Annotated in this window: 52 protein-coding genes (1 of these 52 running past the window's edge); 24 read left to right on the top strand and 28 right to left on the bottom strand. The window is 64.4% G+C overall.

The window, feature by feature from the left end; all coding sequences use genetic code 11:
• The 5 genes from GRX31_RS22465 to GRX31_RS22445 form a co-directional block, all read right to left on the bottom strand.
• Nucleotides 1-213, bottom strand: partial view of a transporter substrate-binding domain-containing protein gene (locus GRX31_RS22465; protein ID WP_160854893.1) — the beginning only. The gene continues 936 nt to the left of window position 1, outside the view; 213 of the gene's 1,149 nt are visible here — the first part of the coding sequence; its start codon is at nt 211-213; its stop codon lies off the left edge, out of view.
• Nucleotides 214-293: 80 nt separating this feature from the next.
• Nucleotides 294-2,012, bottom strand: a complete 1,719-nt coding sequence (locus GRX31_RS22460) for a nitric oxide reductase activation protein NorD (protein ID WP_160854891.1) — start codon at nt 2,010-2,012, stop codon at nt 294-296.
• Nucleotides 2,013-2,024: 12 nt separating this feature from the next.
• A complete protein-coding gene (locus GRX31_RS22455; protein ID WP_061288696.1) occupies nt 2,025-2,882 on the bottom strand; it encodes a CbbQ/NirQ/NorQ/GpvN family protein in 858 nt (285 codons plus the stop codon).
• 73 nt (nt 2,883-2,955) lie between these two features.
• On the bottom strand, nt 2,956-3,993 hold the full coding sequence (locus tag GRX31_RS22450; protein ID WP_012205469.1) for an aliphatic amidase: 1,038 nt from the start codon (nt 3,991-3,993) through the stop codon (nt 2,956-2,958).
• 307 nt (nt 3,994-4,300) lie between these two features.
• Nucleotides 4,301-5,710, bottom strand: a complete 1,410-nt coding sequence (locus GRX31_RS22445; protein ID WP_016454628.1) for a GntP family permease — start codon at nt 5,708-5,710, stop codon at nt 4,301-4,303.
• 633 nt (nt 5,711-6,343) lie between these two features.
• Between GRX31_RS22445 and GRX31_RS22440 the strand changes: the two genes are divergently transcribed.
• On the top strand, nt 6,344-8,578 hold the full coding sequence (locus GRX31_RS22440; RefSeq protein WP_016454629.1) for an NADP-dependent isocitrate dehydrogenase: 2,235 nt from the start codon (nt 6,344-6,346) through the stop codon (nt 8,576-8,578).
• 155 nt (nt 8,579-8,733) lie between these two features.
• On the opposite strand, the gene GRX31_RS22435 is transcribed toward GRX31_RS22440, so the two are convergent.
• Entirely contained in the window at nt 8,734-9,081 is a 348-nt protein-coding gene (locus GRX31_RS22435; RefSeq protein ID WP_016445960.1) for an RNA recognition motif domain-containing protein, read from the bottom strand.
• Between the two features lie 111 nt (nt 9,082-9,192).
• A complete protein-coding gene (locus GRX31_RS22430; RefSeq protein ID WP_016445961.1) occupies nt 9,193-9,402 on the bottom strand; it encodes a hypothetical protein in 210 nt (69 codons plus the stop codon).
• 315 nt (nt 9,403-9,717) lie between these two features.
• Here GRX31_RS22430 and GRX31_RS22425 point away from each other — a divergent pair, with 315 nt between their 5' ends.
• The 6 genes from GRX31_RS22425 to fur all read left to right on the top strand — a co-directional run bounded on the left by GRX31_RS22425 (nt 9,718) and on the right by fur (nt 13,652).
• Nucleotides 9,718-10,161 carry a Fur family transcriptional regulator gene (locus GRX31_RS22425; protein ID WP_126312237.1) on the top strand — a complete coding sequence of 148 codons (444 nt, stop codon included), beginning with the start codon at nt 9,718-9,720 and terminating at the stop codon, nt 10,159-10,161.
• 66 nt (nt 10,162-10,227) lie between these two features.
• Nucleotides 10,228-11,448 (top strand): zinc metallochaperone GTPase ZigA, encoded by a 1,221-nt coding sequence (gene zigA / locus GRX31_RS22420; protein ID WP_016445963.1) that lies wholly within the window; start codon nt 10,228-10,230, stop codon nt 11,446-11,448.
• Nucleotides 11,449-11,543: 95 nt separating this feature from the next.
• On the top strand, nt 11,544-12,434 hold the full coding sequence (gene folE2, locus GRX31_RS22415; RefSeq protein ID WP_016445964.1) for a GTP cyclohydrolase FolE2: 891 nt from the start codon (nt 11,544-11,546) through the stop codon (nt 12,432-12,434).
• Between the two features lie 44 nt (nt 12,435-12,478).
• Nucleotides 12,479-12,628: a type B 50S ribosomal protein L36 gene (ykgO, locus tag GRX31_RS22410; protein ID WP_013802515.1), complete on the top strand. Its 150-nt coding sequence runs from the start codon at nt 12,479-12,481 to the stop codon at nt 12,626-12,628.
• Nucleotides 12,625-13,185 carry a gamma carbonic anhydrase family protein gene (locus GRX31_RS22405; protein ID WP_016445965.1) on the top strand — a complete coding sequence of 187 codons (561 nt, stop codon included), beginning with the start codon at nt 12,625-12,627 and terminating at the stop codon, nt 13,183-13,185. The genes ykgO and GRX31_RS22405 overlap by 4 nt, the downstream gene beginning before the upstream one ends.
• Nucleotides 13,186-13,202: 17 nt before the next feature.
• Nucleotides 13,203-13,652 (top strand): ferric iron uptake transcriptional regulator, encoded by a 450-nt coding sequence (gene fur, locus GRX31_RS22400; protein ID WP_016454632.1) that lies wholly within the window; start codon nt 13,203-13,205, stop codon nt 13,650-13,652.
• Here the strand turns inward: fur and GRX31_RS22395 are convergent.
• The 7 genes from GRX31_RS22395 to GRX31_RS22365 all read right to left on the bottom strand — a co-directional run bounded on the left by GRX31_RS22395 (nt 13,639) and on the right by GRX31_RS22365 (nt 20,062).
• Nucleotides 13,639-14,424: a DNA alkylation repair protein gene (locus GRX31_RS22395; protein ID WP_016445967.1), complete on the bottom strand. Its 786-nt coding sequence runs from the start codon at nt 14,422-14,424 to the stop codon at nt 13,639-13,641. The two genes, fur and GRX31_RS22395, sit on opposite strands and share 14 nt — an antisense overlap.
• On the bottom strand, nt 14,421-14,912 hold the full coding sequence (locus GRX31_RS22390; RefSeq protein ID WP_160854889.1) for a MarR family winged helix-turn-helix transcriptional regulator: 492 nt from the start codon (nt 14,910-14,912) through the stop codon (nt 14,421-14,423). The genes GRX31_RS22395 and GRX31_RS22390 overlap by 4 nt, the downstream gene beginning before the upstream one ends.
• Before the next feature lie 23 nt (nt 14,913-14,935).
• Nucleotides 14,936-16,468, bottom strand: coding sequence for a PepSY domain-containing protein (locus GRX31_RS22385; RefSeq protein WP_160854887.1), 1,533 nt, complete (start codon nt 16,466-16,468; stop codon nt 14,936-14,938).
• A gap of 14 nt (nt 16,469-16,482) precedes the next feature.
• On the bottom strand, nt 16,483-18,696 hold the full coding sequence (locus tag GRX31_RS22380; protein ID WP_160854901.1) for a TonB-dependent receptor: 2,214 nt from the start codon (nt 18,694-18,696) through the stop codon (nt 16,483-16,485).
• Between the two features lie 98 nt (nt 18,697-18,794).
• Nucleotides 18,795-19,166 (bottom strand): DUF2946 family protein, encoded by a 372-nt coding sequence (locus GRX31_RS22375; protein WP_013802509.1) that lies wholly within the window; start codon nt 19,164-19,166, stop codon nt 18,795-18,797.
• Between the two features lie 9 nt (nt 19,167-19,175).
• Nucleotides 19,176-19,625, bottom strand: a complete 450-nt coding sequence (locus tag GRX31_RS22370) for a DUF192 domain-containing protein (protein WP_016445971.1) — start codon at nt 19,623-19,625, stop codon at nt 19,176-19,178.
• Nucleotides 19,626-19,840: 215 nt separating this feature from the next.
• Complete coding sequence (locus GRX31_RS22365) at nt 19,841-20,062, bottom strand: hypothetical protein (protein WP_016445972.1); 222 nt, start codon at nt 20,060-20,062, stop codon at nt 19,841-19,843.
• A 209-nt stretch (nt 20,063-20,271) separates the two neighbouring features.
• On the opposite strand from GRX31_RS22365, the gene icd reads away from it, so the two are divergent.
• Nucleotides 20,272-21,534 (top strand): NADP-dependent isocitrate dehydrogenase, encoded by a 1,263-nt coding sequence (gene icd, locus GRX31_RS22360; RefSeq protein ID WP_012205489.1) that lies wholly within the window; start codon nt 20,272-20,274, stop codon nt 21,532-21,534.
• 66 nt (nt 21,535-21,600) lie between these two features.
• Here the strand turns inward: icd and GRX31_RS22355 are convergent, their stop codons facing one another.
• Nucleotides 21,601-22,368 carry a DsbA family protein gene (locus GRX31_RS22355; protein ID WP_016445973.1) on the bottom strand — a complete coding sequence of 256 codons (768 nt, stop codon included), beginning with the start codon at nt 22,366-22,368 and terminating at the stop codon, nt 21,601-21,603.
• Nucleotides 22,369-22,505: 137 nt separating this feature from the next.
• Here GRX31_RS22355 and GRX31_RS22350 point away from each other — a divergent pair, with 137 nt between their 5' ends.
• The 3 genes from GRX31_RS22350 (at nt 22,506) to mnmH (ending at nt 25,562) form a co-directional block, all read left to right on the top strand.
• Nucleotides 22,506-23,093 (top strand): retropepsin-like aspartic protease family protein, encoded by a 588-nt coding sequence (locus GRX31_RS22350; protein WP_026062969.1) that lies wholly within the window; start codon nt 22,506-22,508, stop codon nt 23,091-23,093.
• Between the two features lie 47 nt (nt 23,094-23,140).
• Nucleotides 23,141-24,271, top strand: a complete 1,131-nt coding sequence (locus tag GRX31_RS22345; RefSeq protein WP_160854885.1) for a serine hydrolase domain-containing protein — start codon at nt 23,141-23,143, stop codon at nt 24,269-24,271.
• A gap of 226 nt (nt 24,272-24,497) precedes the next feature.
• Nucleotides 24,498-25,562: a tRNA 2-selenouridine(34) synthase MnmH gene (mnmH, locus tag GRX31_RS22340; RefSeq protein ID WP_337193972.1), complete on the top strand. Its 1,065-nt coding sequence runs from the start codon at nt 24,498-24,500 to the stop codon at nt 25,560-25,562.
• Between the two features lie 27 nt (nt 25,563-25,589).
• On the opposite strand, the gene GRX31_RS22335 is transcribed toward mnmH, so the two are convergent.
• Nucleotides 25,590-26,225 carry a LysE family translocator gene (locus tag GRX31_RS22335; RefSeq protein WP_160854881.1) on the bottom strand — a complete coding sequence of 212 codons (636 nt, stop codon included), beginning with the start codon at nt 26,223-26,225 and terminating at the stop codon, nt 25,590-25,592.
• Nucleotides 26,226-26,351: 126 nt separating this feature from the next.
• Between GRX31_RS22335 and GRX31_RS22330 the strand changes: the two genes are divergently transcribed.
• Together GRX31_RS22330 and GRX31_RS22325 are read left to right on the top strand one after the other, a co-directional pair.
• Complete coding sequence (locus GRX31_RS22330) at nt 26,352-27,881, top strand: aminotransferase-like domain-containing protein (protein WP_160854879.1); 1,530 nt, start codon at nt 26,352-26,354, stop codon at nt 27,879-27,881.
• Nucleotides 27,882-28,011: 130 nt separating this feature from the next.
• Nucleotides 28,012-28,791, top strand: coding sequence for a hypothetical protein (locus GRX31_RS22325; protein WP_160854877.1), 780 nt, complete (start codon nt 28,012-28,014; stop codon nt 28,789-28,791).
• An 11-nt stretch (nt 28,792-28,802) separates the two neighbouring features.
• On the opposite strand, the gene GRX31_RS22320 is transcribed toward GRX31_RS22325, so the two are convergent.
• Both GRX31_RS22320 and GRX31_RS22315 read right to left on the bottom strand, forming a co-directional pair.
• Nucleotides 28,803-29,138 (bottom strand): cupin domain-containing protein, encoded by a 336-nt coding sequence (locus GRX31_RS22320; RefSeq protein ID WP_016445980.1) that lies wholly within the window; start codon nt 29,136-29,138, stop codon nt 28,803-28,805.
• A 100-nt stretch (nt 29,139-29,238) separates the two neighbouring features.
• A complete protein-coding gene (locus GRX31_RS22315) occupies nt 29,239-29,691 on the bottom strand; it encodes an SRPBCC family protein (RefSeq protein WP_012205499.1) in 453 nt (150 codons plus the stop codon).
• A 221-nt stretch (nt 29,692-29,912) separates the two neighbouring features.
• Between GRX31_RS22315 and GRX31_RS22310 the strand changes: the two genes are divergently transcribed.
• The 5 genes from GRX31_RS22310 to GRX31_RS22290 all read left to right on the top strand — a co-directional run bounded on the left by GRX31_RS22310 (nt 29,913) and on the right by GRX31_RS22290 (nt 34,952).
• Nucleotides 29,913-30,896 (top strand): Bug family tripartite tricarboxylate transporter substrate binding protein, encoded by a 984-nt coding sequence (locus tag GRX31_RS22310; protein ID WP_160854875.1) that lies wholly within the window; start codon nt 29,913-29,915, stop codon nt 30,894-30,896.
• An 11-nt stretch (nt 30,897-30,907) separates the two neighbouring features.
• Nucleotides 30,908-32,227, top strand: coding sequence for a CaiB/BaiF CoA transferase family protein (locus GRX31_RS22305; protein WP_160854873.1), 1,320 nt, complete (start codon nt 30,908-30,910; stop codon nt 32,225-32,227).
• Entirely contained in the window at nt 32,212-32,607 is a 396-nt protein-coding gene (locus GRX31_RS22300; protein WP_012205502.1) for a cupin domain-containing protein, read from the top strand. The genes GRX31_RS22305 and GRX31_RS22300 overlap by 16 nt, the downstream gene beginning before the upstream one ends.
• Nucleotides 32,608-32,664: 57 nt before the next feature.
• Nucleotides 32,665-33,828, top strand: a complete 1,164-nt coding sequence (locus GRX31_RS22295) for an acyl-CoA dehydrogenase family protein (RefSeq protein ID WP_012205503.1) — start codon at nt 32,665-32,667, stop codon at nt 33,826-33,828.
• A 167-nt stretch (nt 33,829-33,995) separates the two neighbouring features.
• Entirely contained in the window at nt 33,996-34,952 is a 957-nt protein-coding gene (locus GRX31_RS22290; RefSeq protein ID WP_160854871.1) for a LysR substrate-binding domain-containing protein, read from the top strand.
• Nucleotides 34,953-35,006: 54 nt separating this feature from the next.
• Here the strand turns inward: GRX31_RS22290 and GRX31_RS22285 are convergent, their stop codons facing one another.
• Nucleotides 35,007-37,499 carry a hybrid sensor histidine kinase/response regulator gene (locus GRX31_RS22285; protein ID WP_160854869.1) on the bottom strand — a complete coding sequence of 831 codons (2,493 nt, stop codon included), beginning with the start codon at nt 37,497-37,499 and terminating at the stop codon, nt 35,007-35,009.
• 63 nt (nt 37,500-37,562) lie between these two features.
• Between GRX31_RS22285 and GRX31_RS22280 the strand changes: the two genes are divergently transcribed.
• The 4 genes from GRX31_RS22280 to GRX31_RS22265 all read left to right on the top strand — a co-directional run bounded on the left by GRX31_RS22280 (nt 37,563) and on the right by GRX31_RS22265 (nt 43,169).
• A complete protein-coding gene (locus GRX31_RS22280; RefSeq protein WP_151019494.1) occupies nt 37,563-37,823 on the top strand; it encodes a hypothetical protein in 261 nt (86 codons plus the stop codon).
• Nucleotides 37,824-38,096: 273 nt separating this feature from the next.
• On the top strand, nt 38,097-39,197 hold the full coding sequence (locus tag GRX31_RS22275) for a porin (RefSeq protein WP_154836366.1): 1,101 nt from the start codon (nt 38,097-38,099) through the stop codon (nt 39,195-39,197).
• A gap of 122 nt (nt 39,198-39,319) precedes the next feature.
• Complete coding sequence (locus GRX31_RS22270) at nt 39,320-40,900, top strand: esterase-like activity of phytase family protein (protein ID WP_160854867.1); 1,581 nt, start codon at nt 39,320-39,322, stop codon at nt 40,898-40,900.
• Between the two features lie 505 nt (nt 40,901-41,405).
• The gene (locus tag GRX31_RS22265) at nt 41,406-43,169 is read left to right on the top strand and encodes a DEAD/DEAH box helicase (RefSeq protein ID WP_046988226.1); all 1,764 of its coding nucleotides are present in this window, start codon (nt 41,406-41,408) and stop codon (nt 43,167-43,169) included.
• 149 nt (nt 43,170-43,318) lie between these two features.
• On the opposite strand, the gene GRX31_RS22260 is transcribed toward GRX31_RS22265, so the two are convergent.
• The 3 genes from GRX31_RS22260 to GRX31_RS22250 form a co-directional block, all read right to left on the bottom strand.
• A complete protein-coding gene (locus GRX31_RS22260; protein ID WP_016454741.1) occupies nt 43,319-43,777 on the bottom strand; it encodes a sel1 repeat family protein in 459 nt (152 codons plus the stop codon).
• 136 nt (nt 43,778-43,913) lie between these two features.
• Complete coding sequence (locus tag GRX31_RS22255) at nt 43,914-45,362, bottom strand: DUF1501 domain-containing protein (protein WP_160854865.1); 1,449 nt, start codon at nt 45,360-45,362, stop codon at nt 43,914-43,916.
• A gap of 43 nt (nt 45,363-45,405) precedes the next feature.
• Complete coding sequence (locus tag GRX31_RS22250; RefSeq protein WP_160854863.1) at nt 45,406-47,280, bottom strand: DUF1800 domain-containing protein; 1,875 nt, start codon at nt 47,278-47,280, stop codon at nt 45,406-45,408.
• Nucleotides 47,281-47,841: 561 nt separating this feature from the next.
• Here GRX31_RS22250 and GRX31_RS22245 point away from each other — a divergent pair.
• A complete protein-coding gene (locus tag GRX31_RS22245; protein WP_160854861.1) occupies nt 47,842-48,054 on the top strand; it encodes a hypothetical protein in 213 nt (70 codons plus the stop codon).
• Nucleotides 48,055-48,338: 284 nt separating this feature from the next.
• On the opposite strand, the gene GRX31_RS22240 is transcribed toward GRX31_RS22245, so the two are convergent.
• From GRX31_RS22240 to GRX31_RS22225, 4 genes are all read right to left on the bottom strand, one after another.
• Nucleotides 48,339-49,106 (bottom strand): hypothetical protein, encoded by a 768-nt coding sequence (locus tag GRX31_RS22240; RefSeq protein ID WP_160854859.1) that lies wholly within the window; start codon nt 49,104-49,106, stop codon nt 48,339-48,341.
• Nucleotides 49,107-49,192: 86 nt separating this feature from the next.
• Nucleotides 49,193-50,503: a hypothetical protein gene (locus tag GRX31_RS22235; RefSeq protein WP_160854857.1), complete on the bottom strand. Its 1,311-nt coding sequence runs from the start codon at nt 50,501-50,503 to the stop codon at nt 49,193-49,195.
• A 626-nt stretch (nt 50,504-51,129) separates the two neighbouring features.
• Complete coding sequence (locus GRX31_RS22230; protein ID WP_160854855.1) at nt 51,130-51,999, bottom strand: AbiJ-NTD4 domain-containing protein; 870 nt, start codon at nt 51,997-51,999, stop codon at nt 51,130-51,132.
• Between the two features lie 71 nt (nt 52,000-52,070).
• Complete coding sequence (locus GRX31_RS22225) at nt 52,071-52,265, bottom strand: hypothetical protein (RefSeq protein ID WP_160854853.1); 195 nt, start codon at nt 52,263-52,265, stop codon at nt 52,071-52,073.
• A gap of 471 nt (nt 52,266-52,736) precedes the next feature.
• Between GRX31_RS22225 and GRX31_RS22220 the strand changes: the two genes are divergently transcribed.
• A complete protein-coding gene (locus GRX31_RS22220) occupies nt 52,737-53,114 on the top strand; it encodes a hypothetical protein (protein ID WP_160854851.1) in 378 nt (125 codons plus the stop codon).
• A 110-nt stretch (nt 53,115-53,224) separates the two neighbouring features.
• Here the strand turns inward: GRX31_RS22220 and GRX31_RS22215 are convergent, their stop codons facing one another.
• Together GRX31_RS22215 and trpB are read right to left on the bottom strand one after the other, a co-directional pair.
• Entirely contained in the window at nt 53,225-53,770 is a 546-nt protein-coding gene (locus GRX31_RS22215) for a PepSY domain-containing protein (protein ID WP_160854849.1), read from the bottom strand.
• A gap of 142 nt (nt 53,771-53,912) precedes the next feature.
• The gene (trpB, locus tag GRX31_RS22210) at nt 53,913-55,124 is read right to left on the bottom strand and encodes a tryptophan synthase subunit beta (protein WP_160854847.1); all 1,212 of its coding nucleotides are present in this window, start codon (nt 55,122-55,124) and stop codon (nt 53,913-53,915) included.
• Nucleotides 55,125-55,565 lie beyond the last annotated feature (441 nt).

Raw genomic sequence — 55,565 nt, 5'->3', positions numbered from 1 at the left:
GTCGCCCACGATGAGCTGCGCGGCCAGCGCCGCATAGCGGGCCGGCGTGGAGGCCGGGTCGTAGCGCACGGCGACCAGTTCACGCCCCAGCAGGCCGCCCGACTCGTTGATTTCGTCGATGGCCAGCTGCGCGCCCTGCAGCTGGGACTGGCCGATGGTCGATGTGGTGCCGGTGGCCGAGTAAAGAATGCCGACTCTGACGGGGTCGTTCATGGGTTCCTTGTATGCCAGGTGCTGGCGTGCGTTCTTTGCAGGCTTCAGGTTAATCGAGATTTCCGTGGCGCTTGCCGTGGTCAGCGGCCGGCTGCGAGCCTTGCGCCCATCTGGGACAGCCGCCTTGGCAGATGCCGCGCGTCGTCGGCAATGCCGTAGTTGCGCCCGCCAAAGATGTGGCGCACATAGCCGTCAGCCTGGCTGTCCACGGCCAGGCAACTGATGCGTATGCCTGCGGCGCGGGCCTGCTGCACGGCATGGCGCGCGTCTTCGATCAGGTAGCGGTCGTCATGCACGTCGATGTCGGCGGGTGCTCCGTCGGTGATCACCAGCAGATGGCGCTGGCCGGCAGGCTCGGCCGCCAGCAGGCTGCTGGCGTGGCGCAGGGCGGCGCCCAGGCGTGTGGAATGGCGCCCCTGCAGTGCCTGCAACCGGGTGGCCGCTGCTGCGGCAAAGGGTTGGCCGAAGTCCAGCAGGCGCAGGTAGCGGACCTCGGCGCGCGTGTTGGACGAGAAGGCGTGGATGGCCAGGCGGTCCACGCCGGTCCTGCGGCCTGCACGCGATTCGGCCAGCATGAGGGCCGCCTGTTTCTCCAGCTCCAGCAGGCTGGCGCCGTGGGGGCCGGGCGTGTTGACCGATTCGGAAGCGTCCATCAGCACCAGCAGGCTGGTGGGGCGCGGGCCTTTGCCGGCCCGCATGAAAAGGCGAGGTTCCGGTCGCAGGTTCAGGCGGCGGTCCACCTGGACCTCGATGGCGGCATTGAAGTCCAGGTCGTCGCCTTCCCACTGGCGGCGCAGGCGCTGGCGCCGGTCCAGCTGGCGTGCGGGCGGCAGCGGCAGGGGCGGCAGTGTCTGTCTGCCGGCTTGGGAGCCTTTCCCGGCCAGAGCCTCGGCCTGCCATGCGGGCGGGGTGTCGATGACGGTGCACCAGTCCGTCTTCAGGCGCTCCGACCTGCGGTCCCATTCGGGATAGCTGTGGCGCGACAGTTCCAGGCCTAGGTCCAGCGACTGGCCTTCCTGGGCATCGGACTGCTGTCCTGCGCCGGCCGATGGAGGAGGGGCCGCGCGCGCAGCGGACTGCTGCAGCGCGAGTGTGTCTTCCTCGCCCTGAGGCGACTCCGGATGCTGCCAGAGATAGCTGTTGTCATCACGGTAGATGCTGGGCACGGCATGGTGCTGCGGGTCCATGCGCACGCGCATCTGGCCCAGGTCGTTGGCCAGGATGGACGCAATGGCCCGGAATGCGGCGTAGTCCTCCAGCCCGTGGCGCGTGGCGGCGTCCTCGAACAGGTCGCGGGCCTTGTGGATCCAGTGGTTGCCGTCCATGCGCTCTGGCCACAGCAGCATGCGGTCCAGCCGGGCCATGAAGGCGGCAAAGCCCAGGTCCGATGGGTCGGGCTCGGGGGCGATGCAGGCCTCGAACCAGCGGCGCACGCCGGGGTGCTGCAGGCACAGCAGCCGCTCCACGCGCGCATCTTCCAGTGCGCCCACCACGGCCTGGCCCATGGGCTTGAGGGCGCTGCTGTCTTGGCGGGCGGGTGAAAAGCGCAGATGGGCTGCGGCATGGGCCATCGTTGCTGCGTGCAGGTTTGCCTGAATGGGCAAGTTGGCGGGAATCAGCAGCCGGGCAGGCTGGCTGATCAGCACGGCGCGCGGCGGCAGGGCGTGGGCCTGGCCCGGCGCCGGCGCCCTGGCCAGCGCCTGCACGGCGACAGGCTGGCGCGCGAGGCCGCTGGCCAGCAGGCCCAGCGTGTGCAGCAGACGGGACTCTTCGGGCAAGACAGCGGAGACGATGGCCATGGCGCGCGGCCCTCAGGCGCCGAACTCGGCTTCGACCAGCTGGCGCAGCGCGGCGGCGGTGTCGGGGTCGTCGGTCAGGGCGCTGGTGATGGTCATGTCGCAGCTGTCGTGCACCGGCATGCCGTCGCGCATCAGCAGGCCTGCGTAGATCAGCATGCGGGTGGAGGCGCCTTCGTCCAGGCCCCGGTGGCGCAGTTCGCGCGTGCTGCGTGCCAGGCTGACCAGGCTGCGAGCGGTGGCCGGGGCAATGCCGGTCTCGTGGGCCACGATGTCCGCCTCGATCTCGGGCGCCGGGTAGTCGAAGTCCAGGGCCGCGAAGCGCTGGCGGGTCGATGGCTTCATGTCCTTGGCGCTGCTCTGGTAGCCGGGGTTGTAGGAGACCACCAGCTGGAAGTCGGGATGGGCATGCACCACCTCGCCCTTCTTGTCCAGCGGCAGGGCACGGCGCGCATCGGTCAGCGGGTGAATGACGACCGTGGTGTCCTGGCGGGCCTCCACCACCTCGTCCAGATAGCAGATGCCGCCGTGGCGCACGGCAAGGGTCAGCGGGCCGTCGTGCCAGGCCGTGCCGTCGGCATCCAGCAGGTATCGGCCCACCAGGTCGGAGGCTGTCATGTCCTCGTTGCAGGCCAGCGTGACCAGGGGGCGCTTGAGTGCCCAGGCCATGTACTCCACAAAGCGCGTCTTGCCGCAGCCCGTGGGGCCCTTGAGGATGAGCGGCATGCGGTGCTGGTAGGCCTGCCGGTACAGCTGCACTTCGCGGCCCGAAGGGCGGTAGAAGGGCTCTTCCTCGATGCGGTAGGCCGCCAGCGGGTCGGCGGCCTGGCTGGCAGGAGCGTGCAGCGGGCCTGTGGTTGTTGTCGTGCTCATCTTCACTCTTCACCTTTCCGTGTTCATGGGCGGGCCTGCCCCCGGGCCTGCAGGCTGCGGAGGCAGGACGCTGTCAGCGGTGTTTGGGCGCCTCGTGCGGAATGCCTTCGATGGGGCATTCGGGCGTGCCTACGGTGGTGCGCGTGAAGGACTCCACCATCTCGCGCGTGCCCTCGGGATCGTTGACCCACTGGCTGTAGAAGTTGTAGGGGCAGGCGGCCACGCCCTTGTCGCCGTCGCCGGAGTTGATGGTGCCGGTGTAGCCGCGGTGCACGAGCTTGAACAGATGGTTCTGAGACTGGCCGTTCTTGCGCGCATCGCGGATCAGGTGCTTGGACAGTTCGGCGTACTGGATGCCCATCTCCTCCTCGCCGGTCTCGCCCAGGGTGCGGCCGTCGAAGCCGATGATGGCCGAGTGCCCGAAGTACGAGTACACGCCGTCGAAGCCCGCCGCATTGGCCACGGCCACGTAGCAGTTGTTCATGAAGGCCATGGCCTTGGAGACCATGATCTGCTGCTCCTTGGCCGGGTACATGTAGCCCTGGCAGCGCACGACGAGCTCGGCGCCGCGCATGGCGCAGTCGCGCCAGATCTCGGGGTAGTTGCCGTCGTCGCAGATGATGAGGCTGATCTTCAGGCCCTTGGGGCCTTCGCTCACATAGGTGCAGTCGCCCGGGTACCAGCCCTCGATGGGCACCCAGGGCATGATCTTGCGGTACTTCTGCACGATCTCGCCCTGGTTGTTCATGAGGATCAGGGTGTTGTAGGGCGCCTTGTTGGGGTGCTCCTCATGGCGCTCGCCGGTCAGCGAGAACACGCCCCAGACATTGGCCCTGCGGCAGGCGTCGGCAAAGATTTCGGTCTCTTCGCCCGGGATGGCGCTGGCCGTGTCGTACATCTCCTTGGCGTCGTACATGATGCCGTGCGTGGAGTACTCGGGAAAGATCACCAGGTCCATGCCCGGCAGGCCGCGCTTCATGCCCACCAGCATGTCCGCGATCTTGCGGCAGTTGTCCAGCACCTCGGCCTTGGTGTGCAGGCGCGGCATCTTGTAGTTGACCACCGCCACGCCGACGCAATCGTTGCTGCTGGAAATATCTCCGTGTCTCATGCTGCTGCTCCTGAAGGGGTTGAGGGGGCGGCGTGCGGCATCGCTGCCCCTTCGATTCCCGGCCAACAAAAAAAGGCCCGAACCGCTCCAGGTCAGGGAGCGGTTCGGGCCTTGTTGCCCGACATCGGCGCTGGCAGCTTTGGCAGCGGATGTCGTCTTGTCGGTGATGCGGGAATGAACCGGGGCGATGCCTTATCGCCGTGCATGCATTGTTGCCATGCACCCGCCCCGCGCATATACGTCATATGCCGGTTGTGGTGGGCGCGATGCCGTGGTATTTCCCGCGCGCGCTCTGCGCCCTGGTCCCTCAGAAAGACCCGAACATGGTACCGAGCGTGATCACCAGCACCAGGGCCAGCAGTGGCGCGCCAATGGTCATGATGGCGATGTTGCCGTACGACTGGCGGTGCGTGAGGCCGCAGATGGATAGCAGCGTGATGATGGCGCCGCTGTGCGGCAGGGTGTCGAAGCAGCCGGCCGCCATCACGGCCACGCGGTGCAGCAGCTCGGGGCTGATGCCCAGCTGGGCGGCCATGGCCAGGTAGTCCTTGCCCAGTGTGGACAGTGCAATCGACAGGCCGCCGGACGACGACCCCGTGATGCCGGCCAGCACGTTCATGGCCACGGCCTCGGAGATCAGCGGGTTGTGGGGCGCCACGTTGAGCACGGCCTCGCGGATGATGGCAAAGCCGGCCAGGCTCGCGATGACCGCGCCGTAGCCCACTTCCGAGGCGGTGTTGAAGATGGGCAGCATGGAGCCCAGCACGCCCTTGTTCACCGACTCCTTGAGATTGCGCCAGCGGCCCAGGCCCAGCAGCACCAGTGCGGCGCAGGCCACGGCCAGGGACAGGATCAGCGCCCACAGGCCCGTCTGCTTGGCCGGGTTCACGGCAGGAAAACGGTCCTTGAGGAAGCCGAAATCCATTTGCGGGAACACGCCGTAGGTCAGCAGCGCGTTGACCGCGATCACCAGCACCAGCGGCAGCAGGGCCAGCAGCAGCGGCAGGTCCCGGCGGCTGTGCAGGGCGGGGTCGCTTTCGTCATGCAGGCCCTGCTCGACAGCGTCGTCATGATCGCCGTAGCCTTCGCCCGCCACGCGTGCCTTGGCCGCGCGCGACTGCAGCCACCACAGGCCCAGGGCCAGCATGGTCATGCCGCCGATGATGCCCAGGCCCGGCGCCGCGAACACGTTCGTGCCGTAGTAGGGAATGGGAATGGCGTTCTGGATGGACGGCGTGCCCGGCAGCGCCGTCATGGTGAAGGTGAACGAGCCCAGCGCGATGGTGGGCGGTATCAGCCGCTTGGGCACATGAGCCGCGCGGAACAGCGACTTGGCAATCGGATAGATGGCAAAGGCCACCACGAACAGCGACACGCCGCCATAGGTGAGCACGGCGCAGGCCAGTACCACCGTGAGGATGGCGTGCTTCTCGCCCAGCACGCGCATGATCCAGTGCGATATCGCGGTGGCCGCGCCCGAGTCGGCCATCAACTGGCCGAACAGCGCGCCCAGCAGGAACACGGGGAAGAACTGCAGCATGTAGTTGCCCAGTGCGCCCATGAAGGTGCTGGTGTACAGCGGCAGCATATGGCCCAGGTCGCCGGATAGCAGCACGGCCACGGCAGCCATCAGGGGGGCCAGCAGCAGCACGGAGATGCCTCGGTAGGCCAGGAACATCAGTCCCGCCAGTGAAATCACGATTGCCAGGGTACTCAAATCGTCTCCAGTCCAGTAGTTCTAGTCAAAAAGACAGAATAAAGGTGGATGGATGACAATTTGGCGTAATTGGCGTGCTTTGTAGATGACTTGGCGCAATATGTCGCCACGTTTACCCGTGTTCCCGGGCATTGGCGTGTGATTGCTGCCCCAGACGCCGGTGCTGGCCGGGGGCGTTTCCGACCCGGCCTGTGTGTGCCGTGAACAGCGCCTGATCACGGGGTTTTCGCCGGGGGTGTTTGCCCGCCGCTTCGCGCACGATGAATCGTTGTGGATGTATCGGCTCTGGGTGTGGCCCGGTGCTCTGCCATGCTTGCGTGTTCGTCACGCCACAGCATTTTTTGCATGGCAGAAAACGCAGGGGCTCCAAGCCGTTTCCCTGTGAAAACAGGGCCTGAATGCCGCTGTAAAACCCTAAGTCTTCTACAAGACTTAAAAAATCCGGCAGGTTCCGCTTAGAATTTTGTATTGTGGGATCGCATTGCAGAAAACGCCGGGGCAGCATGCTGGCGCGACGGGGCATTGCGTGACGGTCCTACAGCGTCAGGCTGCACCGGCCCGTTTCCCCTAGCGGATGCCCGGTTCGACGGCCTGCGGCGCGACCCCTACCTTTTTCACTACCTGAGACAAGAGATGAGCACGCAGCAACCCACCATCATCTACACCCTGACCGATGAGGCCCCGCGCCTGGCCACCAGTGCCTTCCTGCCTGTGGTGCGCGCCTTTGCAGCACCCGCCGGCGTGAATGTCGAGACCGCCGACATCTCCGTGGCCCACCGCATCCTGGGTGAGTTCTCCGAATTCCTGGCCGAAGACCAGCGCGTGGCCCACACCCTGTCCGAGCTCGGCAAGAAGACGCTGGAGCCCGATGTCAACATCATCAAGCTGCCCAACATCAGCGCCTCCGTGGCCCAGCTGACGGCTGCCATCAAGGAGCTGCAGGGCAAGGGCTACGCACTGCCCGACTACCCCGAGAACCCGTCCAACGACCAGGAAAAGGACATCAAGGCGCGCTACGGCAAGTGCCTGGGCTCGGCCGTGAACCCCGTGCTGCGTGAAGGCAACTCCGACCGCCGCGCTCCCGCCGCCGTCAAGAACTACGCCAAGAAGCACCCGCACTCCATGGGCGAGTGGAAGCAGTGGTCGCAAACCCATGTCTCGCACATGGAGCACGGCGACTTCTACCACGGCGAAAAGTCCATGACCCTGGACAAGGCCCGCGACGTCAAGATGGAGCTGACCACCAAGAGCGGCAAGACCGTGGTGCTCAAGCCCAAGGTCGCGCTGCAGGCCGGCGAGATCATCGACTCCATGTTCATGAGCAAGAAGGCGCTGTGCGACTTCTACGAAAAGGAACTGGACGACTGCCGCGACGCCGGCATCCTGTTCTCGCTGCACGTCAAGGCCACGATGATGAAGGTCTCGCACCCCATCGTGTTCGGCCACTGCGTGAAGATCTACTACAAGGAAGCCTTCGAGAAGCACGGCAAGCTGTTCGACGAGCTGGGCGTCAACGTCAACAACGGCATGTCCACGCTGTACGAGAAGATCGAGACGCTGCCCGCCTCGCTGCGCGAAGAGATCATCCGTGACCTGCACGCCTGCCAGGAACACCGTCCCGCGCTGGCCATGGTGGACTCCGCCAAGGGCATCACCAACTTCCACTCGCCCAACGACGTGATCGTCGATGCGTCCATGCCCGCCATGATCCGCCAGGGCGGCAAGATGTGGGGCGCCGACGGCAAGCCCTACGACTGCAAGGCCGTGATGCCCGAGTCCACCTTTGCCCGCATCTACCAGGAGATGATCAACTTCTGCAAGTGGCACGGCAACTTCGACCCCAAGACCATGGGCACCGTGCCCAACGTGGGTCTGATGGCGCAAAAGGCCGAAGAGTACGGCTCGCACGACAAGACCTTCGAGATCGAGGAAGACGGCGTTGCCAACATCGTCGACCTGGCCACCGGTGAAGTGCTGATGAGCCAGAACGTGGAGCAGGGCGACATCTGGCGCATGTGCCAGGTCAAGGATGCGCCCATCCGCGACTGGGTCAAGCTGGCCGTCACGCGTGCCCGCAACTCCGGCATGCCTGCCGTGTTCTGGCTGGACCCCTACCGTCCGCACGAGGCCGAGCTGATCAAGAAGGTCAACACCTACCTCAAGGACTACGACACCACGGGCCTGGAAATCCACATCCTGTCGCAGGTCCGCGCCATGCGCTACACGCTGGAGCGCGTGGCCCGCGGCCTGGACACCATCTCGGTGACCGGCAACATCCTGCGCGACTACCTGACCGACCTGTTCCCCATCATGGAACTGGGCACCTCCGCCAAGATGCTGTCCATCGTGCCGCTGATGGCCGGTGGCGGCATGTACGAAACCGGTGCCGGCGGCTCCGCTCCCAAGCACGTGCAGCAGCTGGTGGAAGAAAACCACCTGCGCTGGGATTCGCTGGGCGAGTTCCTGGCACTGGCCGTGTCGCTGGAAGACCTGGGCATCAAGAACGGCAACGACAGCGCAAAGTTGCTGGCCAAGACCCTGGACGAAGCCACCGGCAGGCTGCTGGACGAGGATAAGTCGCCTTCGCGCCGCACCGGCGAGCTGGACAACCGCGGCAGCCAGTTCTACATCGCCCTGTACTGGGCACAGGCCCTGGCTGCCCAGACCGAGAACGCCGAGCTGGCCGCCAAGTTCGCTCCCCTGGCCAAGCAGCTGGCGGACAACGAGTCCAAGATCATCGAAGAGCTGCGCGCCGTGCAGGGCAAGGCCGTGGACATTGGCGGCTACTACCAGCCCGACGTGGCCAAGATGGACGCCGTGATGCGCCCCAGCGCCACCTTCAACGCCGCCATCGACGCGCTGCGGTAAGCCACTTTGCCTTTGCCGGGGCCAGACCCCGGCAGGCTTGAAGCATGACCGGCCGGCCCGCAAGGGCGGCCGGTTTTTTCATGCCGACATCGGCAGAAAACCGCAGGCGAAAAAAAACCGGCCCAAAGAGCCGGTTTTCTTGGAATTGGACGCTATCAGTAGCGACCGCCGCCGTGGCCGCCATTGCCATAGCCGACGTCGGCACGCTTGCCTGCATAGCCTTGCGGGCTGTAGCCACCCGAGCTGCGGCCTTCTTCGCGAGGACGCGCCAGGTTCACGACAATCGAGCGTCCGTCCACGGACATGCCGTGCAGGCCGGTGATGGCGGCCTGGGCGACTTCGGCAGAAGCCATCTCCACAAAACCGAAGCCCTTGGAGCGGCCGGTTTCGCGGTCCATCATGACCTTGGCGGAAGCCACGCTGCCGAATTCGGCGAAGTTGCTTTCCAGGCTGGAGTCGGTCACGGAGTAGGGCAGATTGCCCACGTAGATTTTGGTGGTCATAGGAAAACCTCTTTGCTTAGATGTGCGCAAACGGGCGCACCGTTGGAATGCAGGCGGAGGACTGTGCAATCCGCCGCAGGAAATGGATAGGGGTTCGCAGCAAGCGGGCCATCAGCACGCAGGCGGGTGCTGCATGCAGGTCTGAAGCCAGCCTTGGGTGACGGCAAACAGCCGTGCCGCTTCGCTGGAGGCGAATGCCTTGTCGAAACGGAATACGCGGCAGTAGCTGCCGTTGCCCTGGGAGCGATGGACCGAGAAGGAGGCGCGGAAGCGGCCGCAGTCGGTCGGGTGTGTCGAGGGCGAGACGACGTACTTGCCCATGGGAATGCCGGTGTTTGAAATGTGGTTCAGTCAGGTTCGCAGCCTTGAAAAGGTCTGCGTGAGCATCTAGGAACTCGGTTGGCTGCAGCTCTACAGACCAACTGGGCGACAAAGGTCGCGAAACACATCCTGCAGGAAGCGGCTGGCAAGCCGTTGCGCGGGAGATGTGGTTGCCGACTCAGGTACTGGGTACGGGTCTCGACAACGGTGCTGACTATATCCTGTTGAATATTTAAACGCAACTTAATATTCTTTTTAATTGTAAAAACCTGCCTGACAGCCGTCGTTTTGTTATGTTATAACGTCACAATTCTGATGTGGCGCAACATCGCCAACCGTTTTCTGGAACAGGAAATCACCATGCCCACCCCTTTGACCGCCAACCAGCAACGGGTGCTCGACGCCCTGCGCCAGGCCGGTGCACCGCGCACGGCCTATGCACTGCTCGACCAGCTGCGTGACCACGGGCTGAGCGCCCCCACGCAGGTCTATCGCGCGCTGGACAAGCTGGCCGAGCAGGGCGTGGTCCACCGCCTGGAGTCGTTGAACGCCTATGTGTGCTGCTCGCACCCGGATGAGGGCAGCCATGACTTCTCGGCCTTTGCGATCTGCGACAGCTGCGGGCAGGTGGACGAGTTTGTCGACGACGCGCTCAACCGCTGCCTGGGCAACTGGGCGCACGGCCATGCGTTCGCGCTGGCCCATTCGAACATCGAGCTGCATGGCAAGTGCTCTGCCTGCACTGCGCTGCACGCCTGAGGCCCTGCCTGCCGCACGCGGCTGCAGTGCCAGCAGCGTGCTACCTTTCCCTGCTTGAGAGATTCCATGATGCATACCGTAGCGCCGGTTCAGCCGCCGCATGCCCGATTGCCGGTGACCGTACTGTCGGGCTTTCTGGGCGCGGGCAAGACCACCTTGCTCAACCACATCCTGCACAACCGCGAAGGTCGGCGCGTGGCCGTCATCGTCAACGACATGTCCGAGGTCAACATCGACGCTGCCCTGGTGCGTGATGGCGGGGCCGACCTGTCGCGCACCGACGAAAAACTGGTGGAGATGAGCAACGGCTGCATCTGCTGCACGCTGCGCGAGGACCTGCTGGTGGAGGTGGCGCGGCTGGCGGGCGAGGGCCGCTTCGACCAGCTGGTCATCGAGTCCACGGGCATCTCCGAGCCGCTGCCGGTGGCCGAGACCTTCACCTTCGCGGGCGAGGACGGACGCAGCCTGGGCGATGTGGCGCGGCTGGACACCATGGTGACCGTGGTCGATGCCTTCAACTTCCTGCACGACTATGGCTCGCGTGACAGCCTGCGCTCGCGCGGCGAATCGCTGGGCGAGGAGGACCGCCGCACCGTGGTCGATCTACTGATCGAGCAGGTGGAGTTCTGCGATGTGATCGTGCTCAACAAGATCGACCTGGTCACCGACGAGGACTGCAGCCGGCTCATGGCCATCCTGCGCGGGCTCAACCCGCGTGCCAGGCTGGAGATCGCGTCCTTCGGCCAGCTGCCGCTGGATCGCGTGCTCGATACGGGGCTGTTCGATTTCGAGGAGGCTTCCAGGGCGCCGGGCTGGCTGCAGCAGTTGCGTGGCACGCACCAGCCCGAGACCGAGGCCTATGGCGTTGCCAGCTTTGTCTACCGCGCCCGCCGCCCCTTTCATCCCCGGCGCTTCTTCGGCCTGGTGCAAAGCGAATGGCCGGGTGTGGTGCGCTCCAAGGGGTTTTTCTGGCTGGCCAGCCATCCGGCGCTGGCCGGCTCCTGGTCGCAGGCCGGCGCCGTGGCCCGCCATGGCCCGGCCGGGCACTGGTGGGCCGCCGTGGAGGCCGAGCGCTGGCCGCGCGACCCCGAAAGCGTGCAGCGCATCCTGGACAAATGGGTCGATGGCGTGGGCGACGCGCGCCAGGAACTGGTGCTGATCGGCATGGGCATGGACGAGCAGGCGCTGCGCGCACGCCTGGACGAATGCCTGCTGACCGATGCGGAAATGGCCATGGGCCCGCAGGCCTGGACGCAGTGGGACAACCCCTTTCCCGGATGGAACTGATGCCCGGCCGGTACCGAGCCGGCCCTGAGTCGGCCCTGAGCCGACATTGAACGCTTGCCGCGCCGCCCTCGCGGGCGTGGCCCCTGGAGCCCCGAATGCTTGCACCTCTTCCCGATGTTTCCCTGACCGATCCCGCGCCCAGCCTCAGCCCGCTGCAATGGGTGGGCATGCAGGGCATAGACCTGCCCGTGACCGTGGCCGAGCCCGGCTACTGGCGCGAGCTGCATGCGCGTGCCGATGTGCAGGTCGATCTTCCTGCGGCCCATGTCAAGGGCATACACATGTCCCGGCTGTACCGCCAACTGGACAGCCTGGCCGAGGAATCCGCGCTGTCTGCCCTGGCGCTGCGCCATGCGCTGCAGGCCATGATCGACAGCCACCTGGACTGCCAAAGCCGCAGCGCCCGGCTGCGCCTGTCGCTGGACCTGCTGACCCAGCGGCCCGCCCTGGTCACCCACGATCTGTCGGGCTGGAAGTCCTATCCCGTGCGCCTGGACGCCACGCTGGCGCAGGGCGTGTTCCAGCTGCGGCTGCAGGTGGGCGTGGGCTATTCCTCGACCTGCCCCTGCTCGGCGGCACTGTCGCGCCAGTTGCTGGAGCAGGGCTTTTTGCAGGCCTTTGCGGGCGAGCCGCTGGTGGAGCCGGACCAGGTGGCTTCCTGGCTGCGCCGGCACGGCACGCTGGCCACGGCACACAGCCAGCGCAGCGAGGCCCAGGTCAGCGTGGACCTGGCCTGTGATGCGCCCGACCTGGGCATCCTGCCCCTGATCGCCCGCGTGGAGCAGGCGCTGGGCACGCCCGTGCAGACCGCCGTCAAGCGCGCCGACGAGCAGGCCTTTGCCGCGCTCAACGGCCGCAACCTGATGTTTGTCGAGGATGCGGCGCGCCGCATACAGGCCGCGCTGGAAGGCAGCTACGCCCAGCCGCGCGTGCATGTGCGCCACATGGAGAGCCTGCATCCGCACGACGCCGTGTCCTGGGCATGACCGGCGAGCCGGCCCCCGTTTGTCTACAACCCAAGGAGTTTCCCATGCAAGTGCTCTCGTCCCTCAAGGAAGCCAAGCTGCGCCATCGAGACTGCCAGGTGGTGCGCCGCCGCGGCCGCATCTACGTCATCTGCAAGAGCAACCCGCGCTTCAAGGCCCGCCAGGGCGGCGCAAAGAACAGGCGCAAGGGATGATCCGCAAGAACCCGCGCGGCGACCTGCCGCGCATCCATGCCAGCGCCTTCGTGGACCCCACGGCCATCCTGTGCGGACTGGTGATCGTGGAGGAGAACGTCTTCATCGGCCCCTATGCGGTGATCCGTGCCGACGAGATGGATGCGGACGGCCACATCGATCCCATCGTGATCGGTGCCCACTCCAACATCCAGGACGGGGTGGTGATCCACTCCAAGTCGGGCGCGCGCGTCAGCGTGGGGCAGCACACCTCGATCGCCCATCGCGCCATCGTCCACGGACCCTGCACCGTGGGCAATGGCGTGTTCATCGGCTTCAACAGCGTGCTGTTCAACTGCGTGGTCGATGACGGCTGCGTGGTGCGCTACAACGCCGTGGTCGATGGATGCCACCTGCCGCCAGGCTTTTATGTGCCGTCCACCGCGCGCATAGGCCCGGAGACCGACCTGTCCACGCTGGCCCAGGTGCCCGCCGACGCCAGCGATTTCTCCGAGGACGTGGTCCGCACCAACAACGAACTGGTGCGCGGCTACAAGGCCATCCACAATGAGTTCTGACCGGCCGGGAGGGCTGCATGTCCGATTCCGCTGACCTCAAGAACCTGGGGCTGAAGGCCACGCTGGCGCGACTGTGGGTGCTGGACATCTTTCGCCACGGGGACCAGCGGCATCTGGCGGCGGAGGAGGTCTATCGCCAGCTGCATGACCAGGGCCGGGGCACCAGCCTGGCCACGGTCTACCGCGTGCTGGCGCAGCTGGAGCAGGCCGGGCTGCTGCGGCACCAGCGCTTTGCGGCGGGCAAGGCGGTCTATGAACTCGATGACGGCGAGCACCATGACCACCTGATCTGCACACGCTGCGGCCTGGTGCAGGAGTTCCACGATGCGGTGATCGAGCAGCGCCAGAAGCTGCTGGCGCGCTCGCATGGCTTTGCCATCGTGGAGCACTCCCACATCCTCTACGGGCGCTGCGTCAAGCCCGACTGCGAGCGGCTGGCGGGCCGGCAGGCACCTACCGCTCCTTGAGGCTGCGCTGCGCACGCTCGCAGATGCGGCGCGTGGCGGGCACGGGCGATTCCTGGAGCCATTGCGCACACAGGGCGCGCACCCAGTCAGGCCGGCTCTTGGCCGCGTCGTTGAGCCAGTTGGCCACCGAGTCCTGCACATAGGGCGAGGCATCGGCGCGCAGCCGCTGCAATAGCGGCAGGGCGATCTCCGGCTGCTGCTTGAGCGCCGCGATATGGCTGCACCAGACGCCGCGCGGCCGCAGGGCCTCGCTGGCGAAACGGCGCAGGCGGTCGGAGGGCCGCCTTGTCCACCGGGACAACTCGGCCACGGCCTGTGGCAGATCGCTGGCCAGATGCGGGCGCACGCCCATCCACGACCATTCGCGCACGCCGAAATGCGGGTCATCGGCCAGCGGCTGCAGCAGTTCCAGGCGCTGGCTCAGGGTCAGGCCCGGCTGCGCACCGGCCATGAAGCAGGCCCAGCCGCGCACCGTGTCAGAGCGGTGCGTGAGGCAGCGCTGCCAGCCGGCCTGGCCCAGCGCTTGCCACAGCAGGCCGCCAATGCACTCCATGCGTTTGAGAATGCCCAGCTGGCCCAGCGCCTGCGCCGTGTCCTCCAGTTGCGGCCACGCGTCGGGGAAGACGGCCTGCAGCAGCCGGGCCTGGTCCACGGCCAGGCTTTCGGTCAGCGTGGCGGTCTCGATCTCGCCCAGGGACAGGGCCTGCAACAGTTCGGGAGTGATATCGACCTTGCGGTTGGCGCCCTTGCGCCGGGGGGCGGGCGCCTTCATGCGCTGGCCTCCACGCCTGCGGCGGCCTTGGCCAGCAGCTTTCCCAACTGGCCGCGTTCGGCGGGCGACAGGGTGGAAAACAGGCCGGCGATCCATTGGCTGTGCCGGGCAAACAGCTTGCGCGCCAGCTGGCGGCCCTTGGCGGTGAGCTGCACGCGCAGCGCGCGGCGGTCGGCCGGGTCGGGCAGGCGCTCGGCCAGGGCCTCGCGTTCCAGGCCGTCCAGCAGGCCGGTCACGGTGGCGCGGGTGATGCCGGCCTGCTCTGCCAGGTGGTTGGGGGCCAGCCCTTCGCTGGCGGATTCCAGCAGGAACAGCAGCACGAAGCGCCCTTCGGACAGGCCGTGCGGCGCCAGCAGCGCGGCGCAGTCACGGTCGATGCGCGCAGCCAGGGACAGGGTCTGGAAGCACAGCCGCATGCTGTCCACGTCGCCCAGCTTGCGGCGCTCGGCCTCGGCCAGCAGGGCCTGGTATTTCTGTTCGAGTTGCATGTGGCAAGCATACAGTATGGCGGCTAACCATGTGGCTGCGCCTCCAGGCAAGCAGTGGTCTGTGCGCGATGGCTGCGCTTGCGGCCCAGCCTGCGCACGCCTATGACCACGCCCGTGGCGCTCATCAGCAGGCCGCCTAGGCTGAAGGCCAGCAGCAGCGCATCCCACAGCGGCCGGCGCTGCAGCAGCGGCAGCCAGTCCCAGCTGTGCAGCATGGCGAACAGCCAGCGCTTGAGGCGCTGGATGCCGTCCAGCCGGCCCAGCACCTGGCCCGTGTGCGGGTCGATGTGCACCCAGCTGGCCGCGGCATCGCCAAAGACCACGCGCAGAACGGGCAGGGGCTTGTCATGGCCGCCCATCATGGTGTGCTCGGCGCGCTCGTACCAGTACAGGTCGTGCGCGGTCAGCCATTCGCTGCGCAGCACGGGTGCGTCGATCAGCACGGCCGCGCGGTCCAGTAGGGCCTCGCGTGAGTGGGCTGCGGGCGCTGCGCTGGCGCTGTCCAGCACCAGGGGCGTGCCGGCTGCGGGCTGGGCCAGCACCTCGGTGCGGCCTGCGGTGCGCAGCCAGCGCAGTTCGCGCACGGGACCGCCCGCCGCGGCGATCAGCGACTGCGGCGTGGCGTCGTCCCCGGTCAGGCGCAGCGGGCCCTGTTGCCACCGGGACATGTGCAGTGGCGGCGTGCCCGTGTCGAACAGGCGCCAGGGGTTCATGGACATCAGGCCGCTGAAGATCCAGGCCAGCGTGGTCAGCGCGAACAGCAGGCCTGCCACATGGTGCCAGCGCATGGCGCGGCCCGGGTAGGGCGTGCGCAGGCCGCTGCGGTAGGGCTGCCTGAACCGCCAGCGCATCACCCCGACCACGGTGCCGGTGATGGCCACGGCAATGCCGACCAGCGACAGCACGTTGACGATGTCGGCCCAGGCGCCATCAAAGGCATTGCCCCGGAACATGTACAGCCAGTGCAGCCAGGCGCCCAGGTAGTTCCAGCCGCGCTCGGTGCGCGTGGCATCGCGCACCACCTCGGCCGTCGTGCCGGAGATGTAGAGCAGCGTGCTCTGGGCATCGTCAAGCTGCACGCGGTGCAGGGGGCGGTGGATGTCCAGCGCGCGCGAGTGGCTGAAGGCATCCTCATCCACCGTGCCCAGGTAGTGCAGGCCCGTGCCGTCCCCCGCGAAGGCGCGCGCGCTGGCCAGGGCCTGTGCCTGGCTGGTGGCGCCCAACACCTGGCCGCTGGCCGCATCGATGGCCACGGGCTGGCGCCGCCCCTCGGGCGTGACCAGGTAGCTGGCACGGCCGGCGCTGCCGGCATGCAGGCGCAGGTCCTTGAGCGGGCCGTCGATGCCGGCCGCGCGCAGCGCCTCGGCGGGCGCGAGCAGGGCGGCGTTGCCATCGAGCGCCGGCAGGTGGCGCAGCCGCTCGGCCTGCGTGAGCTTGGGGTAGCCCACGTACATCATCACCATGCCCGAGACAAACCACAGCGCAAAGAACAGGCACAGGGCAATGCCCAGCCAGCGGTGCAGCAGGAACAGCCAGCGTTTGAGGTGAAGGCGCATGGTGCGTCTCCTGCTCAGAAGGCCACGCGCAGCGAAATGTCTGCCGTGCGCGGCGCGCCCAGGTAGGCCATGGTGCTGGTCAGGCTGGCGGCGTAGACGCGGTCCGTGGCATTGCGCAGCCGTGCAACCACGGTCATGCGCGGGTCGATGCGGTAGCTCAGGCCCAGGTCCAGCAGGGTGTAGGCGGGCCAGGACAGCGTGTTGGCCGCATCGGCATAGATGCCTCCCACGCGGCGCAGCCCGGCATTGACCTCCAGCGCCGGCGTGATGCGGTAGCTGGTCCAGAGGTTGAGCACGCTGGCGGGCGTGTTCGTGGGTCGCTTGCCCGCCAGGGACACGCCGCCTTGCTGATAGTTGTCATAGCGCGCGTCCACATGGCTCCAGTTGCCCTGGATGGACCATCGCGGCGTGGGCGCCAGGCCCATGGACAGCTCCACCCCGCGCGAGGACTGCTGGCCCACCAGCACCGTGCGCGTGCTGTCCTGCGGGTCCTGGGTGGAGATGTTGCGGCGCGTGATGCGATAGACCGCCAGCGCCGCCGTTCCCTTGCCCTGCCAGAACGACAGCTTGCTGCCCGCCTCCACCTGGCGGCCCGTGGTCAGCCCGGTGTTGTTGATGGCATCGGCAAACGAGGCGCCCATCAGCATGCCCGACGGCGGATCGGCCGCCGTGGAGAACTGTGCGTAGAGATTGGCCTCGGGCGTGGCATCCCAGACCAGGCCCACGCGCCCGGTCGTCGGGCTATAGCTGCGGCTGTAGCTGGCGGGCAGCGCGGGCGTCACATCGCGCCGGTTGGTCAGGTCCACCTCGATGCGTTCATGGCGCAGCGCCGTCAGCAGGTGCAGGGCAGGAGTGAGGGCCGTGCGGTTTTCCAGGTAGAGCGCGGTGGTGGTGACCTTGTTGTCGCGGTCGGGCCTGAAGCCGGGCGCCATGCCGGGAATGTCGTAGAAGTTCTCTGTCGTGAAATCGTAGGGATTGACCGTGCTCACCGTGCCCGACAGGCTGTTCGGAAAGCGTGTCTGCCGGTTCACGCTCACATCCAGCCCAAAAGCCCATTCGCTGCGCCGGCCGGCCAGCTCGCCCAGGTAGCTGCCTTCGATGCGGTCGCCCACCATGCGCTGGTCATGGCGCTGCAGCAGCGCCGCCGAGCGCACCACCGCGGTGTTGTCGGGCGTGAAGCGGTAGGTCTCCACGTTGCGGTAGTCGCGCAGCGCGTCATAGGCGTAGAAGGTGTTGCTCAGCTTGAGCCGGTCGCTGGCCCGCCATTCGGTGATGGAGCGCAGCCACTGCACGCGCTGGGCATACAGGCCGTCGGCGCTGTTGTAGTTCTTGCCTAGGGTCGCCTCGTCAATGCGCGCCTGGCCGCGCAGCGGGTTGAGCAGCGGCGTGCCCCAGTAGGGGCGGTCCACGCGCTCATGCTGGGCCTCGTAGGCCAGGGTATGCGTCAGGCCGCCACCCAGGTCGGACAGCAGCGAGGTCGCCAGCTGCGTGGAGCGCGACTGCGTGCCGCCCACCCAGCTGCCGGCATCGCGGTGGTTGAGGTCCAGGCGCAGGTAATGGGTGGTGCCCTGGCTGTCAGTGGCATCGCCCAGGCGGCGGTTCAGCCCGACGGAGGCTTCCTTCAACCCGTAGCTGCCCAGGCGCAGCTGGCCTTCGGTGAAGCTGTCGCGCTGGGCCAGCTTGGTGATGTAGTTCAGCGTGCCGCCCACGCCGCCTGCGCCGTAGAGAAAGCCGGAGGCGCCGCCCACGGCCTCCACCCGGTCGTAGATCCAGCTGTCCACGGGTCGGGCCGCAATGGAGTACTGCAGGTTGATGCCGTTGAACAGCTGGCTGACCGACCCCGTGCCGAAGCCCCGGTAGCTGATGCCGATGTTGCCGGGCGGGCTGTAGGCCGTGACGCCCGGAATGGAGCGCAGGATCTCCTGCGTGTCCTGGGCGCCACGCGCCTCGATGGCTGCGCGGTCCACGATGTGCACCGAGGCCGGCGTCTCGCGCGCCGTCAGGCCCAGGCGGCTGGCCGTGCCCACGGTCTTGTTCAGCGGCAGCAGGCCGTTGGCATCGGCCGTGGCCTGGTCGGAGACCTCGACGGGGGCCAGCGGGATATCGGCCTGTGCCTGCGCTTGCGCTTGCACGCCAGGCGTCCAGGCCGTGCCCAGCGCGCAGCACAGCGCTACGGCCAGGGGATGGGGGCGAAAGAGGGGTGCAGGCAGGCGCAGAGGCGCTGCCATCGCGGGGAAGGGGAAGGAATTCACGAACTGACTCCGGGTCTTGCGCCGCGCATGCGGCGCAGGCGGGCCGGGCGCGCATCAGCAGGCCCGGCGGCGATTCAAGAGAACACGGCAGTCAGCGGAGGAGGGCCGCGCGCCGGCAGCGGCGCGCGTGTGACGGAGGCAATGTGCGCCGCCACCAGCGGCAGCAGCGCGTGGGCCAGCGGCTGCTGGTGGGGCACGGCCATCTGCGGCAGGGCCGGCGGCGGTGCACCAGCGGGCAGGCACATGGGGCAGTCAAGCTGGTGGTGGCCCATGCCCGGGGCTGCGCTGTCGCCCAGCGCCACCAGCTTGACGTCGCCGCTGGCCGTGCAGACCAGCTCGAAACCCTGGGGATGGACCAGGGGCGAAGCCACGGCAACGCCCAGCGTCACGGCAAACCAGGCCAATATCAGCCGGGTGAGCCAGAACGAGGAGCGAAGCGCTTGCATGGGCCGTGATTATGGCTTGGCGGGCGCGGGCGTGAACAGGCTGCCGCCCAGCTTGACGCCGGCCTTCAGGCCGCGCTTGGCGAACCAGCCCTGGTTCATCTCCAGCACATAGCGCACGGGCTTGGCCGAGCAGTGCGAGTCCTCGGTCATGGGCTTCATGTCGGCCAGGTTCACGATGGTGCCGTCATCGGCCACGAAGGCGGCGGTCAGCGGCAGCAGGGTGTTGCGCATCCAGAAGCACTGCACGGCAGGCACCTCGAAGACGAAGATCATGCCCTCCTGCTGGGGCATGTCCTGGCGGAACATCAGGCCGATGGCGCGCTCGCGGTCCGATGCGGCCACCTGTGCGTCGATGCGGTGGATTCCGGCCGTCAACTCCACGCGGCGCAGGTTCATCTGGGGGCTGCCCTGGGGCTGTGCGCCTGCCGATACGGCGGCGCCAGCCAGGCAGGCGGCCATGAGCAACCGCTGCAGCGCGCGGCGGGAAAGGGATGTGTGGAGGGGTGTCGAAGGCTTCGTCATCTTGCACATTCTGTCGCAGGGGGCGCGTGGCCGGACGCAAAAATCGGCCTGGCCGGGCCATCAGGGCCGGGCGGGCGGCAAAAAGCCCGCAGTGCATTGCTGACTTGCGGGCTTTTTTTGAGGGGATGCCAGCGGGCATCCCGGCGCCTGGATCAGGCCACGGCCTTGTGTGCCTTCTTGGTGGAACGCTTGGCGTGCTTCTTGCCGGAATGCTTGCCGCTCTTGGCGACCTTGGCCTTCTTGGCTGTGTGAGCGGGAGCAGCTGCGGAAGCGGCCGTGGGAGCCGACATCGGCGTTTCGGGTGCTGCGGCGGCCTGTGCGAAGGCGCCTGCGGCAAACGAACCGGCGACCAGGACAGCGAGGAGTTTTTTCATATATGCCATTTCCTAGAAAAGCGGTAGAAGCCAAGTTGAACCAGACAGCGGTGCGAAATTGTTGATGCACCGCAGATGCTCAACGCACTGACTGTATCGCCGTTGACAGGAAGGCGGCCCGATTGTCGTTAGAATTTTCTGCACCAAATTTGTGCCCATTCCGGGCATTCACTCTTGCCTCGTGCACCAGCCAACGGAGACCCGTCCCCATGAACCGCTTCCAGCACATCCAGGTGCCGGCCGAGGGCCAGAAGATCACTGTCAACGCCGACATGTCGTTGAACGTGCCAGACCAGCCCATCATTCCTTTCATCGAAGGCGACGGCACCGGCGTGGACATCACGCCCGTGATGATCAAGGTGGTGGATGCCGCCGTGGCCAGGGCCTATGGCGGCAAGCGCAAGATCCAGTGGATGGAGGTCTTCGCGGGCGAGAAATCCACGCGCATCTACGGCCCCGATGTCTGGCTGCCCGAGGAAACCATGCAGGCCCTTCGCGAGTACGTGGTCTCCATCAAGGGCCCGCTGACCACGCCCGTGGGCGGCGGCATCCGCTCGCTGAACGTGGCGCTGCGCCAGGAGCTGGACCTCTACGTCTGCCTGCGCCCCGTGCAGTATTTCAAGGGCGTGCCCTCGCCGCTGAAGGAGCCCGAGAAGACCAACATGGTCATCTTCCGCGAGAACTCCGAGGACATCTACGCGGGCATCGAGTACGAGGCCCGCAGCGACAACGCCAAGAAGCTCATCGACTTCCTGGTCAAGGAAATGGGTGTCAAGAAGATCCGCTTCCCCGAGACCTCGGGCATCGGCGTCAAGCCCGTGTCCATCGAGGGCACGGAGCGCCTGGTGCGCAAGGCCATCCAGTACGCCATCGACAATGACAAGCCCAGCGTGACCCTGGTCCACAAGGGCAACATCATGAAGTTCACCGAAGGGGGCTTCCGCGACTGGGGCTACGCGCTGGCCGCGCGCGAGTTCGGCGCCCAGCCCATCGACGGCGGACCCTGGCTCAAGTTCAAGAACCCGCGCACGGGCCGCGACATCGTCATCAAGGACTCGATTGCCGACGCCTTCCTGCAGCAGATCCTGCTGCGCCCGGCCGAGTACTCGGTGGTGGCCACGCTCAACCTCAACGGCGACTACATCTCGGACGCGCTGGCGGCCCAGGTCGGCGGCATCGGCATTGCGCCCGGCGCCAACATGTCCGACTCCGTGGCCTGCTTCGAGGCCACGCACGGCACGGCCCCCAAGTACGCGGGCAAGGACTATGTGAACCCGGGCTCCGAAATCCTCTCGGCCGAGATGATGCTGCGCCACATGGGCTGGCGCGAGGCGGCCGATCTGGTCATCAGCGCGCTGGAAAAGGCCATCCAGAGCAAGCAGGTGACCTACGACTTCGCCCGCTTGATGGACGGCGCCACCCAGGTGTCGTGCTCCGGCTTTGGCGAGGTGATGATCTCCAAGATGGATTGACGGGCGCCCGCGCTCCATGAAAAAACCGCGCCAGGGCGCGGTTTTTCTTTGACGGGCGTTGACGGGTCAGCTCTTGGGTAGCGCACAGCCATCGGGCCCGCAGTCCTCGCCTTGGGGCGCGGTCTGCTCGCCGGCGGTGATGGCCGCCACCTGCTGCACCCACTCGCCCAGCTGCGTTGCCCAGCCCTGTGCATCTCCCAGCCAGGGACCGATGTCGATGCGCTGGATGGCGCGCTGGCCCGGCTGCTCGGCCTCGGGGTGGTCGAACTCCAGCGCGAAGGTCGGGAAACCCTGGCCCTGTGCCAGGTTCAGCCATTCGCGCGCCTGGGTGATATGCGCCTGGGTGGCAGCGCCGGACAAGCGCTGGAAGGCCTGGGCAAAGGCCTCGCCGTCCAGTCCCAGGTCACGGGCCAGTTCCTGCAGCACGGCGGGGTCGCTGATGCGGCGGCCTTCCACGTAGTGGGCCTGCTGCTGGCGCGCCAGCATGTCCAGGCCCCGGCCCGCCAGTTCCTCGGCGGCCAGCAGGGCCGTGGTGGGCGGCTCCGAGTCCAGCACGGCGCCCAGGTCGTTGAGCAGGCCGTCGAAGTAGGCAGGGCCGAACGGCTGGCCCGTCATCTCGGCAATGCGCTGGTCGTGCGGCATCACATGGCCGCGCCAGTCGGCCGTGATGGTGCGGGTGTGGGCGCCCGTGAGCATGCCGCCGCCATGCCATTGCAGCGTGACGCCGGGCACGCTGCGCGCGGCCTTGACCAGGGGCGCGGCGGCATAGCACCAGCCGCACAGCGGGTCGAAGATGTAGTGAAGGACAAAGGGCGGCTGCGCGGTCGTGGTCATGGCAGGAGCGGGCTGTGATGAAGGCGCCCACTGTAGCGGCTATTGGCTTGCCCGTGACGGGGCAGGGCCGCAGGCAGAATGGGCGACTGCCGCCGTGCAGCCACCGTGCTGCCATCGTCGATCCCGTCTGCATTGCCATGCGCCTCAAGTCCACGCCGCCTCCGTCCGATCCGTCCGACCCGTCCGCTTCCTCTGCACCGGCCGCCGAGCCCAGCGTCCAGTCCGTCGCCCGGCGCGGCATGCTGGGTTTTCTGCTGTTCTGGCTGCTGGTCATGGGCGTGCTGTACTGGGCCATGCAGATGTACCTGAAGCCGGCCGGCGTCAAGGTCCAGGCCGATGGCACGGTGGCCATTGCGCGTGACCGTGACGGGCATTTCCGCGTGGAAGGGGCCGTCAACGGGCAGCCCGTGCTGTTCCTGGTGGACACGGGCGCCAGCATGGTCGGCGTGACCGAGCCGCTGGCCGAGCGCGCAGGCCTGGACGGCGGCGAGCCGGTTCGCTTTCGTACCGCCAATGGCGAGCGCGACGGCCGCATGGTGGTGGCCGATCAGGTGCGCGTGGCCTCCCTGGTGGTCAGCGGCCTGCGCGTGGGTACGGGCTATACGGGCAGCACGGACAGGGATGCGCTGCTGGGCCAGAACTTCCTGCGCCAGTTCGATGTGGAAATACGCGGCGACCGCATGCTGATCCATCCGCGCGGCAGCGGGTCTTCGCCCAGGCAGTAAGTACGTAAGCAACTAAGTAACTAACTAGCTAAGCAAGGGAGAGGGACATGACAAACAACGGCTTTCGCACCGACAGGCGCAGGTGGCTGCAGACGGGCGCAGCCCTGGCGACGCTGGGCTGCACGGCCTGTGCCAGCGTGGGGCAGGGCGGTGCCTTTTCCACCGGCACCGGCACCGGCACCGGCACCGGCCTGGCCGAGGACCTGGGCGAACGCCTGGACCAGGGCGTGCAGAGCGGAGAACTGGCGAACCTGCACGCTGTCGTCGTGATGCGCCACGGCCGGCTGGCGCTGGAGCGCTATTTCGAGGGCGAGGACGAACGCTGGGGGGAGCCGCTGGGCAAGGTGGCCTTCAACGCCGACTCCCTGCACGATGTGCGCTCGGTCAGCAAGAGCATCGTCGGCCTGCTGTACGGCATGGCCTTGGCCGAGGGCAAGGTGCCCGCGCTGGACACGCCCCTTGTCCAGGCTTTTCCCGCCTACGGCGATCTGGCGGCCGATGGGCGCCGGCGCGCCATCCTCATCTCCCATGCCCTGGGCATGACCATGGGCCTGCAATGGGACGAGGACCTTCCGTATTCCGACCCGCGCAACAGCGAAATCGCCATGGAGCGCAGCAGCGACCGCTACCGCTACGTGCTGGAGCAGCCCGTCGTCGCCCCGCCCGGCGAACGCTGGTGCTACAGCGGCGGGGCGACGGCCCTGCTGGGCCATCTGATCGCGCAGGGCAGCGGCATGCCCCTGTTGGACTATGCGCGGCACAAGCTGTTTGCTCCGCTGGGCATCGACAAGGCCGAGTGGACGCCTGGCACCAACGGCGAGGCGGCCGCCGCCTCCGGCCTGCGCCTGCGGGCGCGGGACCTGGCCCGCATCGGCCAGCTGGTGCTGCAGCAGGGCGAATGGCAAGGCCGGGCGCTGGTGGCCCGGCATTGGATTGTGCAATCCATGCAGCCGCGCGTGGACGCCTGGCCCGGCCTGCGCTACGGCCACCACTGGTACGTGGGGCAGACCCGCGCCGGCCTGGCGTACTACATGGCCATCGGCCTGGGAGGCCAGCGGCTGGTGATCGTGCCCCAGCATTCGCTGGTGTATGCCGTCTTCATGGGCAACTACGACAGCCCCCAGCAGGTGCAGCGCGTGGCGGCCGTGCAGGGCCTGGTCGCCGCTGCCTTGCGTTGACAGCCTTGCCCTGACAGCCGTGCGCGGGCACGGCGGGCGTGCGAGAATCCCCGCTTCCAAGGTCGGCCGCATGCCCGGCTCGCGCAAGCAGGGCGCGAAGCGGGGCGGGCCGGTGCGTGTCGAGGCTCGATCCACTTTCCTGGTTCCGGTGCCGGCCCATGAGCCCCAGAGGCCATGGCGCCGGTTGTTTCTGCCTCCCGCATGATCGCCAGATCACCGTTTGCCCGTGTCCCACCGCCAGCCCATCCGCATCGCCGACCGCCACCAGTTCGACACCCTGATCGACGCCCGTTCGCCTGCCGAATTCGCGCAGGACCACATTCCCGGTGCCATCAACTGCCCCGTGCTCGACAACGAGGAGCGCGCCCGGATCGGCACCATCTACAAGCAGGTCAGCCCCTTCGAGGCCAAGCGCCTGGGCGCGGCCATGGTCTCGGCCAACCTGGCGCGCCATCTGCAGGAAACCTTCGCCGACAAACCCGCCAACTGGAAGCCGCTGGTCTACTGCTGGCGCGGCGGCCTGCGCAGCGGCTCCATGGTCACCTGGCTGCGCCTGGTCGGCTGGGATGCCCAGCAACTGGCCAACGGCTACAAGTCCTATCGCGGCCATGTGATCGAGCTGATCGACCGCCTGGTGCCCCAGCTGCGCCTGCAGGTGCTGTGCGGCGCCACCGGCAGCGCCAAGACCCGCGTGCTGCATGCCCTGGCCGAGGCCGGCGAGCAGGTGCTGGACCTGGAGGGCTATGCCAGCCACAAGGGCTCCTTGCTGGGCAACCTGCCCGGCGTGGAGCAGCCCAGCCAGAAATACTTCGAGACGCTGCTGGCCCAGCAGCTGGAGAGTTTCGACACCGCACGCACCGTGTACGTGGAAGGCGAGAGCGCCAAGATCGGTCGCGTGTCCCTGCCGCTGGTGCTGGTCGAGCACATGCGCCAGTCGCCCGTGATTGCGCTCGATGCCACGCCCGAGGCACGCCTGGCCTACCTGCTGCGCGACTACGCCTACCTGGGCGACGATCCGCAGATGCTGGCCGACAAGCTGGGCTGGCTCAAGGAGCTGCAGGGCAAGGAGACCATCTCGCGCTGGCAGGCCTGGGCGCATGAGCGCAGCCTCTCGCCGCTGTTCTCCGAGCTCATGGCCCAGCACTACGACCCGCACTACGAGCGCTCGCAGGAGCGGCATTTCACGCAGTGGCGCACGCGCCGCAGCGTGCAGGCCGACGACCTCAGCGAGGCTGGCATCGCCGCGCTGGCGCAGCAGATACTGGCGCTGGATGGGGCATCGGCCGCATGAAGCAGCCGGGTGGATCAGGCGTTTGAATCAGGCGTGTGAATCTGCCAGCACCGGGTACAGCGACAGCAGCAGCAGGGCGGCCATGCCCCAGTTGAAGCGGCGCAGTGCCTGCGGCGAGCGCAGCGCGCGCCCCACGGCGCTGCCGAACAGCGTCCAGACGCTGACGCTGGGATAGTTCACGATGCCCAGCACCAGCGCCGCCAGCACCAGGTTGATGAAGAAATCCTCGCGCGGCGTGTAGGTGGCAATCACGCCGATGGCCATGATCCAGGCCTTGGGGTTGACCCACTGGAAGGCCGCCGCCTGCCAGAACCCGAAGGGCTGGGCACCCGCGTTGCCGCCGTCGATGCCGCCGCTGCCCGCGATCTTCCAGGCCAGCCAGACCAGGTAGGCCGCGCCCAGGTACTTGAGCGCGGTGTAGATCACCGGCAGGCGCTCGAACACCGCGCCCAGCCCCGCGCCCACCAGCAGCACCATGACCACCACGCCCAGGGTGATGCCCAGCATATGGGGCACCGTGCGGCGGTAGCCGAAGGTGGCGCCCGAGGCCGTCAACATCACATTGTTGGGGCCGGGCGTGACGGAGCTGACGAAGGAGAACATGGCCAGCGGCAGCAGGAACGAGGTGTGGGCGGTATCGAAGGGCATGGTGGCAACAGGCATGACAGGGGATCCGGCGCCCTGTCTGCGCATGCCGCAGGCCGCGGCGCCGTCAGGCCATGCTAATGGCAGTGTTCGGTACAGTAGCAGTACACTTTGCCAGAACAATTTGCCAACTGGCCTGCCCACATGACCCTGACACTTGATCTCGCAGCCACGCCGAAGCAAGCGCAGGCACAGCAGACACCGCAGACATCGAGTGCATCCTCCGCTACGGCTTTCCAGGCCGCTGCGCCCTGGCGTCCGCTGCGCTCCTCGGATCTCTCGCTGGTCGAGCAGCTCGTGGACCACTACGGCAGCCTCATCCGCCACCATGGCCTGCGCGCGGGCTCGCGGCTGCCCTCGGTGCGCGCGCTGGCCCAGCAGGCCGGCGTCAGCCGCGATACCGTGGTCCAGGCCTACGACCGGCTGGCCGCCCAGGGCCTGGTGCATTCGCGGCGCGGCTCGGGCGTCTTCGTCAGCGCCCGGCGCGCGGCCCAGGCCTTGCCGCGCGCCAGCCAGGGCCTGCCCACGCTGGAGCAGGGCGCAGCCTTCGATACCGCCTTTCTGTTACGCAGCATGTTCCGCGAAGGCACGGAGCATTCGGGCGACGCCGGCATGCTGCCGCCGGAATGGCTGGATCAGGAGATGCTGGCCTCGGCCCTGCGCGCCGTCGGCCGCAGCACGGGCACCAGCCTGCTGACCTATGGCGTGCCCCAGGGCTATCTGCCGCTGCGCCAGCAGATCGCCTCGGTGCTGCAGGCCCAGGACGTGCCAGCCCACCCCGAGGCCCACCTGATGACCGTGGCCGGTGTCACGCAGGGGCTGGACCTCATCGTGCGCAGCCTGGTGCGCCCTGGCGATACCGTGCTGGTGGAAGACCCCGGCTGGTTTCTCATCTTCGGCCGGCTCAACGCCCTGGGGGTGAACGTGGTCGGCGTGCCCCGCCTGCCCGGCGGCCCCGACGTGGAGGCGCTGGAGCGGCTGGCCCGCCAGCACCAGCCCCGGCTTTTCATCCTGAACACGGCCGTGCACAATCCCACGGGCCAGACCCTGTCGGCCGGCGTGGCCCATGAGGTGCTGCGCATTGCCGAGCGCCACGACTTCTACCTGGCCGAGGACGACACCTACTCCGACTTCCTGCCCGGCGTGCCCGTGCGCCTGGCCGCCATGGACCGGCTGCAGCGCGTGCTCCTGGTGGGCGGCTACTCCAAGACCCTGGCCGGCAGCCTGCGCGTGGGCTATGTCGCGGCACACACCGACCTGATACGGCGGTTGACCGACCTCAAGCTGCTGGGCGGCCTGACCACGGCGCTGCCGGGCGAGCAGGTGGTGCACCGCGTGCTGGCCGACGGCCAGTACCGCAAGCATGTGGACCGCCTGCGCGAGCGCGTGGACCGCGCGCGCAACCGCTGCCTGCGCATGCTCGAAGCCCTGGACTGCCGCGCCCCGCACGAGCCGCAGGCCGGCATGTTCGCCTGGGTGGACTGCGGCGTGGACTCGGAGGTGCTGGCCCGCCATGCCGCGCCGCAGGGCCTGCTGCTGGCGCCGGGCCTGCTGTTTTCGCCCAGGCAGGCCGCGGGCAGCATGCTGCGCATTCCCGTGCCCATGGTGGAGCAGCCCCAGACCTGGAAGATCCTTGGCCACCTGCTGGCGCAGCACCGGGGCGGTGGTGGATGAGTGGACGGTGCAGCAACACTGCCTGACGGGAGGTTGACGCTGCCGGCGCCAGGGCATGTAAGACACGGCATCGGGCCTCGGCGCCCCGGTAGCGCGCTGCTATCGTTCCGGGATGATTATTGAGCTTGTCTTGCCAGGGGAGGCCGGCCGCAGAGCCGGGGTGAACGACAGCCAGCTCCGGCCGGGAGGTGGCGCTGCGCGCCGCCTGGCGCCCGTGCTGGCGCTGCTGCTGACAGCGGGTTGCGCCGACACGCCCGCGCCGCGCGGCAAGGTGGAGGGCGCCTCGTTCGAGCCCAGCGAAATCGTGCAGTCCGACAGCAACCGCATGGCCACGCTGGCCATGAAGGAGAACCTGGACAGCCTGATGCGCATCATGGACAAGCTCTACCTGCGCAACCCCGCCGAGTGGAAGAAAACCGCCGAAAGCCGCGAGGCCGCATCCGCCTACGTGCGCATCGCCATCACCGAGCGCCAGCCCTGGGCCGACCTGCGCGGCGCCCAGGACGTGGCCGCGCTCTCGCTGGCGCTGCAGCCCGACTTCAAGGGCGACCGCGTGGCCGCCTTCGTCCATGCGCTGGCCGACACCATCATCACGGCCCACGGCGGGCGCACCAGCTTCACCCTGGTCCATGGGCTGGACCCGCAGCTGATCTACAACGCTGCGCGCAACGTGGAAGTGGCCAACTGGATACTCAACTCACGGCGCAATGCCGCAGGCGGGCCGCTGCTGCTGTCCAACCACCTGGGCGACGACGCGCGCAACCTGAGCTTCGAGCGCGAGATGGGCAAGATCATCGGCCGGCTGGACCTGATCGCCAACTACACCACCGAGCGCTACAGGCGCTCCTTCATCGGCTACGGGCAGGGACTGGTGGCGGGACCCTTCATGCAGTTCCTGCCCGTGCGCTGAGGCGGCAGGCGTCAGGACTCGTCACACAGAACGATGGTGACCAGAGCGGAGGTGTCTTCGATGGCGCGTACCGCATGCGCCATGTTGGCCGGCAGGTGCATCAGCTGGCCGGCCTGCAGGGACTGGCGGCTTTCGCCGAGCATCACCTCCAGCTCGCCTTCCAGGCAATGCAGGCTGACGCTGCCAGGCACCTTGTGCGGCGGCAGCGACTGGCTGGCGCGCAGCACCACGCGGATGACCTCCATGTCCTGGGACTTGAACAGGGCACAGGTCCGGGCGCCCGCCAGCCGCGCACCAAACGGCAGGACATCGATGGCTTGAGCGGTCAGTGCAAAGGGGGTGGCCATGGCGGACCTCCAGGCGTTGGCGGGCAATACTGCCATTGTCCTCCGAAGCACCGCAATCCATCAACCGCAGCTGTGTGACAGCAGGGGCTTGTGCAGGGTCTCAGCCCGGCACGCTGGCCTCCACCAGCAGGGTCAGCAACTGCAGCGACTCCTGCCAGCCCAGGTGACAGGCCTCGGCGGGAATGACGGCGGGCACGCCTTCCTGGGTCACATCCATTTCAGTGCCGCAGAACACCTCGCGCAGCGTGATGGTGGTGATCATCTCGCCAGGCAGTTGCGGGTCGTCGAAGCGGTCGGTATGGCGTACCAGCCGGCCAGGCTCCAGGTCCAGGAACTCCCCGCCGAAGCCGCTGCGCCCTCCCGTGGACAGATTGACGAAGGCCATGCGGTAGCGCCCGCCGACCCGGGCGTCGAACTCGGGCACCTCGCAGATGTAGCCGTGGGGCGGCAGCCATTTTGCAAGGGCAGCGGCCGTGGTGAAGGCCTGGTACACGCGCTGCGGCGGCGCCTTGAGGACGCGGTGCAGCCGGATGGTGTGGACGGTGTGTGACATGCGGAACTCCTTGGCGTGGTGTCGTGCAGGGCTGCCAGCCTCGCACCGATGCAGTCCGTGTGCAAGAGGCGGGATCTGGAGGCTGAAGAGGGATTCAATGATTCATAAATCGAATCCTTGCTTGGTTTTAAAGAATTGGACTTGAATCATTGACGCCCGCACCATGGCGGCGAGCGCTGGATACACAGCGCCGCTTTCCATAGGAAACAGGAGACAAGCAAATGAAGCATTCCCCGTTGCGCAGGGCCCTGGCCCTTGGCGCTCTCAGCACCATTGCGGCCGTGGCCGCGCCCTCCGTATCGGCGCAGGGGGGTTACCCCTCCAATCCCATCACCCTGGTCGTGCCGTTCGCGGCGGGCAGCGGCACGGACGCCGTGGCGCGCCTGGTGGCTACCCGGCTGGGCGAGCGGCTCAAGCAGCCCGTGATCGTGGACAACAAGGCTGGCGCCAATGCCCAGATCGCCGCCAACCATGTGGCCAAGGCCAAGCCGGACGGCTACACGCTGTTCATGACCACCAACACCTCGCACTCGGCCAACCCCTGGCTGGTCAAGGGCCTGAAGTACGACCCCGTCAAGGATTTCACGCCCGTGGCGCGTGTGGGCGAGCTGCCGTTCGCGCTGCTGGTCCATCCCTCCGTTCCGGCCAAGACCGTGCAGGAACTCATCGACTACGCCAAGGCCAATCCCGACCGCCTGTCCTACGGCACGCCCAACAGCACCTCGCTGGTCGCCTCGGAAACCTTCAAGTACGTCACGCACGCCCAGATCACCTCCGTGCCCTACAAGTCCAGCCCGCAGGCGCTGACCGATCTCATGGGCAACCAGATCCAGGTCTACGTGGCCGACCTGGGCTCGGCCTGGGGCACGATCAAGACCGACCGCGTGCGCACCCTGGCCGTCACGGCGGCCAAGGGTTCCACCCTGCTGCCCAATGTGCCGGCCATCGGCAAGACGCTGCCGGGCTTCGACATCACGTCGTGGAACGGCATCTTCGGCCCGGCCGGGATGCCGGTCGAGATCACCGAGCGGCTGAACACCGAGCTGCAGGCCATCCTCAAGGACAAGGCCGTGCAGGAGCAACTGGCCCAGGTCGGCTTCGAGGTCTGGCCCACGGCCACGCCTGCCGAGTTCGCCACCTATGTGAAGGACCAGATGGCCCGCTGGGGGCAACTGGTCAAGCAGGCGGGCATCGAGGCGCAGTGAAGGAGAGCCGCATGGAACAAGCGCAGCAAGGGCAGCAAGGGCAGCAAGGGCAGCAAGGCCCTCTTGCCGGCGTGAAGGTGCTGGACATGACCTCGGTGGTCATGGGCCCCTTTGCCACCCAGATCCTTGCGGGCCTGGGGGCCGAGGTGATCAAGGTCGAATCGCCCGAGGGCGACAACATGCGTCACGTCGGCCCCATGCGCAACCCCGCCATGGGCCACATCTTCCTGCAGGCCAACCAGGGCAAGCGCTCCGTGGTGCTGGACCTCAAGCAGGGCGCCGCGCGCGAGGCCCTGCTGCGTCTGGCCGAAGGCTGCGACGTGCTGGTCAGCAACGTGCGGCCCCAGGCCATGGCGCGCCTGGGCCTGGCCTACGAGGACGTGGCGGCGCGCAACCCGCGCATCATCCACGTGAGCTGCTGCGGCTTCGACCAGCGCGGCCCCTACGCGGCCCGGCCCGCCTATGACGACCTCATCCAGGGCGCCACCGGCGTGCCCTGGCTGGCGCAGCAATACGGCGGCGGCGAGCCGGCCTATGCCCCCATGACCCTGGGCGACCGCGTCACCGGCCTGCACGCGGTCTACGCCGTCACGGCCGCCCTCTATGCGCGCGAGAAGACCGGCAGGGGCCAGGCCGTGGTCGTGCCCATGTTCGAGGCCATGACCCAGTTCATCCTGGGCGACCACATGGCGGGCCTGTCGTTCGAGCCGCAACTGGGCGGCCCCGGCTATGCGCGCCTGCTCACGGCCCACCGCAGGCCCTATCGCACCAGCGACGGCCACCTGTGCGTTCTCATCTACAACGACAAGCACTGGCACAGCTTCTTCAACGCCATAGGCCAGCCCGAGCGCATGGCCGAGCCCATCTTCGCCACCCACAGCCAGCGCGCGCTGCACATCGATGCCGTCTATGCCGAAGTCTCGCGGCTGATGGCAGGGCGCACCACCGCCGAATGGCGCACGCTACTGGACGCGGCCGACGTGCCCAACATGCCCATGGCCTCGCCCGAGGACCTGATCGCCGACCCCCAGCACCAGGCCACCGGCTTCGTGCACGAGATAGACCACCCCAGCGAAGGCCGGCTGCGCACCACGGCCAGCCCCACGCGCTGGAGCGCCACGCCGCCCGCAGAACGCGCCGCCCCCGCGCCGCGCCTGGGCGAACACACCCTGCAGGTGCTGCGCGACGCGGGCCTGACCGAGGCCGAGCTGGCCGCCCTGCAGGCCAGCCGCGCCTGCAGCCAGGCTGCCGCGCTGCAAGACGCCCCACCACAAACACAAGCACAAACACAAACACAAACAGAAGGAAACCGCCCATGCCCCGCTACCTGATCCGTGAACAAGACGTGCCCGGCTACAGCCCCGCCAACCACCACGGCACCGTCAACCGGCGCCTGGTCAGTGCCGCCAACGTGGGCGCGCGCCACATGGAGCTGGTGCTGGGCACGCTGGAGCAGGGCGGCGGTGCGCTGCCCCATGCCCACCCCGGCATGGAGCAGGCCTGCTACCTGCTGGCCGGAACGGCCGAAGTGGAAATCGACACCCCGGATGGCAAGGAACGCTTTGCCATGCAGCCCGGCGACACCTGCTTCTTCCCCGAGGACTGCATGCACATCTTCCGCGTGACCAGCGCCGAGCCCGTGCGCCTGCTGGTCTTCTACAGCCCGCCGTACGGCGAGAACCCCGAGCGCGTGCGCCGACCGGCAGCCTGAGCGCCGTCACCCCACAGACACAACAAGCGAACAGCTACAAGCAACGGAGAACACACCATGGACTTTCTGTGGAACGAAGAACAGGAACAGATACGCGACGCCGTCGAGCGCGCCTGCGCACCCTTCGATGCCGACTACTGGCTGCGCAAGGACCATGAAGGCGGCTTCCCGCACGACTTCCACAAGGCCCTGGCCGACGCGGGCTGGCTGGGCATTGCCATGCCCGAAGAATTCGGCGGCGCAGGCCTGGGCATCAGCGAAGCGGCGCTCATGATGCACACCATCTCGGCCACGGGCGCGGGCCTGTCGGGCGCCTCGGCCGTGCACATGAACATCTTCGGCCTGCACCCCGTCGTCGTCTTCGGCACGGACGAGCAAAAGCGCCGCTGGCTGCCCCCGCTGATCGCGGGCACGGACAAGGCCTGCTTCGGCGTCACCGAGCCCAATGCGGGCCTCAACACCCTCAAGCTGCAGACCCGCGCCGTGCGCGATGGCGACGTCTACGTGGTCCATGGCCAGAAAGTCTTCATCTCCACTGCCCAGGTCGCCAACAAGATCCTGCTGCTGGTACGCACCAAGCCCGTGGAAGAGTGCAAGGGCACGGAAGGCCTGAGCCTGTTCTACACCGACCTGGACCGCGAACGCATCGAGGTGCGCGAGATCGACAAGCTGGGCCGCAAATGCGTGGACACCAACCAGCTGTTCATCGACGGCCTGCGCATTCCCGCCGAGGACCGTATCGGCGAAGAGGGCAAGGGCTTTTCGTACATCCTGCACGGCCTCAACCCCGAGCGCATCCTCATCGCCGCCGAGGCCGTGGGCCTGGGCCGCGCCGCCCTGGCGCGCGCCACCCAGTACGCCAAGGAGCGCGTGGTCTTTGACCGCCCCATCGGCCAGAACCAGGGCATACAGCACCCGCTGGCCCAGGCCTGGATGGGGCTTGAGGCGGCCCACCTCATGGTGCAAAAGGCCGCCTTCCTCTACGACAGGGGCCTGCCCTGCGGCGCCGAGGCCAACGCCGCCAAGTACCTGGCAGCCGAAGCCTGCGCCAAGGCCTGCGAAACCGCCATCTTCACGCACGGCGGCATGGGCTACGCCAAGGAATACCACGTGGAGCGCTACATGCGCGAATCCTGGATCCCGCGCCTGGCGCCCGTCAGCCCGCAGCTCATCATGTGCTTCATCGCCGAAAAGGTATTGGGCTTGCCTAAATCGTATTGACCCCCTGAGTCGCTTCGCGCCTTCCCCCTTCTCGCTGCGCGGAGGGGGACGACACCCTCGGTGCGGGGCGGCCCTTCCTCGGTGTCTCAAAGTTGAGGTGCGCGGGTTTTGTGGCTGCGAACCATCTGAAGTCCCATGATTTATCAATCTGTATTTCAGAGGTAGCCATGGTGCAAGATGCCATCTCGCTTGCTCCCCATCCGCCGCCCCTCATGAAGACCCACCTGCTGCGCTATTTCGTCGCCCTGGCCGAGGAACGCCACTTCGGCCGCGCGGCCCAGCGCCTGTGCATCACCCAGCCGCCGCTGAGCATGGCGCTCAAGACCCTGGAGCAGGACCTGGGCGCCAGCCTCATGGACCGCGACGCCAAGAACGTGCGCCTCACCCCTGCGGGCGAGGCCTTTCTGGTCGAGGCACGCAAGGTGCTCGCCCAGCTGCAGCATGCGGCCGACGTGGTGCGTGGCGTGGCCGAAGGCATGCAGGGCCGGCTGGACGTGGGCATCACCGGCTCCATGGTCTACCGCCAGGTGCCCGACTTCTGCCGCGCCTTCCGCGCAGAACGCCCCCTGGTCGAAGTCTGCCTGCATGAAATGTCCACGCGCGAGCAACTGCAGGCCATTGCCAGCGGCCAGATCGACTGCGGCTTTCTCAACATAGCCAACCCGCCAGACGGCCTGCAGACCCTGTCGATCGGCGAGGAACCCTTTGTCTGCTGCCTGCCCGCCACGCATGTGCTGGCGCAGCAGCCCGACATCGACCTGCGCGAACTGGCCCGCGACACCTTCGTCATGTTCGCCCGCGAAGTGGCACCGGCCAACTACGACAACGTCATCGCCTGCCTGCAGCAGGCCGGCATCCACCCCCATACCCGCCACGCCGCGCGCCAGTGGCTCACCGTCATGGCCCTGGTCTCGGCAGAGCAGGGCGTGGCCCTGGTGCCCAGCTGCATGCAGCGCGTGGGCATGAACGGCGTGGTGTTCGTGCCCCTGCGCGGTCCGCAGCAGGCCATGACGCCCGCCGTTATGGCCTGGCGGGCGGACCAGCCTGCGGCGGTGCTGCAGGCGTTTATTGAGAGGGTGAGGGTGATGGCAAAGGGAAGCCGCAGGGTTTCAGCGCAGGGATAGGCGCCCGGAATCTACAGGCCCCCATTGCGCCAGCTCCAGCGCCAGCCGCGCAACTCAGTCCAATGGCACAGCGTCTGTACTGCCCAGAATCTCCGCCACCTTGAGCGCCAGCGCATCCAATGTGAACGGCTTGGTCAGAAGCTGCGTACCGGGGTGCAGGTTTTCCTGGCTGAGCGGAGATGCCTCGGTGAACCCGGTGATGAAGAGCACCGGCAGGTCGGAACGGGCCAGGCGTGCCTCGTCGGCCAGCTGCTTGCCGTTCATTCCGCCGCGAAGCCGCATGTCCGTGATCAGCATGTCCACCCGGGTTCCGGCACGCAGCACCTGCAGCGCGGCGGCTGCATCTGCCACGGCAAGCACCGTGTAGCCCAGGTCGACAAGCGCCTCGTCGATGAGATGGCGGATCGGGGCTTCGTCATCCACGACCAGCAAGGTCCTTTGGGCAGGAACGACCACGTGCCTTGCCGTATCGACCGCGCGTTCTGCAACGGGCGCGGCGTCGCACCTGGGCAGATACAGGCAGACCGTGGTGCCCTGGCCCGGCTGGGAGAAGATCCTGACCGCTCCTCCCGATTGCCGCGCGAAGCCGTAGATCATCGACAGCCCCAACCCTGTTCCATGGCCCACCGGCTTGGTGGTGTAGAACGGCTCGAAGGCGCGCGCAATGGTCTGCTCCGACATGCCGGTGCCCGTATCGGTGACGCACAGCGACACATAACCGCCCGGCGGAAGGTCCCACTCCCGGGCTGCCGCCTCTTCAAGCTCGATATTGGCTGTCCTGATGGTCAGCCGGCCGCCTTCGGGCATGGCATCGCGGGCGTTGATGCACAGGTTCAGGATGGCGTTCTCCAGCTGCGTTCCATCGATTTGCGCATGCCACAGATGGGCTGCCGGCACGATGTCGATATCCACGCTGGCGCCCACGGTCCTGCGCAGCAGGTCCTCCCAATCGGCCAGGAGCGCGGCCATATCGGTGGGCTTGGAGTCCAGGATCTGCCGGCGCGAGAACGCAAGCAGCCGCTGCGTGAGCGTGGCGGCGCGCCGCACCGCCCCCTGCGCTCCATGGATGAAGCGCGTGAGGTTGTCCACCTGGCCGCGCGCCAGCATCCGCTGCAGCAGTTCCAGATTGCCCATGACGGCCGCCAGCAGGTTGTTGAAGTCGTGCGCAAGGCCACCCGTCAACTGGCCCACCGCCTCCATCTTCTGCGACTGGCGCAGTTGCTCCTGCACCTTGGCCAGCGCTTCGGCCTTGGCCATTTCGGAGGTGATGTCGCGGCCCACCGCATTGATGCGGCCTGCCGCCGAACGGGTGGACCAGGAGATCCAGCGGTAGCTCCCGTCCCGATGGCGATACCGGTTGTCAAACCGGGCATGCGCCATGCCTGTGGCCAGCTCCTGCGTGTCCTGGATGGTGCGCGCCAGATCTTCCGGATGGATGAGATGAAAAAGCGTGGTGCCCAGCAGCTCGTCTTCACGCCAGCCCAATACCTCGGTCCAGGCCGGGTTGACCGCAGTGATGATGCCCTCGAACGTGCAGCGCATCATGATGTCGGAAGACAGCTGCCACAGCGCGTTGCGGTCGGCCGTGCGCTCTGCCACCTGTTCCTCCAGCGTGGCATTCAAGCGCTCCAGCGCGGCCTGGGCCTGCTTGCGCTCGGTGATGTCGGAGGCCGCTCCCAGCCAGCCGGTGATGGCGCCTGCGGCATCGAACAGCGGCACGGCGCGCGAGAACGCCCAGCCCACGCTGCCATCGACCCGGTTCACCCGGTGCTCGATCACATAGTCGGTCTTCGTGCGGATGGCCCGCGCGATCTCCGCGCGCACCAGGTCGCGGTCCTCCGGGGGAATGTAGTCTTCCAGCCAGTTCGTGTTGGACGCCTGCGTGTCGGGGATGAACCCGCCGCCTGCCAGCTGGTGCAGCTCGCTCCAGTCCGCACTGATGGAGTAGCGCACTTCCGAGGAGGAGCGCACCAGCGCATCCAGCCGCTCCTCGCTCTGGCGCAACATGTCCAGCGCCCGCCGTTCCGCATCGATGTCCAAAATGGCGATGGCCGTGGCCACGACTTCCTTGTCCGCATTGCGCAGCGGCACCCCGAAAACGCGCGTCCATACCTCGAGCCCCTGGGGCGTGTCATAGACACAGTCAACGCCCGGCACCACCAACTCACCGCGGAACGCGCGGGCGGCCACAAACTGGTCGCGGGGAACGGGCTTGCCATCCTTGTCCCAACTGCGCCAGCGCCCGCGGTCTTCCTCGGCCGACAGCAGCGAAGGGATGGGGGTGTCCGGCAGGAAATGGCGGTAGGCCGGGTTGGACATCAGCACCTTGCCACCCTTGCCCACCAGGCACAGGCCTATCGGCAGATGCTCGATGAAATCCGAGAAAAGCGTCTTCTGGTCCGCGACCTGCGCATCGAAGGGGTCCTGATCGCTGGCGCCCGCGCCCTGTACGGCGCTGGCATGGCCCGCCGTGGCAATCGCCAGCTGCGCCCGCAGCCGGGCGTTTTCCTCGCGAAGCAGGGCAATCTCTTCGGACTCTTGGATCATGGGGGGATGGAGCGGGGCGTTGGGTGGAGGAGAGGGGACAGCTCGCCGCTGGCGGGGACGGCGATGCTGCTGGGGATCATAGCTGTGACTGCTGGTGCGACCGATGTTGAGGCTGCAGTCCTCGGTGCGGCAATTCTTGTGGGACTTCGCCCTCCCAGGGACTATGGGGTTGAACTGGCTGTGCAATGGGCTGAATTTGGGTCCCCAATGACCGATGAATCGGTCGACGAACGCTCGAAATGTTCCATTGAAAATATGGAAGTCGAGAACCTTATTGGGAAAATGGCAAAAGAATGCATATTTCCGCCAATTTCTCGAATATGAATCAAACAAATCGGCAATGAATGATCTGCCCCGTCGTGCAGGCCATGGCTGAAGGGTGGCGGCGATGGGGCTTCCCTGCGGGAAACGTGCCGCAGGCACCGCCGCTGCTGTGACTTTCATGTCACACAGCACAGCTGTCACGAAGAATACTTATGTGTTGCCTAGAGTTCCCGCAGCGGTGGCAGGAGGCTACCGTCATTCTCATTAATAAGTTCGGTTCGTATCTCGCCAATGAAAAATCAAAAAACGTGCTCGCGTATTCTGGGACTCGCGATGGGCACATTCTTCGCCTCTTCTTCCAGCTTGGCCCTGGCACAATCTTCCGTCACCATTTTTGGTGTGGTGGACGTCGGTGTCACCGTTGCCAAGTCCGGCAGCAACAGGCTCAATGCGCTGAACTCCAGCCAAGGCAAGACCAGCTTGCTTGGATTGCGCGGCACGGAGGACCTCGGCGGCGGCAACCGAGCTCAGCTCTGGCTTGAAGGCGGCCTCAACCCCGATGTCGGCTCTGGCGGCAGCAGCGGCTCCCTTGGCTTCGAGCGCCGCTCCACGATCGGGCTGAGCAACAATTCCTGGGGTGAAATCCGGCTGGGTCGCGACTACACCCCCAGCTACAACATCTTCACCGCTTTCGCGGGCCCCGACACCACTACCGGTGTGCAGGCCAATCTGTTCCAGACGATCCGCCAGACTGCCTATAACGCCGCCAGCCAAAGCGGCGTGGTCGACCGCACGCGCATCAGCAACGCCGTGGGCTACTTCCTGCCGAGCGACCTGGGCGGTATCTATGGCCAGTTCTCGGTTTCCTTTGGCGACGAGAACGCCTCCGGCTCTGGCGCAAGCAAGGCCCGCAGGTACATAGGCGGCAACCTGGGCTATCGCTCTGGCCCGCTGAACGTGGGTATCGGCTACGGCAGGATCGACGGCACTGCAGCCGTGGCTTCACCCAGCGCCATCGCTGCAACCAGCGATCTGGAAGACCTGGTGCTGGGCGCCTCGTACAACTTCGGCAGTTTCCTGCTCAATGGCGGATACAACAGCCTGAAGTGGGAGCCCGTCAACGGCGCAACCTCCGGGAAGGTGGACGGCTTCTACCTGGGCGCGACCATCCCCATGGGGCCAGGCAGCTTGCGCGTCAAGTACGCCAGCGCCAAGTTCAGCGGCAACGCCTCTGCCCTCACGCGCAGCGGCGGCAAGGCCGACAAGTATTCGATCGGATATGTCTACGACTTCTCCAAGCGCACCTCTCTGTACGCAGGTCTGGCGCGTGTGAACAACAAGAACGGCGCCAGCGTCGGCCTGATCGGCGGCCCTGCGGGTGTGGCCAACGCCGGCTCGACCGGTGTGGATCTGGGCATCAGCCACTCGTTCTGAGCGGCGCAGCGCTTTTTCCAGAAACGAAGCCTTCAAGCTTGGGCAGGCCCTTGCCACGCAGGGCCTGCCGATCTGCCGATCTGCTTATCAGGCTTGCCTCTTCTTCTCAAGACCTACTCGCCATGCGCCCCCCCACTTCCTCTTCCTGCCTGATGGCAGTGATCGCCGCCGCGGCTGCCTTGCTGAGCGCCTGCGCCGACACCCGCCCGCTCCAGGTCGCCGGCTCCGAGACGGTGGCGCAGACCACCGGCGTCGGCAGCATCCGTGCCACCGTCACGCGCCAGGACGTCCAGTTCGACGACAGGTTCTATTTCCCCTACGAAGGCCAACACCCCGCCACCAAGGCCGATTTCCCCAAGGGCTTTCTGCCAGCCTACGGTTCGGGCCTGGCCTTGAAGGGCAGGCGTGCCGACGGCACGCTGGAGTTCTACGCCATCACCGATCGCGGCCCGAACGCGACCACCGGCCCGGTCACACAGATCACCGACGGCTCCAATCCCGCGGGCTTTGCCAGTTCCACGGTGTTTCCCTCGCCCAACTTCACTCCGTCCATCGGCGTGATCGCCCTCGGAAAAGACGGAGCCAGGCTCGTCTCCACCCTGCCGCTCAGATTCAGCGCCACACAGAACGCCAACGGCCGCGTGCAGCCACGGGGCCTCACAGGCAACACGGGCGAGCAAGTCCTGGACGACTCCTTCACCTATCCCGGCAAGGCCAAGGGCTACAGCGAATTCGGCCTGGACACAGAATCCGTGGTGGTGGATGCCGCACGCAATGCGCTGTGGGTGTCCGACGAATACGGACCCTTCATCGTGAAGATCGACCCGGCGACCGGCATCATCCAGAAGAAATACGGGCCCGGCACCGGCGCGGCCGATCTGCCGGCCATTCTCGCCAAGCGCCGCGCCAACCGTGGCATGGAGGGGCTGAGCATCGATGCGGCCAGCGGCAAGCTGCACGGCTTCCTGCAAAGCCCCCTGGACGACGGCAAGGCCGACTACACCACCGCTGCCGTTGCCGACGCCACTGGCAAATCGGAGAACGTGCGCGACTACGCTCGCTTTGTGCGTTGGGTGGAGTTTGACCCGACCACCGAGAAAACCCGCCTGTTTGCCTTGCCCGTGGACAGCCGCTGGTACAACCAAGGCAAGACCGGCAATGCCAAGCTGGGTGATGTGGTCTCACTGGGCAAGGGGAAATTCATCGCCATCGAGCAAGGCACGGGCAAGAACAAGAAAGTCTTCAACGACCTGGTTCTGATCGAGTTTCCGGCCAACGCCACCGACATCACCGCGCTGGGCTCCGACCTGGAAAAGAGCAGCCTGACTGGCAAGCCGGTCAATGGCTCGGACTATTCCAAGGTCGTGACGCTCAAGAAGACCCGGCTCTTCAACCTGAACGCCACCGGCTGGGTGGCCGAGAAGGCCGAAGGCCTGGCGCTGGTCGATGACTACACGCTGGCGCTGACCAACGACACCGACTTCGGTGTTTCGCTGGCCGTGCTGGACGCCAGCGGCAAGGAAATCGAAGGCTCGAACGTCACCAAATGCATGGTGGAGGCCGACGGCAAGATCGTGAACGACGGCCAATGCGCCAAGGGCGCGGCGAGCCTTCGCTTTACCACCAATGACGTCAACGATCGCACGCAGCGACTTTGGACCTTTAAGTTCAGCAAGAAACTGAGCGAATACGGCGCTCCCTGAACGACTGCGACTGCTTGGCATAGGCAAGACAACGGGGCCAAGGCGATCCAGGGCGGTTCGTCCAGCGCGAAGGCGCTGCGACGGGCCGCAACGCTGATGTCGCCTCCTATGGCACCTGCACGGAGCAGCGCCGCCGTTGCGGCGAAAGTGCGGGGTTGCCGCAATGGCTGGACCTTTCGACCTCCAGCAGTCTTACGGCATTCCCCAAAGCGGTAGTCGTCGAGTGCGTAGATGGCAGGCATACGTCCGAGCCAAGCACTTTCACAATCAAATCCTCCTCTGCTTGGTCATTTCAGAAGCGCCTTCAAATTCCATGCTGGTTTCCGCGTGAGTCGAGGAAATTCAACAGAGAGCCGTTCAGAATTCAATTCCGGATTTTCGATGGCTTGGGATTGGCCAGTCATCGAATTCCTGAAGAGATAGTGCGTGCGGTATCCTCAGCCGCTCTGTAGAGGAGAAGAAAGTGGCGGTACTGATTCCTGCGATGGGCGCGTGCGTTGGGCGCATGACGCCTGGCGAGCGACGCCTGGCCGAGCGGTTGGAGCAAAAGCTCGAAGACGATTACATGCTTTGGTATGACGTGCCCATCGGTCCCAAGCAGACGCATCCTGACTTTGTCGTCATTCATCCACGCAGGGGCGTTCTGATTCTTGAGACCAAGGATTGGCGGCTCGAGACGGTTCAAGAGGCGACCAAACAGGCCTGGACGCTCATCGTGGATGGAAGACCCAAGGTCGTCATCAATCCGGCAGCCCAGGCGCGACACTGCGCCATTCAAGTGGTCAATGCGCTGGAGCGGGATCAGCAACTCATTCACGGCGAAGGCCCTCATCAGGGAAAGCTGGCATTTCCCTGGGGCAGCGGCGTGGTGTTCACCAACATCACGCGCAAGCAGTTTGAGGAATCTGCACTGGACCAGACGATTGATGCGCATCTGGTCATCTGCAAGGACGAGATGCTGGAATCCGTTGATGCGGAGGCTTTTCAGCAGCGCCTGTGGAACATGTTCCCCCACGCTTTCGGCAAAGCCATGTCGGTGCCGCAGCTCGAGCGCACGCGGTGGATCATGTTCCCGCAGGTGCGTGTTCCGGTGCAAGGCAGCCTTCTGCCGGAAGACGCGGACGAGCTGCCGGACATCATGCGCGTCATGGACTTGCAGCAGGAGCAACTTGCGCGCAGCCTGGGCGATGGGCATCGCGTGATCCACGGAGTTGCCGGCTCAGGCAAGACCATGATTCTTGGCTATCGTGCGGAACACCTGGCCAAGACCGCTTCGACCAAGCCCATCCTCGTGCTCTGCTACAACGAGCCCTTGGCCGTGAAGCTCAATGCCTGGTTCGCGGCCAAGGGCCTGGCCGATCGGGTGCATGCCCGCAACTTCCACAAATGGTGCCGCCAGCAGTTGGTGGCCTATGGCCAGACGCTACCCGCTCAGGGCCCGGGCATGTTTGATCAGATGGTGGAGTTTGTGATTCGCGGCGTGGACCGGCAACAGATTCCGTCCGGGCAATACCAGGCCGTGATGGTCGACGAGGGGCACGACTTTCAGCCTGAATGGCTCAAGCTCGTCACCCAGATGGTCGACCCTGAGACCAACAGCCTGTTGATCCTGTACGACAGCGCCCAGAACATCTATGGCAAGAGCAAGGCGCGTGGCTTCAGCTTCAAAAGCGTGGGAATCCAGGCCTCTGGGCGCACGACCATTCTCAAGATCAACTACCGCAACACCAGGCAGATTCTGCAAATCGCCAACCGCGTCGCCGCCGAGTTCCTGCAACCCAATGCCCAGGATGATGACGGTGTGCCGCTGGTGCAACCCATCAGCTGCGGCCGCGAAGGGCAGGAGCCGCTGATCGTGCGCCTGCCGAGCTTGCGGGACGAGCCCGCCAAGATCGCCGAGCTGCTGGCTGCGGCGCATCAGGAAGGCCACGCCTGGGGTGACATGGCCATCCTGTGCCGTGATCACGACTCCATGAACCAGTGCGCCATGGCACTTGGCCGCCGAAAACTGCCGCATCGCGTGCGTCATCGGTCAGGTGACTTCGATCCACTGGCCGACACCATCAAAGTGATGACAATGCACGCCAGCAAGGGATTGGAGTTCCCAGTCGTGGCCGTTGCAGGAGTGGGGCAGATGCCGCGCGAAGGCGAAGATGCGGCGGACGAGGCCAAACTGTTCTATGTGGCTGCGACGCGGGCGACACAAAAACTGGTATTGACTGTGGCGGGTGAAGGGGCGTTTGCGAAGGCGCTGGTGAATGCTGGGTGAGGGCGAGGTGAATACGGGTTGAGGGCAGGGCGAGGAGGGGCACAAGTCCGTGGTGCGGTGGTCAGGGCTCCAGGCGTGGTACCAGTGGCGTTGCACCCGCAGCGCATTCTTGAGGATGGCGCTGCGATCCGAAAAGGATGTTGTGCCTATCACCCTTCCCACTCGGATGTGCACGCCATCTTGCCACTCGGCGCATTGCGCAGGCGGTTCAGGAAATCCAGCTGGCTTTTGGCCGTTTGATTCCCTTTTGCCACGGCTTGCCGCAGCCAGTGCACTGCTTCGCAGCGATCCGCTTTCACCGCGGTGCCATACAGGGTTGGACCTGCCAGAAGAATCCATGCCAGTGTTTCCTGGGCTTGTGGCTCGCCATCCCGGGCCGCCTGGCGCAGCAACGCGAGCATGGAAGCGTAGTCACCCGCAGTCTGGGCCTCCAGGGCCAGTTGAAACCGCTGCTCGGAAGTGGTGGCCATGTCCAACGGCAGCGGTGCCGCCTGCGCCAGCGCGCCGGACAGGGCCGCTGCGATGAACAAGCCATGCCGTGCATGCCGGGCCAGCGTGGCAATTGGGGTGGCAATTGGTGTGGCAATTGGGCGGAATTCGAATCGCATTTTTGTCTCCACTTGAATTGAGTGGCCCCATCGTCTTCGCAATCCCGATCCCTGAAAATTCGGAATTGTCAAAGGCGCCCTCAGGGCCACCCAGAGGCTGACTCGAATCGGCCGTGCAGGCCCGGCGCGCACGGCTTCAGCCCATGAACCTCAGATCGATGGGATACGCCGAGCCGCCGAAGTTGCCGATGTGCGGCAGCACCCCCGCCAGCTCGGTATTCGCCACGCCGAACCAGCGCGCCAGGGTGGCGGCGTACTGGTCCACGGCAGTGCTGGGCAACAGGCGCCCCTGGCCGACATGCCACTGGTCCTCGCTGCCGCTGCCGTTTCCCACGCTGATGGGCGGCGGCGCGCCATAGAAGGACGCGCCACGCACCGCGCCGCCCACCACGAAGTGGTGGCTGCCCCAGCCATGGTCCGAGCCGTCGCCGTTGGACGTCAGCGTGCGGCCGAAGTCCGACGCGGTGAAGGCCGTGACCTTGTCGGCCACGCCGAGTTCGGCCGTGGCGTTGTAGAAGGCCGTCATGGCGCTGCTCACCTTGTCGAGCAGCTGCGGCTGGTTGGCGATCAGGTTGTCGTGCAGGTCGAACCCGCCCAGCGAGACGAAGAACACCTGCCGGCGCGTGCCCAGCGCGTTGCGTCCGGCGATGAGCCGGGCCACCACCTTGAGCTGGTCGGCCAGCGGGTTGTTGGCAGGGAAGGCGGTGGACAGGCTGGCGCTGGAGAGGGCTGAAGAGATCTGCCCCTCGGCACTGATGGAGCGCTGCGTGACGCGGGCGTACTCGGCCTCCATCGCGTGGCTGCCGGCCGTCTGCACCAGCTCGCTCAACAGGCCGCGCACGGCGGTCGATCCATAGACGCTGGTGCCCTTGACGGCGTTGATGGGCACGGCGCCGCCCGGGCTGATCTGGTACTGCAGCGCCTGGTCGCCCGAGAGAAACACGGCGTTGCCCGTGGCCGAGATACAGGTGAAGAGCGACGTGGCGTTGGACGACAGCGCCAGGTCGCCCAGGTTGCCGCCCCAGCCCAGGGTGGAGCCTTCTGCGCCCTGCGACTGCCACACCGACTGCTGGTCGTTGTGCGAGAAAAGCTTGGGCGGCAGCGGGTAGCTGCGCCGGTCGCCGGTGGCATATTGGGCCCGCGTGAGCGGCACCAGCAGCGGGCCGACGTTCAGTTGCACCGCAGCGCGGCCCGCGTTGAAGAGGCCGGCCAGGCCCGTCATGGATGGGTGCAGCGCGTACTGCATGCCACCGGCCAGCGCCGTGCGGGGCTGCAGCAGCGTATTGCCCAGCGCGGCGCGGGCCAGGGCAATGCCACCGGCCGTGCCATCGCTATTGCCGCCGCGGATGGCGGAGTACTGCCCGTAGCGGGTGCTGTCGTAGGGCACGACGGTGTTGGCGTAGTCGCAGCCGCCATAGAGGAAGACGCAGACCAGCGCCTTGTAGTCGTTCGCCTCGAAAGCGGCGGCCTCGCCCAGCGCGGCAAGATTCAGGGCGAAGGGCAGGGCGGTACCGGCGGCGGCCAGTTGCGTGCTGCGGCGCAGGAATGCGCGGCGCGTGTGGCGGGCGGGGTCGATGAAATTCATGGAGATGTCGCTTTGCTTTGCAGACGTTCGGTCACTTGTTCGGTCACTTCTGCACCAGATATTCGGGGCTGGCCATCACCAGCAGCACGGCGGCTGCCACGCGGTTGAGCTGGGTGGCGGTGTTGCTGGTGGCCGTCACCGGCGTGGCATTGAGCGCTGCCACGATGCGCGCCTGCGTGGCGGCCGATACCTGCCCTGCCGACAGCAGCAGCGCCACCTTGCGCACCAGCGCGGCGGCGTCGCCCACAAGGGGCAGCAGGTTGGCATAGCTGCAGGTGATATCGAAGCCGTTGGCCGCGCTGCTGCCGCCCTGGGGCAGGTCTGGCGCGTTCACGTAGTAGCCGAAGCGGATCACGTTCTGCATGAAGTTCAGGTAGCCACTCACGCTGGTCTCGGTGACGATCTGGAACTCCGGCGCCACCTGGCCCGTCGTGGCCAGGGGCGTGGAGGGCGGCACGTAGCCCGGGCGGAAGAAGTTGAACACCGAGCCCGAGCGCAGCGGGCTCTGGCCCAGGCGGGTGGCCGGGTCGCTCAGGTTGTCGATCTTCCAGGTGCCGCGTGCCGACCGCAGCCCGAAGGTGCGGCCCCACTGCACGAAGCGCACCATGGGCTCGCGCAGGCGGCCGTACTGGGGGCTGGCAAGCCCTGCCGCGCCGCGCGCCTCCGGGTCCAGCAGCACGGTGGCAATCACGGCGCGCAGGTCGCCACGCGTGCCGCTGCCGTTGTCGGCGAAGGCGGCGGCCACGCGCCCCACATAGGCGGGGCTGGGGTTGCTGGTGACCAGGCGCTGGATCAGCTGGCGCCCGATGAAGGGCCCCACGTTGGGGTGGTTGAACAGCGTATCCAGCGCCGCCTTCAGCGCCGCTGGCCCCGACGTGCCCGCAGCCACGGTGGTGCCCAGGAAAGTGGCGGCCAGCGTGGAATGGCGCGCGGCGTTGAAGGCCATGGGCAGCAGCGCCTGCTGCAGCCCCGTCACCGTGCTGCCGCTCAGGTTGGTGGGCTGGTTCTTGCTGGTGTCGTAGTCGTAGCCGGTGAAGACGCGCGCCAGGTTGCTCACATCGGCTGCCGAATAGGTGTCGATGCGGTTGCCGCTGCCGTCGCGCTGCTCGGTGCCGTCGGGGTTGAGGCGGTAGAGGCCGATGGTGAACAGCTGCATCACCTCGCGGGCGTAGTTCTCGTCGGGCTGGCGGCCGCTGCGGGCGTCTTCCTTCTGGTTGCCGCGCGTGCTCAGGTAGATGCCCATGGCCGGGCTGAGCGTGACGGCCTCCAGCAGCGTGCGGAAGTTGCCGAAGGCATGCTGGTTCAGCAGATCCCAGTAGCCGGAGGCCAGGAAGATGCTCCAGGGCTGCTCCAGCCCCGTGGTGGAGACCACCATGATCTCCGACAGCGCCAATGCCACACGCTTGCGCACGGCGTCGCGCTCCGTGAAAAGCTGGCTCCAGAGCATGAAGTCGGAGGGATACGAAACGTTGTCGTAGCGCGTGCCGGCCTCTGCCACGCCGTAGCCGCGCTGCATCAGCCAGGCCGTGCCCGTGGTGTCCACGGGCAGCGCGAACTGCTCGGCCAGCCAGGGGCCGTAGCCCTTGGCGCGCAGCGCTGCGATCTCCTCGTCGGTGGCCGAAAACTGCGCCTGCAGCAGAAAACGTGCGGCTTCTTCATCGCTGGCGGGGGTGGCCGTGGTGCCCGTACCGGTTCCGCCACCAGGGCCGGTGCCGGTGCCGGGGGCTGAATCGCCCCCACCGCCCCCGCAGGCCACCAGCAGCGCGGCCGCAAGGGAGGAGGCCAGGGCGGGAGGAATCAGGGAGCTCTTCGGTTCGTGGCCGAGGTGGCCGGGCTCTGCGCAGGCAGGCAAGGAATCCGCGGGCGCGCGGTCGGGCGGCTGCAGCGTGGAGGCTGCAGCCTGTGGTGTGGGGTGCATTGTGGGCTTTCAGGCAGAGGCCGGGGCGTGGCAACGAACTGCCTCGCTCTTCGGCGCGTGGCGCAGAGTGTTCCAAGGATTTCGGAGGTGCGCAGCCACCTTGCAGCCCAAAAGCGTGTCAAGACGTTATACGGCGCAGGGGCTGCAGGGGGCTGTATGCAGGGTTGACGCTGTGGAGCCTGGGCAAAGCCCGATGTGGGCCGCTCGCCTGCCGGTGTTCTGAGGGGATGCGCAGCGTTGTGCGGGTGCAACCATGCGGGCGGATTGTCATAGGGCTTTCTCCTGCTGCAGGCTGAAGAATGCTGCTTGACGTCTTGGGGCCGTACACCTGAGTGCGGTGCGTCTGCACGGAGCAGCGTTGCCGAGCGGTATCTGTCGCCTGGCGTTCGCATGGCAAGGCTCCTGAACGCTGCACGCAGGCTCAGCCACTTCCGGGATGCCAAGGTCAGGCAATCTTCAGGTTGCTAGTGCGTGTAGGGTGAAGTCATCCGTGCAAGTTACCTGGATCTCAGATGTTGCACTTCATATTTGACACCACCGTAAATCAACTGTGCAAAGACAATGACAAGAATCTTCTTTATGTTGGTGGCGATCATGATTTCTGGCACCACGTCTGCTGGTGAGAAAAATCCACCACCAATCCAAGATTTGCAAGAAATAGAGAGATCTGCAGATGAATTATTAATAGAGAAAAACAGGCAGAAGAAAACGCAATTCACTGCTGTTCGAATTAATTCAAAAATAATAGTCGAACATTGTGCTGTTCCAATTTAATCAGGTTGGGCATGCTTGGATAGTGGATTTTCTGTAAAAAGCGTTCAAGTTGTCTGTAAATCTACGTTGAACAACAAAAATAGGTGGCGTGTTTTGCTTCCTGTTGCAGTATCGGCACATCCCGAGAATTGAAGCAGATCCCAAAAAGGCCTGTTCGTAGCATAAACATTTTGGCTTTGTTGGAGCGAACTGCGTAGAATTAGTCTATATATGATGAAGAAAAGATGAGTAGATCTGAGGTTTCTATCGGCAGATATTTGGATTTCTGGCCATTGAGAGGAATTCTAAGTATCTTCGGAATAGTTTTGATTAATTTTGGTGGGATATTTTTCCGTAATCTTTCTTGTAAGCAATTGAGTGTTTAAGGCGTAGCTGTGAATGTGAAGTTGCATATCTGCAAATTTTATAATTCGTGTTACAGGCTCCATTGAGCTCATGAATTCATTTATAATTATTGATCCATCTAGATAATCGCAAAAATCATTAACACAGATGTCGTCATTTCTCCATACTCTGTAAATAGTATGATTTAAATTTATTTCTCCCGTTGTTAGTAGATTGATCATCTCGTGTGCTTGACGGATGGGATGACCTTCAAGGCAATAGCCGTTGAATACTCGATTGCCAATTGCGATGCAAGTATGTATTTTTGCATCTGGTGTGGCAGTCCAGTTCAGGTTGTTAAATAATGTCTTTTGATTTTTCGCTAAAGAAATCCACGCTTTTCGCAGGTTCAACTGCTCTGCTCCCTTAACGATGTGATCGTAACTATTCCTCTGCTCGTAAACATTGCAAGGATGAAAAGCATTTTTGCATTCGATTAGAAAGAGGTGGCCGTCGCGGTATGCGATAATATCAGTTTCCAATGGATTATTTTTTTGACCTAGATTGTGGTTGTGAGCAACTAGGAAATCTGCTGATTGAAATGCTGCTATTAAATTTTCCTCCATTGGGTCTTTCTTATTATCACCCTTCAATTCTAAACGCGTATCTGCATGACAGAGAATATTGCGTACTAAATTCGAGAGTGAAGCAACCGAAATAGATAGCATGCACCAGTTTTTGATGGAAATTACTGGGGCATATTGTAGATCTATGTAATTAGATGAGTGATCACTTGTTAATAAATTAAGTATTTCTAGAGATTTTTTTCGCCTAATACTATTGAGAGCATTTTTTGTATATCTGTTCGTTTGAAGACGGGAATGCAAGAAGTTAAGTGGATTAATTGCCTTTCAAAAGTTGGATGGTGATTGTTAATTGCGAATTTAATTCCTTGCTGCAGAAATGAGAATAGTCTTTGGGTTTTTATAATATCGATGACATTAATTTCTCCTGAAACAGGTGTATATATGATTCGTTCGGGTTCTACATAGTCCTCTGCCCCAAGAATTTTCAAGGAGAAAATATCTTCTAGAAATAATGTGTCAGATGAGAAAAGTTCGTGGATTTTTTCATGTGATGGAAGAGTTATCACGTATCTTGGTTTTGGGTGTTTTACGAATTTTAAGAATTTATCATCAGTACGACTGTAGAAGTCAAATGCAAAATTTGATATCGAGGTAGTGCGAGTGTTAATGCTATTGCGCATTCTATGTAAGCTGTCGTTGCGGATGTCTTTCTGGAATTCAAATTGAATATAGCCCAGCCTTACTGAGCGCTCCAAATTGGGGTCTATCGAATTTATATTAACAATTCGATCCAGGGATGTTGAGGTATAGGGTAGGGATTCTATAAGAAGCTCTGCTTCCAGATATTCGCTAATTTTGGCCGCATCAATCAGAAGTAGCTTGTAGTATGAGTCCCATGCTGATTCTTCATCCACCAAGCCTAAGTCGATAGTAGATAATCCAATTGCCTTATGATAGAGGGTTAATAAATAAGAGAAGGCTTGCGCCAAGGATTCGGCAGAATATGACTGCATAGTATCTGTGGATGCTTCGAGATCAACAGTAAAGTCATAAGCAAAGGCAGAATCAACAATTGCAAGCAGAGTTTTAATCGTATAAGGCCGTTTTAATCTCATTCTGTCTATCAAAGAGCGCTGAAGCTGTCTCAGTGAAGGGGCTAATAACCATAAGGCTGAGATTGAATTTAGATAATCGTGTTTGGTCTGGCTGAAATTATAAAGAGCAGAATTTTCGACTAGATCTGCAATTAAGAGCTGGCTTGTTGTATTATTGAAGCCTTGTTGTGAGGGGCGTAAAGCGTGAATTCGCTGCATCTGCTTTAACATTTTGTCCGGCCCTGCTAATAGCAGTAGACTGCGTGCCGCAGTTAGTGCACGTCCTGGGCGTCTTCGTGTAATTGCTTCTTTTAGCGAGTTGGTCGCTGATTCAATTTCTGATTTCCTGAGTTTTAAATGAGAGATTTCTTCCCTTAATTCTTTAAAAGTATTTAATGGGTCTTTTGAATTTAAAAGCTGTTTGAATATCTCTTGAAAATTCATAGTGATGATTTATGCGATTAAAAAAGTATCGTCAACTAAAAAATGTGGTGCGTATATTCAAATTATTTTATATTTTTGATATTTAAGAAGTGTCTTGTTTAAAAGATTCTTATGATGCAAGTTTTATATTATTTATTCACTGTGATGTAGGATTTATTCGGTCCACCATATATATGTGTTTGATCTGCTTTATTTTCGAGCCAGTTATTTTTTGCTATAGCTAGGTTGGGCTGAGTTGGATTGTGCCTCTGGAAATCGCGGGCATATGGTTCAATCCGCTGGGTGGAAGCATGGCGTTATAGTGCTTGCGCCAGTCCCACGATCACTGTGGCCTTCTTAAGCAATCTGAACTGCTCCAGCGACAGGTACTCATCGCGCAACTTGCCGTTAAAGCTCTCGTAGGCACCATTTTTTCAAGGCTTGTCAGAGTCGCTGAAGGCCGTGGCAATTCCGGTCTAAGCGATACACTCCAAAGCGGCTGGACATTCACGGAGGTTTGCCGAAATTAGCGGCAGCTATCATCTGTGTGTGCTTTGTGGATTGAAGGCTTTAGAGACTACTCAAGTAGATGGCCACCTCAATTATTCGGGAGAATGCGGAGAATTTTATCCGCGTTGAACCGTCAGTTATTTACCTTCATTAACTGAAATGAAGTAGCGAATGTACGCAATGCCGAGGTGAAGAGCAAGCTCCGCTTCTTGGATCGATACACCACCAACTTCTGGGTGGCCGTGACGTACTAGTGGTGTGGCGTTTGAGTGCACATATAGCTTTTCTAATGCCTCCAGCAGATGTTTTGGGTGTTGACCTTTCTTCTTGAAGAACTTGATTGCATCGCCAAGAGTCGTGCTCCCTGGCACAATAACTCGTACAACGCTTTCTAAGGCACTCACAATTTCCTTAACACAGTTGGCTTCATCAATAGGATGCGAATAAATGAAGTTTTGTGCCTTGTGATAGTGAGTCCTTGCCGCTTCGAAGCCATCTGTGAGTTTGTGCTCGGTTGATTTTATACGCTTTGAGAGTGGATTGGGTATTTGCCTTACAAGCGTTGACGTCTCGTTAAGACTCCAGCCTATTCTGTCTTCGGCAAACAAGGCATTGGCCTTGGATTGATAGATTTTGAAGTGAGATTTCTTGAGTGAAGTAAAAGGGTCATCGTCAAGATCGAGTAGCAATCGCCCAAGCAGTTCGATGAAATCGTAAAATTCAAGCCATGTACAAGATTTTAAATGCTCAGCCAGTGCTGACCAACTACTTTGATCATCGTAGTCCCAAGGGTCTGATTCATCTCGAATTAGGGCAATGAACTTTTCGTGTATTTCAGACGTGTCGAGCGGCTCGCTTCTACTGTTGTATCCGCGATGGGAGTTTCTGTCGCCGACGAATTCTCCAAGTATGCCCTTGATAAAACCAATTCTTGTGGGACGCGGAGCATCCTCCAGAATCAGATTCGTATTTTGGCTGTCGTTTTGATATCGGGCCGAGAAGCGCATTGGTATGTAGGTTAATGTACTAGGAACGCCGCCTGCAAAAAATGGGTACGCTTGATCGCTGGATTAAGCTATCATTTTTCAACATAGTGATCCGGAACCTTTTCCCAAGTGCTACATCTTCTACCAATTTCTCGTCTAAATGCTTGGAATAGTTCGTAACTATCAATTCGAGCATCTGGAGCCACCTGTCTGACTGAATTTTCAAGTGCACGACGAACTTCAGTGCTTAGATGATCAACAATTTCTTCCATCTTCACGGATGCCATCTTATTTCCTTAAAGGTTAATTGGGTTTATGTGAGGGATTAATAGGGGTTATTGATCGATTGAATTTGATTTAGTTTCAGGAAGATAGTGTGTAGGATATTCATGTTTTTGAAAAAATCCAAGAAGATTCACGATCTTTGTTGAGAGATGAGCAGACGGTAAGTTGGAATGAGGGATTGCTCCTAGTCCGATGCAGCTTCTTATTAGGCGCTACCTCCCATCTTTTGAAAATGCCTATCCACCTCACCCACCACATCCCCCGGCGCAACCCCCAACATCTCGCTGCTTGAAGGCAGACCGAAGGCTTGGCTTCGTATCACCTTCGATGAAGAGTCTTCCCTGCCTCTTTACAAGATTCCAACTATAGGTGGCAGACAGAGACTTGGCAAAGCCGGAAGCTTTGTTGTCCGGTTCTCCCGCTTCCACTGCGTGCAGTGGCTCCGAGATCGGGACCATCTCGACAGGAATCCAATGCCCCAGCCAACTTCCGCCACCACACCCCCACCCAAACTCGAAGACCTCGCCATAGACGCCGTCCTGCACATGGGCGCCGCGCTGGATGTGCTGGACCTGCACGCTCGCCACAACATCACGGCCATCAATTGCGTGTGCCGGGATCTGCTGCGCATCTACTACGTGAAGGCCGATCAGGCGCAGTCGCTGGAGCCGGAAGACAGGGAACTGGTGGGCCTGCTGCACGACACGGCGGTGAACCTGGGCTATGCCATTGAGGTGGTGGAGCATCTCAATGGCGATGAGGCCGACGACCCCATTCTTTATGCCGTGAGCTATCTGCTCAGGGCGGCGCAGCGGTTTGCGGATGAGGGGGTGTCGGTGGCGTTGGCCTGAAGAGCGCAACAGGCGTGGATGGCCTGCGGGCATGGCGGGAACGACGCAAAAAATGGGCGAAAAAAAAGCGCGCCTCATGCTGAAGCGCGCTGCCGGGTGGGGGTCGTGGGTCAGTCCTTCTTGGCCCGGATGACTTCGCCGCCCACGGCGTCGATCTTGACTTCCATGAGCGTGCCGTTGGCCTGCAGCACTTCGACCTGGTAGCTGGTCTGGCCCCAGTGGGAGTCCAGTTCCGCGCTGACGGGCGTGCCCGGAGTGTGGCGGGTGGCGGCCTGTATGGCCTGCTCTATGGTGGATTTGGCCTTTTCCAGGCGCTGGCGGTCCTTGCGCTTGGCGGTGCCGTCGTTCTTGCGCTGGGCGGCCTGGCCGGTGATGGCGTTGACCCAGACTTCCACGCTGTCGCCGGCCGGTGTGATGACTTCAATTTCGTAGCGCGGGCCCATGCCGTCGCCGTCGTCCAGCTGGGCTTCGATGGCCTTGCCGGGCACGGCCTGGGTGGCGCGGGTGATGGCCTGTTCCAGCGGGATCTTGGCCTGGCTGGTGATGGTCTGCCATTCGGCCACCGATTTGGCTGCGGCGGGCAGGGCGGCGGTGGCGCAGGTCAGGGCCAGGGCGATGGAGAGGGCGGCAGTGCGTGCGAATGGGGCAGGCTTCATGGGTGTGGCTCCTTCCGGGAATGGGGTTGGACAAGACAACGGTCGGGGCCATTGTCTCCACCGTCCCGGAGAGCGGTTGTCGGAGAGGGCGCCCTTTGCCCCCTCCGGGGTGCTGCGGTTTGATCCCGCGCAAGCTCTGCGTTCAGAGGCCCAGCACCTTGGCCACGTAGTCGGCGTCCTTGTCGCCCCGGCCCGAGAGGTTGATGAGGATGTGCTGGTCCTTGGGCAGGCCGGGCGCCACGCGCATGGCCCAGGCCACGGCGTGGGCGCTTTCCAGCGCGGGGATGATGCCTTCCACGCGCGACAGCTGCATGAAGGCGTCCAGGCATTCCTTGTCGGTGACGGATTCGTACTGCACGCGGCCCAGGTCCTTGAGGTAGCTGTGCTGCGGGCCCACGCCCGGATAGTCCAGGCCCGAGGCAATGCTGTGCACGGCAGCCGGCGTGCCGTCTGCGTTTTCCAGCACGTAGCACTTCATGCCGTGGATTTCGCCGGGCTTGCCCATGCTGAGGGTGGCTGCGTGGCGGCCGGGCTTGTCCGTGCCTTCGCCCGAGGGCTCCACGCCGACGAGCTTGACCGAGGCATCGCCCAGGAAGGCCGTGAAGATGCCCATGGCGTTGGAGCCGCCGCCCACGCAGGCGGCCACGTGGTCGGGCAGCTTGCCGTGTTTGGCCTGGAATTGCTCGCGCGCCTCGCGGCCGATGATGCTCTGGAAGTCGCGCACCATCATCGGGAACGGGTGGGGGCCGACCACGGAGCCGATGGCGTAGATGTAGTCCGTGGGGTTGGTGAGGTATTCCTCGAAGGCGCTGTCCACGGCCTCCTTGAGCGTGGCCGCGCCGCGCGTGACGGGCACGAGCTTGCAGCCCAGGATGCGCATCTTGGTGACGTTGGGATGTTCCTTCTCGATGTCCACCTGGCCCATGTGGATCTCGCAGGGAATGCCCACCAGCGCGCAGGCCGTGGCCAGGGCCACGCCGTGCTGGCCGGCGCCGGTTTCTGCGATGACCTTCTTCTTGCCCATGAACTTGGCCAGCAGGGCCTCGCCCAGACAGTGGTTGATCTTGTGGGCGCCGGTGTGGTTGAGGTCTTCGCGCTTGAGGTGGATCTGTGCGCCGCCGAGCTGCTCCGACAGGCGCCGCGCGTGGAAGATGGGGCTGGGGCGGCCCACGTAGTCGGCGAAGAGCTGGGCCAGTTCCTGCTGGAAGTCTTGGCGTTTGGTGATTTCGGCGTAGGCGGTGTTGATGTCGTCCATGGCCTGCTTGAGGTGGGGCGGGACCAACTGGCCGCCGTAGGGGCCGAAGTAGCCTTCTGCTGTGGGCATGGGGGCGAAGTTGGGGGGTGTAGTGGTCATGGTTGCTGGCGGGTGTTCTGTGGAATGGCGGATGTTGGCGGTGGCAGCTTACGTAGGGCTGCCATGGGTCTGAAGAGAGAAAACCCCGGTCGGGGTTTCTTGTTTTTGACCCTGCCGGGTGGTTGTTTTTCGAGGCCGGGTTTCGGCCCGGCGGCCGACCTACCTTTCTTTGATTCGTCACCGGTACGCCGGCCGAAGAAACGTAGGCCAAAGAAAGACGACCCGAATGCCCGCGACCCCTTCGCTGCGCTGCGGGGCAACCTGCGTCGGGCCGCCTGCGGGGTGCGCCGTGAAACTCGTTGCGCGCTGCGCGCTTCACTCAAACATCACGGCGAGTCAGTTGACGAAGCAGTCCTGTCCTGCGGCAGGACTGCAACCCCGCAGACGGCCCGACGCAGGCGCGGGCATACGGGATTGGGGGCGGGGAGATGGGGCGGGGCC

Origin of the sequence: Delftia sp. CH05 (genome assembly GCF_009827015.1) — a bacterium.
GTDB classification, from domain to species: Bacteria; Pseudomonadota; Gammaproteobacteria; order Burkholderiales; family Burkholderiaceae_C; genus Comamonas; species Comamonas tsuruhatensis.
The sequence above is the reverse complement of the archived record's forward strand: the minus strand, read 5'-3'. Positions and strand labels throughout refer to the sequence as shown.

What these genes read in the sequence shown, in the direction of transcription:
- GRX31_RS22440 (WP_016454629.1), top strand. Translation starts at nt 6,344, where the DNA reads ATGAGCACGCAGCAACCCACCATCATCTACACCCTGACCGATGAGGCC.
- trpB (WP_160854847.1), bottom strand. Translation starts at nt 55,124, where the DNA reads ATGACCACTACACCCCCCAACTTCGCCCCCATGCCCACAGCAGAAGGC.
- zigA (WP_016445963.1), top strand. Translation starts at nt 10,228, where the DNA reads ATGATGCATACCGTAGCGCCGGTTCAGCCGCCGCATGCCCGATTGCCG.
- GRX31_RS22285 (WP_160854869.1), bottom strand. Translation starts at nt 37,499, where the DNA reads ATGATCCAAGAGTCCGAAGAGATTGCCCTGCTTCGCGAGGAAAACGCC.
- GRX31_RS22450 (WP_012205469.1), bottom strand. Translation starts at nt 3,993, where the DNA reads ATGAGACACGGAGATATTTCCAGCAGCAACGATTGCGTCGGCGTGGCG.
- GRX31_RS22315 (WP_012205499.1), bottom strand. Translation starts at nt 29,691, where the DNA reads ATGTCACACACCGTCCACACCATCCGGCTGCACCGCGTCCTCAAGGCG.
- GRX31_RS22460 (WP_160854891.1), bottom strand. Translation starts at nt 2,012, where the DNA reads ATGGCCATCGTCTCCGCTGTCTTGCCCGAAGAGTCCCGTCTGCTGCAC.
- fur (WP_016454632.1), top strand. Translation starts at nt 13,203, where the DNA reads ATGTCCGATTCCGCTGACCTCAAGAACCTGGGGCTGAAGGCCACGCTG.
- GRX31_RS22295 (WP_012205503.1), top strand. Translation starts at nt 32,665, where the DNA reads ATGGACTTTCTGTGGAACGAAGAACAGGAACAGATACGCGACGCCGTC.
- folE2 (WP_016445964.1), top strand. Translation starts at nt 11,544, where the DNA reads ATGCTTGCACCTCTTCCCGATGTTTCCCTGACCGATCCCGCGCCCAGC.
- GRX31_RS22265 (WP_046988226.1), top strand. Translation starts at nt 41,406, where the DNA reads ATGACGCCTGGCGAGCGACGCCTGGCCGAGCGGTTGGAGCAAAAGCTC.
- GRX31_RS22350 (WP_026062969.1), top strand. Translation starts at nt 22,506, where the DNA reads ATGCGCCTCAAGTCCACGCCGCCTCCGTCCGATCCGTCCGACCCGTCC.
- GRX31_RS22390 (WP_160854889.1), bottom strand. Translation starts at nt 14,912, where the DNA reads ATGCAACTCGAACAGAAATACCAGGCCCTGCTGGCCGAGGCCGAGCGC.
- GRX31_RS22250 (WP_160854863.1), bottom strand. Translation starts at nt 47,280, where the DNA reads ATGCACCCCACACCACAGGCTGCAGCCTCCACGCTGCAGCCGCCCGAC.
- GRX31_RS22380 (WP_160854901.1), bottom strand. Translation starts at nt 18,696, where the DNA reads ATGGCAGCGCCTCTGCGCCTGCCTGCACCCCTCTTTCGCCCCCATCCC.
- GRX31_RS22270 (WP_160854867.1), top strand. Translation starts at nt 39,320, where the DNA reads ATGCGCCCCCCCACTTCCTCTTCCTGCCTGATGGCAGTGATCGCCGCC.
- GRX31_RS22235 (WP_160854857.1), bottom strand. Translation starts at nt 50,503, where the DNA reads ATGAATTTTCAAGAGATATTCAAACAGCTTTTAAATTCAAAAGACCCA.
- GRX31_RS22365 (WP_016445972.1), bottom strand. Translation starts at nt 20,062, where the DNA reads ATGAAAAAACTCCTCGCTGTCCTGGTCGCCGGTTCGTTTGCCGCAGGC.
- GRX31_RS22245 (WP_160854861.1), top strand. Translation starts at nt 47,842, where the DNA reads ATGACAAGAATCTTCTTTATGTTGGTGGCGATCATGATTTCTGGCACC.
- GRX31_RS22320 (WP_016445980.1), bottom strand. Translation starts at nt 29,138, where the DNA reads ATGGCCACCCCCTTTGCACTGACCGCTCAAGCCATCGATGTCCTGCCG.
- GRX31_RS22260 (WP_016454741.1), bottom strand. Translation starts at nt 43,777, where the DNA reads ATGCGATTCGAATTCCGCCCAATTGCCACACCAATTGCCACCCCAATT.
- GRX31_RS22345 (WP_160854885.1), top strand. Translation starts at nt 23,141, where the DNA reads ATGACAAACAACGGCTTTCGCACCGACAGGCGCAGGTGGCTGCAGACG.
- GRX31_RS22255 (WP_160854865.1), bottom strand. Translation starts at nt 45,362, where the DNA reads ATGAATTTCATCGACCCCGCCCGCCACACGCGCCGCGCATTCCTGCGC.
- ykgO (WP_013802515.1), top strand. Translation starts at nt 12,479, where the DNA reads ATGCAAGTGCTCTCGTCCCTCAAGGAAGCCAAGCTGCGCCATCGAGAC.
- GRX31_RS22385 (WP_160854887.1), bottom strand. Translation starts at nt 16,468, where the DNA reads ATGCGCCTTCACCTCAAACGCTGGCTGTTCCTGCTGCACCGCTGGCTG.
- GRX31_RS22300 (WP_012205502.1), top strand. Translation starts at nt 32,212, where the DNA reads ATGCCCCGCTACCTGATCCGTGAACAAGACGTGCCCGGCTACAGCCCC.
- GRX31_RS22330 (WP_160854879.1), top strand. Translation starts at nt 26,352, where the DNA reads ATGACCCTGACACTTGATCTCGCAGCCACGCCGAAGCAAGCGCAGGCA.
- GRX31_RS22370 (WP_016445971.1), bottom strand. Translation starts at nt 19,625, where the DNA reads ATGGCCGCCTGCCTGGCTGGCGCCGCCGTATCGGCAGGCGCACAGCCC.
- GRX31_RS22275 (WP_154836366.1), top strand. Translation starts at nt 38,097, where the DNA reads ATGGGCACATTCTTCGCCTCTTCTTCCAGCTTGGCCCTGGCACAATCT.
- GRX31_RS22290 (WP_160854871.1), top strand. Translation starts at nt 33,996, where the DNA reads ATGGTGCAAGATGCCATCTCGCTTGCTCCCCATCCGCCGCCCCTCATG.
- GRX31_RS22215 (WP_160854849.1), bottom strand. Translation starts at nt 53,770, where the DNA reads ATGAAGCCTGCCCCATTCGCACGCACTGCCGCCCTCTCCATCGCCCTG.
- GRX31_RS22375 (WP_013802509.1), bottom strand. Translation starts at nt 19,166, where the DNA reads ATGCAAGCGCTTCGCTCCTCGTTCTGGCTCACCCGGCTGATATTGGCC.
- GRX31_RS22225 (WP_160854853.1), bottom strand. Translation starts at nt 52,265, where the DNA reads ATGGCATCCGTGAAGATGGAAGAAATTGTTGATCATCTAAGCACTGAA.
- GRX31_RS22305 (WP_160854873.1), top strand. Translation starts at nt 30,908, where the DNA reads ATGGAACAAGCGCAGCAAGGGCAGCAAGGGCAGCAAGGGCAGCAAGGC.
- GRX31_RS22240 (WP_160854859.1), bottom strand. Translation starts at nt 49,106, where the DNA reads ATGCTATCTATTTCGGTTGCTTCACTCTCGAATTTAGTACGCAATATT.
- GRX31_RS22455 (WP_061288696.1), bottom strand. Translation starts at nt 2,882, where the DNA reads ATGAGCACGACAACAACCACAGGCCCGCTGCACGCTCCTGCCAGCCAG.
- GRX31_RS22355 (WP_016445973.1), bottom strand. Translation starts at nt 22,368, where the DNA reads ATGACCACGACCGCGCAGCCGCCCTTTGTCCTTCACTACATCTTCGAC.
- GRX31_RS22220 (WP_160854851.1), top strand. Translation starts at nt 52,737, where the DNA reads ATGCCCCAGCCAACTTCCGCCACCACACCCCCACCCAAACTCGAAGAC.
- icd (WP_012205489.1), top strand. Translation starts at nt 20,272, where the DNA reads ATGAACCGCTTCCAGCACATCCAGGTGCCGGCCGAGGGCCAGAAGATC.
- GRX31_RS22230 (WP_160854855.1), bottom strand. Translation starts at nt 51,999, where the DNA reads ATGCGCTTCTCGGCCCGATATCAAAACGACAGCCAAAATACGAATCTG.
- GRX31_RS22405 (WP_016445965.1), top strand. Translation starts at nt 12,625, where the DNA reads ATGATCCGCAAGAACCCGCGCGGCGACCTGCCGCGCATCCATGCCAGC.
- GRX31_RS22335 (WP_160854881.1), bottom strand. Translation starts at nt 26,225, where the DNA reads ATGCCTGTTGCCACCATGCCCTTCGATACCGCCCACACCTCGTTCCTG.
- GRX31_RS22310 (WP_160854875.1), top strand. Translation starts at nt 29,913, where the DNA reads ATGAAGCATTCCCCGTTGCGCAGGGCCCTGGCCCTTGGCGCTCTCAGC.
- GRX31_RS22395 (WP_016445967.1), bottom strand. Translation starts at nt 14,424, where the DNA reads ATGAAGGCGCCCGCCCCCCGGCGCAAGGGCGCCAACCGCAAGGTCGAT.
- GRX31_RS22425 (WP_126312237.1), top strand. Translation starts at nt 9,718, where the DNA reads ATGTGGCGCAACATCGCCAACCGTTTTCTGGAACAGGAAATCACCATG.
- GRX31_RS22430 (WP_016445961.1), bottom strand. Translation starts at nt 9,402, where the DNA reads ATGGGCAAGTACGTCGTCTCGCCCTCGACACACCCGACCGACTGCGGC.
- GRX31_RS22280 (WP_151019494.1), top strand. Translation starts at nt 37,563, where the DNA reads ATGCTGCTGGGGATCATAGCTGTGACTGCTGGTGCGACCGATGTTGAG.
- GRX31_RS22435 (WP_016445960.1), bottom strand. Translation starts at nt 9,081, where the DNA reads ATGACCACCAAAATCTACGTGGGCAATCTGCCCTACTCCGTGACCGAC.